Source organism: Amycolatopsis mediterranei, assembly GCF_026017845.1.
In the GTDB taxonomy this organism is placed as follows: Bacteria; Actinomycetota; Actinomycetes; order Mycobacteriales; family Pseudonocardiaceae; genus Amycolatopsis; species Amycolatopsis mediterranei.
This window is the reverse complement of the sequence record NZ_CP100416.1, coordinates 9,277,849-9,335,519: the sequence shown is the minus strand read 5'-3', so window position 1 is coordinate 9,335,519 and position 57,671 is coordinate 9,277,849. Positions and strand designations below refer to the sequence as shown.

Annotated in this window: 46 protein-coding genes (1 of these 46 running past the window's edge); 28 read left to right on the top strand and 18 right to left on the bottom strand. The window is 72.5% G+C overall.

The window, feature by feature from the left end; translation table 11 throughout:
• Positions 1-61 precede the first annotated feature (61 nt).
• Both ISP_RS42165 and ISP_RS42160 read right to left on the bottom strand, forming a co-directional pair.
• Positions 62-1,303 (bottom strand): HEXXH motif domain-containing protein, encoded by a 1,242-nt coding sequence (locus tag ISP_RS42165; protein WP_013229895.1) that lies wholly within the window; start codon positions 1,301-1,303, stop codon positions 62-64.
• Positions 1,300-2,421, bottom strand: coding sequence for an FxsB family cyclophane-forming radical SAM/SPASM peptide maturase (locus ISP_RS42160; protein ID WP_013229894.1), 1,122 nt, complete (start codon positions 2,419-2,421; stop codon positions 1,300-1,302). Before ISP_RS42160 ends, ISP_RS42165 begins: the two co-directional genes overlap by 4 nt.
• A gap of 177 nt (positions 2,422-2,598) precedes the next feature.
• Here ISP_RS42160 and ISP_RS42155 point away from each other — a divergent pair, with 177 nt between their 5' ends.
• The 4 genes from ISP_RS42155 to ISP_RS42140 are packed head-to-tail and all read left to right on the top strand — an operon-like array spanning position 2,599 to position 8,776.
• A complete protein-coding gene (locus tag ISP_RS42155) occupies positions 2,599-2,760 on the top strand; it encodes a hypothetical protein (RefSeq protein ID WP_155258943.1) in 162 nt (53 codons plus the stop codon).
• 41 nt (positions 2,761-2,801) lie between these two features.
• Entirely contained in the window at positions 2,802-6,596 is a 3,795-nt protein-coding gene (gene fxsT / locus ISP_RS42150) for an FxSxx-COOH system tetratricopeptide repeat protein (protein ID WP_230468602.1), read from the top strand.
• A 21-nt stretch (positions 6,597-6,617) separates the two neighbouring features.
• Positions 6,618-7,622 (top strand): hypothetical protein, encoded by a 1,005-nt coding sequence (locus ISP_RS42145; protein ID WP_013229892.1) that lies wholly within the window; start codon positions 6,618-6,620, stop codon positions 7,620-7,622.
• Positions 7,622-8,776, top strand: a complete 1,155-nt coding sequence (locus tag ISP_RS42140; protein WP_230468601.1) for a cation:proton antiporter — start codon at positions 7,622-7,624, stop codon at positions 8,774-8,776. The genes ISP_RS42145 and ISP_RS42140 overlap by 1 nt, the downstream gene beginning before the upstream one ends.
• Here ISP_RS42140 and ISP_RS42135 read toward each other — a convergent pair.
• The 4 genes from ISP_RS42135 to ISP_RS42120 form a co-directional block, all read right to left on the bottom strand.
• Positions 8,724-10,997, bottom strand: a complete 2,274-nt coding sequence (locus ISP_RS42135) for an ATP-binding protein (protein WP_230468600.1) — start codon at positions 10,995-10,997, stop codon at positions 8,724-8,726. The genes ISP_RS42140 and ISP_RS42135 overlap by 53 nt on opposite strands.
• A gap of 5 nt (positions 10,998-11,002) precedes the next feature.
• The gene (locus ISP_RS42130) at positions 11,003-11,947 is read right to left on the bottom strand and encodes a hypothetical protein (protein ID WP_013229889.1); all 945 of its coding nucleotides are present in this window, start codon (positions 11,945-11,947) and stop codon (positions 11,003-11,005) included.
• Complete coding sequence (locus tag ISP_RS42125) at positions 11,944-12,678, bottom strand: hypothetical protein (protein ID WP_230468599.1); 735 nt, start codon at positions 12,676-12,678, stop codon at positions 11,944-11,946. The genes ISP_RS42130 and ISP_RS42125 overlap by 4 nt, the downstream gene beginning before the upstream one ends.
• Before the next feature lie 199 nt (positions 12,679-12,877).
• On the bottom strand, positions 12,878-13,627 hold the full coding sequence (locus ISP_RS42120) for a TrmH family RNA methyltransferase (RefSeq protein ID WP_013229887.1): 750 nt from the start codon (positions 13,625-13,627) through the stop codon (positions 12,878-12,880).
• Positions 13,628-13,720: 93 nt separating this feature from the next.
• Here ISP_RS42120 and ISP_RS42115 point away from each other — a divergent pair, with 93 nt between their 5' ends.
• Positions 13,721-14,263: a DUF6328 family protein gene (locus tag ISP_RS42115; protein ID WP_013229886.1), complete on the top strand. Its 543-nt coding sequence runs from the start codon at positions 13,721-13,723 to the stop codon at positions 14,261-14,263.
• Here the strand turns inward: ISP_RS42115 and ISP_RS42110 are convergent.
• Positions 14,260-17,067, bottom strand: a complete 2,808-nt coding sequence (locus ISP_RS42110; protein ID WP_013229885.1) for a helix-turn-helix transcriptional regulator — start codon at positions 17,065-17,067, stop codon at positions 14,260-14,262. The two genes, ISP_RS42115 and ISP_RS42110, sit on opposite strands and share 4 nt — an antisense overlap.
• Positions 17,068-17,311: 244 nt before the next feature.
• Here ISP_RS42110 and ISP_RS42105 point away from each other — a divergent pair, with 244 nt between their 5' ends.
• Positions 17,312-17,521, top strand: coding sequence for a hypothetical protein (locus ISP_RS42105; protein WP_230468598.1), 210 nt, complete (start codon positions 17,312-17,314; stop codon positions 17,519-17,521).
• A gap of 72 nt (positions 17,522-17,593) precedes the next feature.
• Here ISP_RS42105 and ISP_RS42100 read toward each other — a convergent pair whose 3' ends face one another.
• Together ISP_RS42100 and ISP_RS42095 are read right to left on the bottom strand one after the other, a co-directional pair.
• The gene (locus ISP_RS42100; RefSeq protein ID WP_013229883.1) at positions 17,594-19,090 is read right to left on the bottom strand and encodes an FAD-dependent monooxygenase; all 1,497 of its coding nucleotides are present in this window, start codon (positions 19,088-19,090) and stop codon (positions 17,594-17,596) included.
• A 75-nt stretch (positions 19,091-19,165) separates the two neighbouring features.
• Positions 19,166-22,336 carry a BTAD domain-containing putative transcriptional regulator gene (locus ISP_RS42095; RefSeq protein WP_013229882.1) on the bottom strand — a complete coding sequence of 1,057 codons (3,171 nt, stop codon included), beginning with the start codon at positions 22,334-22,336 and terminating at the stop codon, positions 19,166-19,168.
• A 124-nt stretch (positions 22,337-22,460) separates the two neighbouring features.
• Here ISP_RS42095 and ISP_RS42090 point away from each other — a divergent pair, with 124 nt between their 5' ends.
• The 7 genes from ISP_RS42090 (at position 22,461) to ISP_RS42060 (ending at position 29,832) form a co-directional block, all read left to right on the top strand.
• Entirely contained in the window at positions 22,461-23,627 is a 1,167-nt protein-coding gene (locus ISP_RS42090; protein ID WP_013229881.1) for an SGNH/GDSL hydrolase family protein, read from the top strand.
• Between the two features lie 67 nt (positions 23,628-23,694).
• Positions 23,695-26,121 carry a tetratricopeptide repeat protein gene (locus ISP_RS42085; RefSeq protein WP_014467741.1) on the top strand — a complete coding sequence of 809 codons (2,427 nt, stop codon included), beginning with the start codon at positions 23,695-23,697 and terminating at the stop codon, positions 26,119-26,121.
• Positions 26,122-26,341: 220 nt separating this feature from the next.
• Positions 26,342-26,509, top strand: a complete 168-nt coding sequence (locus ISP_RS42080; protein WP_014467740.1) for a hypothetical protein — start codon at positions 26,342-26,344, stop codon at positions 26,507-26,509.
• A 71-nt stretch (positions 26,510-26,580) separates the two neighbouring features.
• Positions 26,581-27,081 carry a MauE/DoxX family redox-associated membrane protein gene (locus tag ISP_RS42075; RefSeq protein ID WP_013229879.1) on the top strand — a complete coding sequence of 167 codons (501 nt, stop codon included), beginning with the start codon at positions 26,581-26,583 and terminating at the stop codon, positions 27,079-27,081.
• Positions 27,081-27,584 carry a thioredoxin domain-containing protein gene (locus tag ISP_RS42070; RefSeq protein WP_013229878.1) on the top strand — a complete coding sequence of 168 codons (504 nt, stop codon included), beginning with the start codon at positions 27,081-27,083 and terminating at the stop codon, positions 27,582-27,584. Before ISP_RS42075 ends, ISP_RS42070 begins: the two co-directional genes overlap by 1 nt.
• A 2-nt stretch (positions 27,585-27,586) precedes the next feature.
• Positions 27,587-29,404, top strand: coding sequence for an ABC transporter ATP-binding protein (locus ISP_RS42065; protein ID WP_235190563.1), 1,818 nt, complete (start codon positions 27,587-27,589; stop codon positions 29,402-29,404).
• The gene (locus tag ISP_RS42060) at positions 29,401-29,832 is read left to right on the top strand and encodes a S26 family signal peptidase (protein ID WP_013229876.1); all 432 of its coding nucleotides are present in this window, start codon (positions 29,401-29,403) and stop codon (positions 29,830-29,832) included. Before ISP_RS42065 ends, ISP_RS42060 begins: the two co-directional genes overlap by 4 nt.
• A gap of 40 nt (positions 29,833-29,872) precedes the next feature.
• Here ISP_RS42060 and eno read toward each other — a convergent pair whose 3' ends face one another.
• Both eno and ISP_RS42050 read right to left on the bottom strand, forming a co-directional pair.
• Complete coding sequence (gene eno, locus ISP_RS42055; RefSeq protein ID WP_013229875.1) at positions 29,873-31,156, bottom strand: phosphopyruvate hydratase; 1,284 nt, start codon at positions 31,154-31,156, stop codon at positions 29,873-29,875.
• Positions 31,157-31,269: 113 nt separating this feature from the next.
• Positions 31,270-32,346 (bottom strand): sensor histidine kinase, encoded by a 1,077-nt coding sequence (locus ISP_RS42050; RefSeq protein WP_193353530.1) that lies wholly within the window; start codon positions 32,344-32,346, stop codon positions 31,270-31,272.
• A 47-nt stretch (positions 32,347-32,393) separates the two neighbouring features.
• Here ISP_RS42050 and ISP_RS42045 point away from each other — a divergent pair, with 47 nt between their 5' ends.
• The 8 genes from ISP_RS42045 to ISP_RS42010 all read left to right on the top strand — a co-directional run bounded on the left by ISP_RS42045 (position 32,394) and on the right by ISP_RS42010 (position 42,005).
• Positions 32,394-33,311 carry an aminoglycoside phosphotransferase family protein gene (locus ISP_RS42045; RefSeq protein WP_013229873.1) on the top strand — a complete coding sequence of 306 codons (918 nt, stop codon included), beginning with the start codon at positions 32,394-32,396 and terminating at the stop codon, positions 33,309-33,311.
• 129 nt (positions 33,312-33,440) lie between these two features.
• Positions 33,441-35,216: a GTP-binding protein gene (locus tag ISP_RS42040; protein WP_013229872.1), complete on the top strand. Its 1,776-nt coding sequence runs from the start codon at positions 33,441-33,443 to the stop codon at positions 35,214-35,216.
• Between the two features lie 223 nt (positions 35,217-35,439).
• Positions 35,440-36,939: a cellulase family glycosylhydrolase gene (locus tag ISP_RS42035; RefSeq protein WP_013229871.1), complete on the top strand. Its 1,500-nt coding sequence runs from the start codon at positions 35,440-35,442 to the stop codon at positions 36,937-36,939.
• Between the two features lie 112 nt (positions 36,940-37,051).
• Positions 37,052-37,876: a serine hydrolase gene (locus tag ISP_RS42030; RefSeq protein ID WP_013229870.1), complete on the top strand. Its 825-nt coding sequence runs from the start codon at positions 37,052-37,054 to the stop codon at positions 37,874-37,876.
• 215 nt (positions 37,877-38,091) lie between these two features.
• Positions 38,092-39,219 (top strand): thioester domain-containing protein, encoded by a 1,128-nt coding sequence (locus ISP_RS42025; RefSeq protein ID WP_230468596.1) that lies wholly within the window; start codon positions 38,092-38,094, stop codon positions 39,217-39,219.
• 202 nt (positions 39,220-39,421) lie between these two features.
• Entirely contained in the window at positions 39,422-40,249 is an 828-nt protein-coding gene (locus ISP_RS42020; protein ID WP_013229868.1) for an AraC family transcriptional regulator, read from the top strand.
• A gap of 74 nt (positions 40,250-40,323) precedes the next feature.
• A complete protein-coding gene (locus tag ISP_RS42015) occupies positions 40,324-41,142 on the top strand; it encodes a dioxygenase family protein (RefSeq protein WP_013229867.1) in 819 nt (272 codons plus the stop codon).
• 116 nt (positions 41,143-41,258) lie between these two features.
• Positions 41,259-42,005, top strand: a complete 747-nt coding sequence (locus tag ISP_RS42010) for a thioesterase II family protein (protein WP_013229866.1) — start codon at positions 41,259-41,261, stop codon at positions 42,003-42,005.
• 40 nt (positions 42,006-42,045) lie between these two features.
• Here ISP_RS42010 and ISP_RS42005 read toward each other — a convergent pair whose 3' ends face one another.
• Positions 42,046-43,059 (bottom strand): glycoside hydrolase family 19 protein, encoded by a 1,014-nt coding sequence (locus ISP_RS42005; RefSeq protein ID WP_013229865.1) that lies wholly within the window; start codon positions 43,057-43,059, stop codon positions 42,046-42,048.
• A 334-nt stretch (positions 43,060-43,393) separates the two neighbouring features.
• On the bottom strand, positions 43,394-43,642 hold the full coding sequence (locus ISP_RS42000) for a hypothetical protein (protein WP_013229864.1): 249 nt from the start codon (positions 43,640-43,642) through the stop codon (positions 43,394-43,396).
• Between the two features lie 314 nt (positions 43,643-43,956).
• Between ISP_RS42000 and ISP_RS41995 the strand changes: the two genes are divergently transcribed.
• Positions 43,957-44,133, top strand: a complete 177-nt coding sequence (locus tag ISP_RS41995; RefSeq protein WP_014467739.1) for a zf-HC2 domain-containing protein — start codon at positions 43,957-43,959, stop codon at positions 44,131-44,133.
• Positions 44,134-44,275: 142 nt separating this feature from the next.
• Here the strand turns inward: ISP_RS41995 and ISP_RS41990 are convergent, their stop codons facing one another.
• On the bottom strand, positions 44,276-45,223 hold the full coding sequence (locus tag ISP_RS41990; RefSeq protein WP_013229863.1) for an Lrp/AsnC family transcriptional regulator: 948 nt from the start codon (positions 45,221-45,223) through the stop codon (positions 44,276-44,278).
• A 109-nt stretch (positions 45,224-45,332) separates the two neighbouring features.
• Between ISP_RS41990 and ISP_RS41985 the strand changes: the two genes are divergently transcribed.
• Positions 45,333-46,682, top strand: coding sequence for an MFS transporter (locus ISP_RS41985; protein ID WP_013229862.1), 1,350 nt, complete (start codon positions 45,333-45,335; stop codon positions 46,680-46,682).
• Here the strand turns inward: ISP_RS41985 and ISP_RS41980 are convergent.
• The 3 genes from ISP_RS41980 to ISP_RS41970 all read right to left on the bottom strand — a co-directional run bounded on the left by ISP_RS41980 (position 46,660) and on the right by ISP_RS41970 (position 49,654).
• Complete coding sequence (locus ISP_RS41980) at positions 46,660-47,067, bottom strand: hypothetical protein (protein WP_013229861.1); 408 nt, start codon at positions 47,065-47,067, stop codon at positions 46,660-46,662. The genes ISP_RS41985 and ISP_RS41980 overlap by 23 nt on opposite strands.
• A 43-nt stretch (positions 47,068-47,110) precedes the next feature.
• A complete protein-coding gene (locus tag ISP_RS41975) occupies positions 47,111-47,980 on the bottom strand; it encodes an oxidoreductase (RefSeq protein WP_013229860.1) in 870 nt (289 codons plus the stop codon).
• A 525-nt stretch (positions 47,981-48,505) separates the two neighbouring features.
• A complete protein-coding gene (locus tag ISP_RS41970) occupies positions 48,506-49,654 on the bottom strand; it encodes a glycoside hydrolase family 3 N-terminal domain-containing protein (protein ID WP_013229859.1) in 1,149 nt (382 codons plus the stop codon).
• A 183-nt stretch (positions 49,655-49,837) separates the two neighbouring features.
• On the opposite strand from ISP_RS41970, the gene ISP_RS41965 reads away from it, so the two are divergent.
• From ISP_RS41965 to ISP_RS41945, 5 genes are read left to right on the top strand one after another with little or no spacing between them, the layout of a single operon-like run.
• Entirely contained in the window at positions 49,838-50,416 is a 579-nt protein-coding gene (locus tag ISP_RS41965; protein WP_013229858.1) for a helix-turn-helix transcriptional regulator, read from the top strand.
• A 9-nt stretch (positions 50,417-50,425) separates the two neighbouring features.
• Complete coding sequence (locus tag ISP_RS41960) at positions 50,426-51,682, top strand: ABC transporter substrate-binding protein (protein WP_013229857.1); 1,257 nt, start codon at positions 50,426-50,428, stop codon at positions 51,680-51,682.
• A 6-nt stretch (positions 51,683-51,688) separates the two neighbouring features.
• Positions 51,689-52,594: a carbohydrate ABC transporter permease gene (locus ISP_RS41955; RefSeq protein ID WP_013229856.1), complete on the top strand. Its 906-nt coding sequence runs from the start codon at positions 51,689-51,691 to the stop codon at positions 52,592-52,594.
• Complete coding sequence (locus ISP_RS41950) at positions 52,591-53,415, top strand: carbohydrate ABC transporter permease (RefSeq protein ID WP_013229855.1); 825 nt, start codon at positions 52,591-52,593, stop codon at positions 53,413-53,415. Before ISP_RS41955 ends, ISP_RS41950 begins: the two co-directional genes overlap by 4 nt.
• Entirely contained in the window at positions 53,412-54,806 is a 1,395-nt protein-coding gene (locus tag ISP_RS41945; RefSeq protein WP_013229854.1) for a GH1 family beta-glucosidase, read from the top strand. The genes ISP_RS41950 and ISP_RS41945 overlap by 4 nt, the downstream gene beginning before the upstream one ends.
• Here ISP_RS41945 and ISP_RS41940 read toward each other — a convergent pair.
• A protein-coding gene (locus ISP_RS41940; RefSeq protein WP_235190564.1) for a BTAD domain-containing putative transcriptional regulator crosses the window boundary here: on the bottom strand, positions 54,765-57,671 show its 3' portion. 723 nt of this gene lie beyond the right edge of the window; only the last 2,907 of its 3,630 coding nucleotides appear in the window; its start codon lies off the right edge, out of view; its stop codon occupies positions 54,765-54,767. The two genes, ISP_RS41945 and ISP_RS41940, sit on opposite strands and share 42 nt — an antisense overlap.

Below are 57,671 nucleotides of genomic sequence, written 5' to 3'. Positions count from 1 at the left end.
CTTCATCTGAAGGCGCCCTTCATCTTTTTCCCGGAAAGCGCGCTACACCATCGACGTCCGGTTACCGGTTCGCCGAGAGCCAGGTGCCCCGGTGCTCCGAACCGAGCCGGCGGGCCGCCGCCACAGCTGCCCTGCTGACCGGTTCGGCGAGCCAGCCCGCGATGGTGTCCGCGAGCAAGCCGGTGAACTGCCGGCCCAGTTCGGTCAGCTCGTCGCCGGCGCGGAGCTCGGCCACCGCTTCGGCCACGGCTTTGCGCCAGCGTGCGAATTCCGTTTCGGCGAACAGCCGATCGGCCGGGGGCGCCGCCGCTCGCCGCTGGTTTCGCCAGAAGGCCGCGACTCCGGCGAATGCGTAACAGCCGTGCAGGAGACCGCTTGCCGGCCTCGGGTCGGCTCGCCAGGGGGCGTAGTAGCGGCGGCTCGCGCCTCGGGAAACCAACGGGAACAGATCCGTCAGCCCGATGAGCTTCGTGTGCTGGAGCTCGTGGGCCAGGCTCGCGGCCGCCGTCACCGGGTCGGCAGGCGGAGAGAGGAAGACGCACCCGAACGCCGCGTCCGCGGTGCCGCTCACCGGGCTGGTCGTCCCGCCGGGCAGGGGCGTCACCACCTTGATCGCCCGCGGCAGTTCGGCCGCGGTGGCCGGGTGGTGGCGGCTGAGCACGCGCCAGGCCGCGTCGAGCGCCGTTCGCCAGGTGTCCGGGACCGCGGCGGCGTCCGGGCGCAACGAAGGAGGCTCGTCCTCGCCGGCCCAGTCGTCGAGGATGAAGGTGGCCGGACGCTCCCGCGCTCCGACCGTGACGCGGGGGAGCGGACGCCAGCGGTCCGCCCCGGTGCGCCAGTCGGCGGGGATCGTGGCGGAGCCGACCCGCGTGCCGCCCGCGATCGGGGTGACCGTGATCTTCCCCGGCTCGGCCAGCAGCACCGTTCCCATGCCCGGAATCTTCACGTCACAACGGAACACCTCGACCGTCACGGGTTCCCGGGCGTCGACCGCCGCCGCCAAGGTGATGCGGTGCAGGCCCGGCGCGGCGGGTTCTCCTCGTGCGGCCACGCGCAACGCCCATGCCCCCACCGAGGGGTGGCGCAGCACCCGCGTGACGGACCCGGGACTGGTCCGTTCCAAGCGGACCAGCAGCGCGAAGACGGCGGCCGCCGAAGCCTGTGTGGCGGCCAGGTGCTTGATCAGCTGGAGGGTGCGGCTGAGCCGGGCGTCGGCGAGCAGGCTCACCACGGACGGGCCGCCGCCGCCTTGGGCGAGTGCGGCGAACTGTTCGCGTCGCAGCGCGAACGGGGCGGCTTTCACGTGGTGCCGCGCAACGCGGCGAGATCGGCGGCGAGCCGGGCCCGGATGTGCGCGATCAGCCGGTAGAGGTCCGCGCAGTAGACCGAAGGGTTGTCGAACCCGGTGCCCGAGCGGTAGCGGTGCGCCGGGAGCCCGCCACCGCACACCCGCACCAGATCACACGCCCGGCAGCTCGCGTTGAGCGGTGGCGGCAGCGCACCGGCGAGCGCCGCGTCGAACGGAGCCCCGTCCACGTGCAGGCCGGTCGCCGCCGCCCCTTCGGCCACCGAAGCGAGAATGTCCGACCGGCTGATCGAACCATCCGTTTCCACGACCAGAAACGGCGCGGTGTCGTTGCCGATGCCCTCGATACCGGACCGGCCGCCGAGCAGCACGTGGATGATCTCCTCGAACAACCGCACCCCCGTTTCCCGCCGAGGCGCGCCGTACCAGCGTTCGAAGACGCGGATCAGCCAATCGCCGTACCGGCCCGTGCCCGGTGGCGGTGCATCCCAGGTGCGGTGCGGGAGCAGGAAATCGACTCGAGGCGGCGAGAATTCCAGCAATGCTTCGTAGGTGGCGACCGGATCGTTGCGCAGATCGATGGTGCACAGCAACCCGCGGTAGATTTCCCGGAACGCTTCAGAACCGAGCCGCCGCAGCGCGGCCGTCGTGTCCGCGTGGCTGCCTCGCCCGCTGGGCCCCCGGCGGTGCCGGTCGTGGGCGACCCGATCTCCGTCGAGGCTCACGCTGACGCCGATGCTCAGCTCGCTCAGCACTTCGAGGGTGGGCCCGGTGAGCAGCGTCCCGTTGGTCTGCATCGACAGCCGTACCTGCGCGGGCACCCGGTCTCGCAGGGCGCCGGCGATCTGCCGCACGAGGGAAAGGCCGCCGAGCAGCGGCTCGCCGCCGTGGAGCAGGACCGCCAGTGAGGGCAGCCGGTGCGCGGCCACGTGTTCGGCTATCCTGCCGACGATCCGGTCGGCCAGTGCCGGTGACAGGGCCCGCGGGCGGAGCCGCCAGCCGTGGTCGGCCTTGGTGTAGAGGTAGCAGTAGTCGCAGGCCAGGTTGCACCGGCTGTGCAGCTTGAGGATGAACTGGCGAAATGCCAACGGGGCGGCTCGGGCGGTCTTCTCCATAGTTCCTCTATTCCTCCCGATCAATGAAACACGCTCGTCCGGGTGATCGCGAGACCGGTGTCATCGATTGATCTTCCTGGCCGCAGGCCGATCGGCCGAACGGTTCATCCTTCTCTGGAGTGACGGACGGCCGGTATGATGAAATGACCAACGGCGGCATGAGGGGCGGCAGTGTCGATGGCCGACGAGAACCTGCTCGAATCCGATCTTCTTGACGTCACGGATCTCGACCTCGAGTCGTTGCAAGCGTTGCCTGATTGTGTACTGCGGTCATCACTGGATCGCGCGCTCGGCGATTCCCGGGGCAGATACGATGCGCCGTACGAGTCAGGTCTCTGAGGCGCCGTAATACCCGGTCCTCTTTTTTCGACTGGAGTGTGATGAGCAGCCCATCGAGCACCCACGGCCCGGGAGCGGGGCGGCAGCCGAACGTGACGGCCTTCCTCTCCGCGAAGGAGGGGGCGGGGTGCACCAGCACCCTGGCGAACCTGGCGTGGGCGTTGTCCGCCGCCGGACGGCGCGTGCTGGTCGTCGATTGGAGCCCGGCGGGGACGGGGCAGCGTGAATTCCTGGGACCGTTCGCCTCCGCGCAGATCGAGCTCCCCGGCCCGCTCGCCCGGCAGCTCCGGCTCGCCGCCGGCCTGCCGGCGAATCCGGCCGAAGCCGGTCCGCTGACCGCCGTGCACTGCACTCACCTCGACCAGGCCGGGTACGTCGACGTCGTGACGCTGAACGCGATGGACTTCGCCACCACCGCCGCGCCGAGCCTGCGGGAACAGCTCCTCGCCGCCGGCTACGACGACGTCCTCGTGGACTGTCCCGCCGGGCCGGGTGACCCGATGCTCGCCTTCCTGGGCGCCTGGTGCCGGTGCGTCGTGGTGTGTTTCGTGACGCGCGCCAAGGAAGTCGCCGAAGCTCGCGCGCTGGTGGACCGCGTGCGCCTGACGCTGCGGCCGGGACTCGCCGTGCTGCCGCTGGCCACCCGCTTCGGTGACCGGTTCCCCGAACGGGCCAAGCAGGCACGCAGCCTCGTCGCCGTGGAGTTCGGCTCGGTGGTCGAGGAGCAGGCGGATGTGCTCCACCTGGCCGAGGTACCGGAAATTCCCGAGCGCAGCCACGACACGGTGGATCCGGTGCTCAACCTGGTCGTCGAAGAACCGGGCGCGGGTGGCCGGCTGGAGGCCGGGTACGGCAACCTGATGGCCGCGTTGACCGGTGGTGCGCAGGCGTCCGTTCCCGAAGTGCCCGAACTCGTGCGCCGCCGCTACCGCAAGGCGTTCGGGCTGGCCGTACCGGACGGCGGCGCCGAAGACCGCGTGGTCGTCGTCTACGCCACGCCCGACCGCGCGTGGGCCGACTGGGTCGACGCCCACCTCCGGCGCGCCGGCGCGAGCACCCGGTTCTTCCGCGACGCGGAGCCGTGGTTGGCCGGGAGCGGCCGGCTCGGTGTCGTCCTGGTGGGCACCGCGGCGTTCGACGAAGCCGGGCTGGCCCCCGAGGTGGTGGCGCAGGTCGGGCGCGCCCGGCGAACCGGGATGCGGGTCGACGTGGTGATCCTGGCGCCCGGCGGATCCGGCCGGACCAGCGACATGTTCTCCGACGCGGTGACGATTTCCGGGGATTTCGCGCAGGACGGGCAGTGGCTCGTCACGCGGATGCTGCGGCACTTCGGTTTCGTCGAGCGGCCGGGGAGCAGGACGGCCGAAGGCGGTCACCTCCCCGGGCGGGCGCGGGAGCTGCAGTCCCTGCCGCCGCGGCGCCCGGTGTTCGTCGGGCGCGACGACGAGGTCGAAGGATTGCGGGACCGGTTGCCCGTGGCGAGGGCGGGCCGGGAGGAGCTGACCGGCCGGCCCGGGATCGGCAAGACCGAGCTCGCGCTCGAGTTCGCCCACCGGTTCGCCGGCGACTACGACGTCGTGTGGTGGATCCCCGCCGCGGACCGCCAGTCGGTGCTGCTCGCGCTCGCCGACCTCGCGGACCGCCTGGCCGGGCCCGCCTCGGGCACCTACGGCAACACCGTCGCCCTGGACCGGCTGCGCGATCCGGCCTTCCAGCGGTTCCTCCTGATCTACGACAACGTCGAGGACCGGACGGTGCTCGAGGGAACCGTGCCGGAAAGCCCGCAGGGACACGTCATCGTGACCGGGGTGGCCGCGCCGGCGTCGGCGATCGAGCTCGCGGAACTCTCGAGCCGCGACAGCGTGCGGTTGCTGAATTCCCGCGTCAACGGACTCACCTTCGCCGACGCCCAGGAAGTCGCCGAAGCGGTGCGGCACCTGCCGCTCGCGCTCGATCTCGCGGGGGCGTGGCTGAACGAGCTGAGTGACGCCGACCGGCGGGCGGGCTCGAGCGTCCTGGCCGCCGCGGCCTGGGCGGCACGCCGGTTCCTGGACCGGCTGGGCAGTCCCGCCGACCGGGCCGGCGAGGATTCGGATGCGACGGTCGCCCGGGTCGTCGGCCTCATCCTGGCGACGCTGGACGAATCCCCGCTGGGGCGCTGCACGGCGCTGCTCGCCCGGCTCTGCTGCTGCTACTCCCCGCACGGCATCGGATTGGGCCTGATCCGATCGACCGCGATGATCGACCGGCTGGCCGAGCTCGCCGGCCCCGACGCGAACCTGCTCCGGCAGGACGCCGTGGAGATCGACCGGATGCTCTGGCTGGGCTCACGCCTGGGGCTGTTCCGGGTCAGCTGGGCGAAACCCAGTTCGCTGCAGGTCCACCGGGTGGTGCAGCAGGGCATCCGGCGCTGCCTCGGCGCGGAGGAGGAAGCCCGGTACCGGGCGGAAGCGTTGCGGGTACTGGTGCGTTACGCGCCGAGCGAGGTGGAGGTCGACGAGCGCTTTGCCGCGGAGCGCTTCCTGGAGCTGCACAAGCACATTTTTCCCTCGGGCGCGGTGCTGAGCGAGGACGAAGCCGTCCGGCGCTGGCTGGTCGCCCAGGTCCGGTTCTACTACCGCAGCGGTGGTCCGCAGGTGCAGCGAGAGGCCCTGCCGCACGCCGAGCGGGTGCTCCGCCAGTGGACCGCACGGTTCGGCGAGGACGATCCGCTGCGGATGCGGATGGCGCTCCAGGTCGCCAACCTCCACCGGGCACTGGGCGATTCCGCCACGGCTCTCGAGCTGGACGACGCGGTGCTCGGAAACCTGCGCCGGCAACGGGGGCTCACGCACCCGCAGACCCTCTTCGCCGCGCGCGCCCGGGGCGGTGACCTGCGCAGCCTCGGCGATTTCGCGGAAGGCCTCGTCGAAGACCTCAGCACCTGGGACGGCTTGCGGGAGGCGCTCGGCGACGACCACCCCGAGACGCAGATGGCGGCGAGCAACGCGGCCGGATCGCTGTTCCTCAACGGAGACCTGAGGCGGGCCCACGCGGTGGCCACCGACCTGTTCGAACGCCGGAAGCGCTTGTACGGCAACAGCCTCGAGGTGTGGGCCGCGCTCGTGCGGGTCGGTGCCTACCGGCGGGAACTGGGCAGGCACCGGGACGCGGTCCACGCCCTCCGGGAAGCGCGGGGGCGATTGTCGGACCTCGAACCGAAGCTGAACGTCGTCGAGCTCATCGCCCTGCGGCAGCTCGCCATCGCGGAGCGCACCGGGCCGGGAGCCGGCACCCCGGGGCACGCCGAAGACGCTTGCAGCCAGATGGAGGAGGCCTACACGGGGTACCGGACGCTGCTCGGTGACGACCACCCCGCCACCATAGGCTGCGCGCTGAGCCACTCGGCCACGCTGCGGGCGACGGGCACCGATCTCACCGGTGCCGTGGAACTCGCCGAGGTCGCCCTGCACGGTCTACTGACCAAGGCGCGCTACGCCGAGCAGCACCCGTTCACCGCGCTCGCCCGGCTGACCCTGGGGGCGGCACTGCTCGCCGCGGGAGAGCTCGACCGCGGGCGCGGCGAGGTGACCGCGGCGCTCGAAGTCCTGGTGTCCCGGCTCCAGGCGGCGCACCCGTGGTCGCTGGCGGCCGCGGTCGTCCGGGCGTGGGCCCTCGCCGCCTGCGGACAGGGAGAAGAGGCTGCCCGGCGCATCACCGAGGTGCGCCTGGCCTGCCTCGAGCACCTGGGAGAAGACCATCCGCTCACCGCGGTCGCCGCGCACGACGAGGAGCTGGCCGCGGCCGGGCAAGTGCGCTGCTGGCGCGTGCACGACGTCGACATCCCGCACATCTGAATCCCGGCCCGAGGAGAATCGGTGGCTGTCCACGAGAACCACGCCGACCACGTCGGCTCCGAGTTCGACGGCGAACGAGCGGCGGTGACGGCGGCCGCGGAGGCGGAGCCGGCGTTGAGCTTCCTCGCCTACTACCGGCGGGGCGTGTACGACTTCGGCGTCGACCGCATCGGGGACCAGGAGGAGCGCGCTCGCCGAGACCGGGTCCGGCTGCTGGGGCGGCAGTTCTGCCACCTGGTCAGCCGCCTCGACCGCACCCTCGCGGAAGCGCGCACGGGCGGGTTGATCCGGGTCGTCCTGCACGGCGGGAGCGGTGCCGCGTTCTGCGACGCCGTGGTGCCCGACGCGCACCTGTTCGGCCTCGTCCTGACGCCCGGAGCGGACGAGGAGGAGCGGACGACGCTCACCGAGCGGGCCGCGATCCGCTCGGCGGACCAGAGCGTGGCCGCGCTGGCCACCCGGCTGCGGGCGATCGCGCACCTGCCCTCGGCGAACCCGGGCGGCTGGGAGACGGCCGGGCGTACCGGCCGGCTCGTCGCCGACGGCGAAGGGGACGAGACGGTGACCGAGATCCGGCACCGCGGCGCGGACAAGCTGCCGGAGGGAGAGCTCGCCTTCGCCCGGGACTCGCTGCGGCGGTACGTCCGCCCGCGAGACCTGCAGTTCCTCGCGTTCTGCGCGAACAGCGAACCGGTGCTGACCTTCGACCGGCTGGCCGATCCCGTGCTTTCGCCGTACTTCCAGCAGATCACCGTTTCCGCGCGCCGGGCGTTCTACCACCGGCTCAGCCGGGAACTCGGCGATGTGGCGGCGCGGATCAACCGGACCGCCGCGGACGTCGTCGGTGGCCTGCTGCACCGGCTCGTGCTCGACGTGGAGCAGGGCGCGGTCTACTACTACCGGCTCGGTTCCTGCCGGTACCTCATGGGCGTCACGCTGGACCAGGACGAGGTCAGCACCGCCGACGACCGGATGGCCGAACTGGCCCGCAGTTTCGATCCGGTCGCGGCGGGGCCGCGCGGCTGATGAAACGTTCCGGTGGATCCCCCGGCGGGTGGACCTCCCTCGCGGTGCCGGCCCGCGTGCTGGCTCTGCTGCCCGCGCTGGCGCTGGGCGTCGTGGTGGCCGCGGGCTCCGGTCTGGACGTCGCGCACTCGCGCGGCTATCCCGTGGCGGTCACGGTGCTGCTGGCGATCGGGCTCTACGCGAGCACGCACGGCATCGACGTGGCGGAATTCCGGAACCGCTGGAAAACGGTGCTCGTCGCCGTCACGATCGGGGTGTTCGTCAAAGCGGCGTTGATCTCCGCGGTGATGTTCGCGTTCTACCGCGAACCGTACGTCCTCCTGCTGGCCATCGCCATGGCGCAGATCGACCCGCTTTCCGTGGCCGCGATGCGGGCGAAGTCGCGGATGTCGGAGCAGGGCAAGGCCTTGCTGGCGGCGTGGGCGGCGTTCGACGACCCGGTCACGGTGCTGCTCACCGCCTACCTCACGGCCGCGATCGTGCCGAGCGCCGGTGCGGGTCCGGCGGTCCTGCCGTCCGGCCTCGCCGCGGCCGGGGTGAACTTCCTGGCGAACGCCGCTCTCGTCGTGGCGGTGTGGCTCGTCCGGGTGGCCGTCCGGAGCCGGAACCCGGCTTCCGCAGCCGGCCGGCGGGTCCGCGCGGGGCTGGAAGTGGTCCTCCTCCTGGCGTGCGGGACGGCCGCGGTGCATTGGTCGCTGTTGCTGGGGCTCGCCGTCACCGGGCTCTTCCTGCGCCCCGATTTCGGCGCCGTGCTCGACAGAGCCGTCACGGCGTGCCTGGTGCTGGCGGCCTTCGCGGTCGGGCTCGTCCTCGCCGGCGGGGTCCGGATCGTCCCGGGAATCGTGCTCGGCACGGCGGCTTATGGTGCGCAGGTCGTCGTCGCGTTGCTGCTCACCGCACCTCGGGCGTGGCGCGCCGACCGCGCGAAGCTGGCGCTGGGCCAGCAGAACGGGCTGACGGCGCTGGTGCTGGCCCTCGTCCTGGAGCCCGTCGTCCCGGTCGCGGTGGCCACCGTGGGACCGGCGATCCTGGTCGTGAACCTGTGGCACGCGGCCGCGAACGGGGTGTGGGACCGGCGGCACCGGTTCCCCCGGATTTGTGCTACGCGTGCGGAGCGCTCGAACGAAGTACCGCACGCCGAACACGCGGGCTGAGGTTCTCGACCACGTCCTGCACGTAGTTCAGCGAGCTTTCGCGGCTACCGGCCGCCCGGCCGCGCACCGCCACGCTCGTGAGCGGGCCGAGCCGGAACGCGGGTACCTGGTTGCAGACCTCGTCGTAGGCCCGGCACAACCGGTCCAGCTGGGCCCGGGACTCCGCCGAAGCCCGGTCCGGGGAAGCGGGGGGATCCGTCTCCACCCGGCCGTACCAGGTCTCGATCGCGCTGCGGAAACCGTCGATGATCCGGCGGAGGACGAGCGCGGTGCCCGCCGCGGGGAAGAACTCGCCGGCCCGGGTCAAGGCGCGGAAGTCGTCGATCGACTGCCGTCCGGTGGCGCCGAAGGCCCCGGTCAGGATGGGATCGAGCTGGAGCAGGGCCTCCAGCGTGCCGGTGGCGTCGGTGAAGATCTCGCCGACGTGGTCGGGCAGCCGGGGCGCGGCGTCCGGGCCGGTCTGGCCCAACGCGGTCAGGTCCTGCAGCACGGTGGCGAATCCCCGGGTGGACGCGGCGGCCGCGTCGTCCAGCTGCTCGCTCAGCTGCTCGAGCAGCCCGTGGAGATTGGCCTGCTGCCTGCTCAGCTGGGTGAACCGGATCTCCAGTGCCGACGAAGAATCGCCGGTGAGCGCCTCGAGGCGGTCGTTGACGATCTCCAGGAGCGTCGACAGCCGGTGCGGGAACGTCGGGTCGCCGGAACGCAGCAGCTCACCGGTCAACGCCGTCCGGACCCGGTCCGCGACGGCGTCGTTCAGCACCCCGTTGATCACGACCAGTGCTTCGACCGGGTCGTCCAGGTCGTCGAGGTCGGCGAGCTTGCGGTTCAGCGTCTTGACGTCGCCGTCGTCGAGGATCGAGCGCGTCACCAGGATCGCGCACCCGCCGGCCCGGCCGGGAAAGGTGACCCAGAAGTCGACCGGGTCGCTGCCCGGCGGCCCGAGCCGGTGCCGGAGGCGGAACTGCCACCCGTGGGCCTTGAGCACGCCGATCACGGTGGCCTCGACGTCGTCACCCGGCCGGGACCCGAACTGGTGGTGCGCGGCGTCACGGATCATCGTCTCGGAAACCGGAGCCGTCCGGACCCCGCTCATCCGGGCCGCGTCCGCCCACAGGGCGTAGGCGGCCCGCAACAGCCGGATCACGTCGCGGGCCTTGCCTCCCGACAGGTCACGCACAGAGCGCGGCGACTGCGCCGTGAACGGTGCGAGCCTGCCGTTCTGCGCCAGCTCGATGAACTGCCGGACCTCGTCCGCCTCCAGCGGGTGGAGTTCGACGGTGTGCGGGATCCGCTCGCGCACCCGCGCGTGGAGCACGCGGAGGAAATCCGGCAGTCCCACGAGCACGAGGCAGGCGCCCGCCCTGGAAAAGATCTCCAGCAGGTTCTGGAACGCGGCTTGGACGTTCTGGTCCTCCCGGCGCCGGGCGGTGAAGATCTTGTCCATCTCGTCGAGCACCAGCACGAACCGGCCGTGGTGACTGCCGAACAGGAGCGCGAACACGCCCATCGCGGCCAGCGCCGTGGCCTCGGTGTCGATCGCGGCGACGATCCCGCGTTCCCGGAGCACCTCGGCCGGCGCCGCGCCGCTGAACCAGTCCCACACCGCGTCTTCGAACCCGCTGCGCAGCAGCAGGGTCAGCGCGGTGCCGAAGGCTTCGTCCCTGGTGACCTTGGCCAGGTCTTCGTGCACCCGGCGGAGCAGGGAACTCTCCATCAGGCCCAGCCGCTCCACCACCTGCTGGGGGTTCAGCTCGCGGTTCTGCAGCCATTCCAGGACCGTCCCGCTGAGCCCGGTGTCCTGCAGCGAGGACGTGACGACGTCGATGTAGAAATCGCTCACCCTGGTCCGGACGAAGTCCCGGTCGAGCCGCTGGGCGAACCTCCGGTACAGGTCGACGAAGGTGCTGGCGGTGGCCTCGAGGTACATCGCCTGGTGGTGGTCGCCGAGCAGGACCCCGGCTTCCTGGACCAGCCGCAGGGCGAGGTGGGATTTGCCGGTGCCGTAGTCGCCGATGACGGCGAGGGCGGTGCCCTTGCCGTCGCGGCTGCTCACCGAGCCGGTGCTCAGGCAGGCGGACAGGTGGGCGAGGGCCTTGCGCACGGCGTCCGTCGCGATCGTGGGGTACTCGCTGTCCGAGGTGTAGAACTCGGTGACCTGGGCCACGGCCATCGGCGAGTACGGATTGTCGAGTGACGGCACTTCGTCCACGCCTTCGGTCACCGCGTTCACCCCCGGCCGTCCGGCGAGTCTCGCCGGGCTTCTCTCTTCTGGAATTCGCTGATGTGCTCCTGGGTCACCAGCATCGTGCGGCCGTACTCTAGTGGGTCGGCTTTCAGGAACTCGTAGGTTCCGTGCAGCAAGATCTGCATTTGCGACACGGAACGTGACCCTCCCTCGAGCGACTGCAGGGTTTTCTCACTCATTCGAGGGTACTCTCCAGTCTGTGCGCGACGCGTGAGCCGATCGTTGGCAAAGCGCGTGAAATCGCCGTTCTTCAGCTTGCCGACGTGCACGTGGATCAGGCGGCCGTAGTCTTTCAGGCGATTGTTGATCACTTTCAGGTGGTTGTCTTCGAAGTGGGCCGATTCCATCACGAAGAGTGTCCGCTCGGGTACCCAGCCGCCGTAGCGGACCACCTCCTCGGGTACCTCCGTCGACGGCAGCAGGATGACCAGGACGAGTCCCTTGATCAGGCCGGGGCCGAGGTGGGGGTAGACCCGGGCCGGGGAGGTGCGGCTCTCGACGAGCCGGTTCAGTTCGGCGCGGTTGAGGAAATTCTTCCGCTCGAGCTGACCCACCACGTAATCGCAAACGGCGGTCAAGCGGTTGGTCACCGGCAGGACCTCGCCGAGCAGAGCCGAGCGTGCGTCCACGATTTCGACGGTGAGCCCCCGGTCCTTCGCTGATTCCTTCAGCCAGGCCAGGCAGCGGTTCGCGACGGCGGTCTTCCCGCAGCCGGTGTCGCCGGTCACCAGCAGGAGCTTGCCTTCTTCCTCGTCCGGCGCACCGAGGGTCTTCGCCTGCCGCGTGAATTCCTCGTACGCCTCTTCGGTGTGATCGATATCGACGTACCAGTTCCAGTGCTCCGGGTGCCGCCACGGGCAGAGCGGCTGGGTCGGGCCGTTCAGCTTGTCCACCGCGAACGGGTTCAACGCGGCCGAGTCGGTCATCGTGCACTCCGGAGGGTCCAGCGGGCCCGAAGCGGTCTTTCCAGGGCGATGGTCACGCGGAGCACGTCGTCCCGTTGCGCGTCGAGGTCCTTGAGCAGGGTGCGCCGCCGGGTTCGGGTGACGTCCGACTGTTCGTCCCAGTCTTCGGTCAAGGGAGCACCGAAGTCACCGGTCGTCAGCTGTGCCCGCAGCGCCGGGACGACGGACCAGGAGCGGTGCCCGGCGCGCACTTCGGCGAGCCGCGCGAGGAGCTTCCGCCGCGACTCGCCGAGTGGGCCGTCCGGGTGTTCGGAGGAGGTGTCGCGCAGGTACTGACCCGCGGCGTCGTGGAACTCTGCGTGGGCCGAGCGCAGGGCTTCCGCCTGAACCCGCCCCCGGGCGACGCGGTCGCGCCACGAGGTCGCGAAGAAAGCGAGCGCGGCGCCGACGATCGCGGTCAAGACGGGAAGAAGCGTGGTGAACGAGCCGGCCGCCACTTGGTGCGTGGAGGAGTAGAGGGCCTCGCAGGAAGCCTCGAAGGCAGCGGGCTGCGCGACCCGCCACTCCCGCGGGGCGAGCGTGCGCGTCCCGTCGAGGACGAACATCCCGGTCGGGTCGGCGTGCGCCCGCCCGAGCGACACACCGGCATCGACCACCGCGGCACGCTGCGCCGGCGAAAGGCAGAAGACGGTGGCGGCGTCATCTTCGGCGTGGGCGAGCGCGGGCACGCAGAGGCCGAGAAAAAAGATCAACAGGCAGAGCAACCCGGCTCGTCTTCCGGCGCTCGAAAGATTCACCTGCACCCCCCATTGAACGGCCGTCGACCACTTTACGGGCGGAGAGTCGCGAAATGGCGGCACGGTGTTACTTCCACTGAAGCGGAGTAACCGAACCCGCGCGCCGGTGAGCGCCGGCCGACCGGGCGCGCGGCGGGAGCTTGCTGCAGATCCGTCAGAGCTGATGGCGGGAGCTGAGTACCCAGTGGTACGCCGCCATGGCGACCGAAGTCGTCAAGTTGTAGCTCGATACCTCCGCACGCATGGGAATCGAGAGCAATACGTCGGAGTGGCGGCGGAGTTCGGGGGAAATGCCACTGCGTTCGGATCCGAAGGCCAGCAAGGCATCCTGCGGAATGACCGCTTCGCGGAGATCGATCCCCGCTGGGTCGAGAGAATAGATCGGCCCCTCGGCCTCGTGGATGCCGGCCAGCCGGCGAACGGGTAATGCATAGTGCAGGCCGGCACTTCCGCGGATCACCGTCGGGTGCCAGGGATCGACCGTGCCGGTCGAGTACACCGAGGACAATCCGAGCCCGGCGGCGACGCGGATCACCGCCCCGATGTTGCCGAGATTCCGGGGGTTTTCCAAAAGAACCGCCGGGCTGGCCCGGTCCGCGGACCGAGCCGATTCCGGCCAGGCAGGCCTGCGGGCAAGAGCGGCCACTTCGGTTTGGTGAACGCGCCCGAGAAGCTGCGCGATTTCGGCCGCGCTCACGGTTTGCGCGTGTGCGGTGATGGCGTCCTCGACGTCCGGCGCGAGCTCTTGGGCCAGCTTCCTGAGCGCGGCTGTATCGGTGGTCACGACGGCATCGACGGCGCCACCGAACCGGAGGGCGTGTTTGATGGCGTGGAAGCCCTCCAAGACGACGACGTCCGGCCGGCTGCGCAGGCGTTCCCACTGCGCCGAGATGGCATCATGCACGTCGCCGAACCTACCTTCGGGCCGGCTGCAGCCGCTTCCCACATCCCTTGATCTACCGATGTCTCGCTCCGGCGTTCGCGGGACCGTTCCGGTATGAAGGTGAACGAGATCGAACCGGCCCGGCCGCTGCTGGACGAGCTCCCGGATGCCCACGACCAGTGGAACTTCTCCGTCCGCCACGAGACGCCGACACAGCGGCTGGACCGCAACTACGCCGAAATACTCCAAGAAGTGCGGGTCGCGCAGACCGGCGTGCAGCTGCTGCTCGCCTTCCTGCTCACCGTCGCCTTCACACCGCGCTTCGCGACGCTCACCGAGTTCGAACGGCGGGTCTACGTGGCCGCACTCGTGCTCGGGGCCGCCGCCACCGCGCTGCTGATCGCGCCCGCCGCCTTCCACCGGCTCGTCTACCAGCGGCGGCTCAAGCGCCAGCTCGTGGAGGCCTCCAGCCGGTTCGCCTTGTGCGGGCTCACCTTGCTGATGCTGTCCATCGGCTCGGCCCTGCTGCTCATCCTCAGCGTCACCCTCGGGCCCGCGCCCGCCGCGTGGTTCACCGCCGGGGCGCTGGGCTGGTTCTCGCTGTGGTGGTTCGTCGTGCCGATGTGGAGCCGGGTCCGCAACTCCGGGACCCGCTAGCCCGACGCCGAATTGCGGGTTGCTTCCCGGGCGATGTCGATGCGGGAATGCACGCCGAGCTTGGCCAGGATGTGCGAGACGTGCGTGGCGACCGTACGCGGGGACAGGAACAGCCGCGTGGCGATCTGCGGGTTCGACAACCCTTCCAGCACCAGGCCGGCGATCTTCGTCTCCGTCGGCGTGAGGCTGTCCCAGCCGTGCGTGGCCTGGCGGTGCTTCACCGTCGGGCCACGCCGGATGCCGAACGCCCGGAAGCGGGCGCGCAGCCGGGCCACGTCCCAGTGCGCGCCCAGGGTGCCGTACAGGTCCAGCGTGCGGGTGAACGCCGCCCGGGCCGAGCCGCGGTCGCCGGCCTCGGCGAACGCGATCGCCGCGGCTTCCAGGGCCTTGGCGCGGGGGAGGGGACGGCCCGCGTCGCGGTAACCGTCGGCCGCGCGCAGCAACTCCGCCGCGTCCCGGTCGGCCATTCCCCGGCAGTAGCGGCCCAGCGCTTGGCGGTGCGGGACGTCCGCCCCGGCCGTGATCACGCCGACCCGCGCCACGATTTCGGCCGCGGTGGCGGTGTCGCCGGTTTCCACGGCCAGCCGGACGGCGTCCCCGAGCAGGCCTTCGCCTTCGTCTTCGGCCGTCAGCGCGGCGGTCAACGCGGCGAGGGCCCGGTCCGGTTCGCCCGCCTGCTCCGACGCGAGGCTGCGCGCCAGCGTCAGTGATTCGACCACCCGGCCGCCGATGCGTTCCGCGCACGGCGCCGCCACGTCCAGGTGCCGGTGCGCTTCGGCCGTTTCGCCGCGGTGGAAGTGGATGATCGCGGCCACGCCGTGGTCGCAGCAGGCCACGCTCGGATCCTTGAGGTCGTCCGGGACGACGTCCACCTCCGCCACGGCGTCGTCCCACCGCCCGCTGCCCAGCAGCAGCTGCCCGAGCGCGCTCTGCGCCTGGGTCAGCCGCACCACGCTGCCGGCGCGGTCCGCCCGCTCGCGGGCCCGCTCCGCGGCGGCGAGGGCGTCGGGGTAGCGGTCGAGCGCGCCGAAGGTGACGGCTTGGTTGATCCGCAGCAGCAGGCCGAGGTCGGTGAGCGCAGGGTCGCCCGAAGCGGTGGCCATCGCGCGCTCGAACAGCGGCAGCGCTTCGGTCCACTCGCCGCGCATCATCGCCACCAGGCTCAGCACGTGCAGGGCCCACCCGGTCGCCCAGTGGTCGTCGCTCGCTTCGGCCAGCGCGGCGGTGGCGACCCGGGCGGCGGTGTCGACTTCGCCGAGGTCGCGGTGCGTGCGGGCGGTGAGCACGAGCAGCCGCGCCCGGTGCCGGGCGGGCAGGTCCGGTGCGGCCGCGGCCTGGTTCAGCGCGGCGAGGGATTCGGTGGACCGGCCGGTCATCGCCCGGCACTGCGTCACCGTCGTGTGCAGGTCGACGCGCAGCTCCGGGTCGAGCGCCCGCGGCAGTGCGCGGACGGCGACGCGTTCGGCTTCGGCGAAGTCGCCCACCCGGTAGAGCGCCTCGGCCAGCCGGCAGCTCAACGCTCCGGTGGTGGTGTCGCCGCTCCGGACCGCGCGGCGCAGGAGCTTGACCGCGACCTCGGGCGCCTGGCCGATCAGCGGGGCGGCGGCTCCGAGCAGCCAGTCCACGACCCAGCGGGGCACCGGTTCGCCGGCGTCCGCGGCCGACACCGTGGGCAGCAGCTGGCGGGCGACCCGCTCGACCGGGGCACCGGCGTCGGCCAGTGCCCGCGCGGCGGCCCGGTGCCAGACGACCCGGATGCCGGCGGGCAGTTCGTCGTAGAGGGCCTGGCGGATCAGGGGGTGCCGGAACGCCAGGTCGTCGCCGGCCGCCACCAGCACGCCGGCCGCCCGCGCTTCGTCCAGCGCGGCCAGGAGAACGGTCAGCTCCGCCTCGGCCACGATCGTCAGGTCCGCCACCGAAAAGCCGACGCCGAGCAGCGCGGCCGTCCGCAGCACGGTCCGCGTGGGCTCCGGCAGGAAACCGAGCCGGTCGGCGATTGCTTCCGGCAGCGAATCCGGGGTGGGCCCGCCCGTCAGCTCGGCGATCCCGGCCTCGTCGACGGCCAGGCAGGAACTCCGGGTCAGCGCCCCGAGCAGTTCGGTGAGGTACAACGGGTTGCCGGCGGCGCCGTCGGCCAGCCGCGCCAGCTCGTCGCCCGGCTTGCCGCCGGCCAGCTCCGCCACCAGCTCGAGCGCCGCCGGTTCGGTGAGCCTGCCGACCCGCAGCCGCTCGGCGGGCCCGACGATCCGCCGCAGCGCGCGGACGTCGTCGCGGCGCGGAACCGGCCGCAGCACACCGACCAGGAGCAGTGGCAGCTGCCGGACCGATCGGGCGAGCCTGCCCCACACCGCCACGGTCGCGCGGTCGGCCCACTGCAGCTCGTCGACCACCAGCACGACCGGACCGGTGTGGCACAGCTCGTCCACCAGGGCCAGCAGCTGTTCGGCGGCCGCCGCGGCGAGGTCCGCGCCCTTGCCACGGCCGGTGTCGCCCTGCAGGAGCCCGGCGATGGCCCCGCGCCGGGGATCCGATGCGGAACCGGTGATCCGCAGGGCGTCCAGCAGGGGAAGCAGCGGGAGCGCCTGCCCCAGTTCGTCGCCGGCGCCGCGGAAGACCTGGCACCCGGCCCGGGTGGCGATCGCGCAGGCGGCCTGGACGAGGGTGGACTTGCCGATGCCCGGCTCGCCGTCCACCAGGACCGCGCGCCCGCGGCCGTCGGCCACGTCGTGCACCCAGCCCGCGAGCCGGGACAGCTCACCGTCCCGGCCGATCAGGAGGTCAGCACCGTCCGTGAGCGGTTGCACACGCACGATAATAGAAGAAAAACAGCTGCTGAACAAGAGGTGTACGCGACATGGCTGACCCGTCGTTCGGCAATCTGCTGTTCCGTTTTTGGAAATGCGTGGTTCCGCAATTGTTCGGAAGGCACCTTTGGCCGCCTGACGTTGGCGGCCCATTAACCGTCCGTTGTCCGCTGGTTGTGCCGGCTCTGGGAACGTCCGCTGGGCCCGAAACTCAGTTTCGCCCCGATTGACCACCGGAGGAATGATGCGGGTTCGCCGCGCGGTCGTGACGGTCGCGTTGACCCTGTTCGCGGCTGCTGTCCTGGGTACTTCCGCTGCTTCCGCCGTCACCGCGGAGGGCGCGGCGCCGACGGCGGTGCTCGCCGGCCACCCCAGTGAAATGGGGTACAACGGCGTGTCGCCCGACGAAATGGGCTACAACGGCGTGTCGCCCAACGAAATGGGCTACAACTAAGGGTTTCGCAGACCCTGCGGCCGCAACCGGGTGACAATTCCGGTTGCGGCCGTTCCCGTTCTTGCCCCGAGATCAGGTGGAGAACCAGCGGCGCACGGCCCGTTCGAACGAGCCGGGGTCCGGGACGCGGTCGCCGGCCCACGCGACGATGCCGTCCGGCCGGACCAGCACCGCGCCGAAGCCCAGGTGGTCGCGCGCCGGGCCGGCCACGTACCGGATCCGGTCGCGGTACCGCAGCACCACCTCCCGTAGGGGCCCGTCCACGCCGAAGTCGAGCGCGACGCCGAGGCCGTCCTGCAGCAGGTCGCCGACGCGGGTTCCGTTGGCCAGCGCGAAGTCCGGGGCGTTGTGGCCGGCCAGGCCAGGTTCGCCCAGGTCGTAGTGCAGCGAAGTACCGCTGGTGCGCTCGAAGACGTACGTCGTGCCGTCGCGGGTGGCCAGCAGATCGCGGACCACGGACCGGATCGCGCGGGAATGGGGGTCCGGGCGCATGGTCGCCACCTGGGCCCGTGACCAGTCGAGCACCCACGCGCCGACCGGGTGGCGTTCGGCCGTGTACGTGTCGAGCAGGCCCGCAGGGGCGCGCTCGGCCACCGTGGCCGCGAGCTTCCAGCCCAGGTTCATCGCGTCGCCGAGGCCGAGGTTCAGGCCCTGGCCACCCAACGGCGAGTGGATGTGCGCCGCGTCTCCGGCCAGCAGGATGCGGTCGCGGCGGTACGTGGTCGCCTGCTTCGCGCGGTCGGTGAACGTGGAGGCGAAGTGGACTTCACCGATCATCACGTCGGTGCCGGACACGCGGCGCAGCACCGACTGGAGGTGCTCGCGGGCCGGCGGCCGGGAACGGTCGTACGCGCCGCCGTCGAAGTCCATGACGCCCAGGTGGCCCGGCTCGGACATCGTCAGGTACATGCCCTGCGGGGTCACGGTGAAGCCCGGAGCGAGGAGACCGGGCTCGGCCAGCGTGACCAGCGCGAGGTAGCCGGTCAGCTGCGGCTCGGTGCCGGCGAACTCGAAGCCCGCCAGCCGCCGGACCGTGCTGCGGCCGCCGTCGCAGCCGACCAGCCAGCGGGCCGGGTATTCCTGCTCGCCGGCCCAGGCGACCGCCACCGGGGCGTCCTGGGTGATCGCCGTGACCGGGACGCCGCGGCGGATCTCGACACCGAGCTTGTCCGCCCGCTCGGCCAGGACCGTCTCCACCGCCTCGAGACTGGTCATGATGCCGTCCAGCGCCGGGCTGGGCAGCCGGTACGGCAGGCGGGCGAGGTCGACGTCGGCCGGGTCGACGGGCGTTCCGGCGAAGTGGCCGGCCGACCGCGGCGGGGCCGGCTCGTCCGTGACCGGCCGTTCGTCCACACCGGACGCCGCCAGCAGCGGCGCCAGCATCCCGCGTCGGTAGAACGCCTCGACCGAGCCGCCCGACAGGCCCCGCATGCCGAGCGGGAAGCTCCGCCACGGGGTCCGCGGCTCCGGCTCCCGTTCGAGCACCAACACCGAACAGCCCGCGAGGCCGAGCTCGCAGGCCAGGAACAGACCGACCGGGCCGGCTCCCACGATCACCACGTCGTGCATGACAAACCGCTTTCTCGAGGTCTTGGACGTGCCCCGAGACTGACGGCCGTCACGCACACGGCGCGCACATCGCGCTCACAGCGCGAGCCGGGCCGGGTCGGCGGCGGCGACGGCGGTCGTCGCCGCCAGCTCCCAGCCCTCCGCGTACGCCGCGGCGAACTCGTCCTCGCCCAGCGCGGCCCGGCCCCGGTGGGTGAGCTCGCGGACCTGCGGATCGGTGCGGTCGTGCGCACCGCGCAGCCGGGCGGCGACGCCGAGCAGCTCGGCCGAGTCCCGCGGCCGCCCGCGTGCTTCGGCGAGGGCGGCCGTGTGCACCGTCACCAGCGACAGGATCGGCAGGTCCCGGGCCGCCAGCGCGGCCGCGTACGCCGCTTGCCCGGCCTTGTTCGCGCCGTCCTGGTCGCCCCGGGCCAGGCAGAGCGCGGACCGCGCGCCGGCGATCAGCGCCCGGGCGTGGTCGGAGGGGAACCCCGTGTCGTCGAGCAGCCGGCGTTCGGCGTCGTCGAGCAGGGCCCCGGCCCCGGCCAGGTCGCCCAGGCGCACGCGCAGGCCGGCCTCCCAGCCGTCGATCAGGACCGGCGTTTCCGCCGATGACGCGCGCAGCAGCCGCTCCCGCGCCGAGCCGATCACCGCCAGCGCCCGGTCGGTCTCGTCGCGCCGGATGTGCAGGTCGATCCAGCGCAGGTCGGTGTAGAGCCGGTCACCGAGGCTGAGCGCGCCGAACTCGCCCGCCAGCGCCTGGGCCTCGCGCAGGTCGGCGAGCGCGCCGTCGAGGTCGTCGTAGCGCCGCAGCTGGGCGCGCATCGGCAGCGTCGCGGCCTGGCCCCACCGGTCGCCGGCCCGCCGGAAGCCGGCCAGCGCCGCCGCCACGTGGACGCCGACGCGGTCGAGCTCGCCCGCGTTTTCGGCGATTTCGGCCTGGAACATCCGGGCCAGCGCGGCCAGCCACCCGTCGTCACCGACGGCCAGCTGCCGGAAGATCGCGAGTGCGGTCTCGTCGCCCAGCAGGAAGAGCAGCATCGGGCCGAACACGCGGTAGTGGCCAGGCAGCCGCGGATGCGCCAGCAGCCGTCCGGCCAGCTCGCGCATCTGCGCCCGGTCTTCCGCGGCTTCCCTGGCGCTGATCCCGGACAGGATGTCCGCGCGGCTGAGCAGGTGGGCGGCCCGGGCGCAGTCCCGCTCGGCCGTCGGCTCGCCGCCGGGCACCGCCAAGGCTTCGCCCAGCCAGTAGGAGGCGTCGGAGTCGCGGCCGAGCATCTGCCAGTACCAGGTCAACGCGAGGGCCAGCGCGACCGCGGCGGCGGAGTCGCGGGTGGCGCACAGGTGACGCAGGGCGGCGAGCGTGTTGTCGTACTCGGCGCCGATGACTTCGATGGCCGCCAGCTGGCCGGGCCCGCGCAGCTCGGCGTCGTGGCGGGCGATCAGCCCGGTGAAGTGGGCGGCGGCCAGGTCGCGTACCGGGCCGAGGTCGTCGGCGAGACGTTCGATGCCGTACTCGCGGATGGTTTCGAGCATGCGGTAGCGGCCGGTGCCGGGCGCGAGCTGCAGCAGCGACCGGTCGACGAGGGCGGCGAGCAGGTCGGGGAGCTCGACGGCGGGCACGGTGGTGCCCGCGCAGACGGCGGCGGCCGAGGCGGGCGTGACGCCGCCGGGCAGGACGGAAATCCGCTCCGCGACCGTGCGTTCGCGCTCGTCGAGCAGCTCCCAGCTCCACGCGATGACCGCACGCAGGGTGCGGTGCCGCGGCGGCGCGGTGCGGCTGCCGGTGGTGAGCAGCCGGAACCGGTCGGCGAGCCCGTCGGCCAGGTCGGGCAGCGACAGCGTCCGCAACCGGGCGGCGGACAGCTCGAGGGCCAGCGGCAGGCCGTCCAGGCCGCGCACCACGCGGACGATGTCGGGCCGCGTGGTTTCGTCGACGTCGAAGCCGGGGCGCACGGCGGCGGCCCGCTCGGTGAACAAGCGCACCGAGGCCACCGCGCGGACCTCGTCGTCGTCCGGGCCGGGCAGCGCGAGCGGGCCGAGCGGCACCAGCGCTTCGCCGTCCACGGCCAGGGGTTCGCGGCTGGTGGCGAGCACCCGCAGGCCGGCGCAGCGGGGCAGCAGCGTCGCGACCAAGTGGGCCACGGCGTCGATCAAGTGCTCGCAGTTGTCGATCAGCAGCAGGCTTTCCCGGCCGCCGAGCTCGGCGGCGAGCACGGCCAGCTCGTCGGTCCCGGCGCGCTTGCGGGCGTCGAACAGGGCGCTGCCGCGCAGGCCGATCCCGGCGAGCACGGCCGCCGCGACCTTCGCCGGTTCGGTGACGGAGGCGAGGTCGATGAGCCGGACGTCGTGGCCGTACCGGCGGGCCGCCTCCAGCGCGAGCCGGGTCTTGCCGGCGCCGCCGGGGCCGAGGACGGTGACCAGCCGTGCGGTCGTGAGCAGGGCGGAGAGGCGCGCGAGGTCGTCGTCGCGGCCGATGAAGCTGGTCAGCGGCGCGGGCAGGGGAGCGGGCCGGGCCCGGTCCGGGGCCGGGGCCGGGGCCGGGAGGGGCTGCAGGAGGCGCAGGTGGCGGTCCCGCAGCGCGGTGCCCGGGTCGGCGCCGAGGGCATCGGCCAGGGTCCGGCGGACCCCCTCGTAGACGGTCAGCGCTTCGGCCTGACGCCCTTGCGCGGCGAGCGCGTCCATCAGCAGGGCCGCCGCCCGCTCGTGCGCCGGGTGCTCGGCCAGCAGCCCGGTCAGCCGGGCGGCGGCCGGCTCGGCGCGGCCCAGCGCCAGCTCGGCGTCGGCGAGGTCGGCGACGGCCTCGATCGACAGCCGGGTCAGCCGGGTCGCCACCGCCGGGGCGACGGCGGTGATGAGCACGGGCTCGCCCCACAAGTCCACCGCCTCGGCCAGGGCGGCGCTCGCGGCTTCGGCGTCCCCGGCCCGCAGCCGCTCCCGGCCGGCCGCGGTGAGCTGTTCGAAGCGCAGGGCGTCCACGTCGGCGACCGCCAGCCGGTAGCCGCCCGCGACCTGCACGAGCACGCCGTCGGCCGGGGCGAGGGCGCGGCGCAGCCGGGAGACGAGGGTCTGCAGGGCGGAGGCGGTGCCGGACGGCGGTTCGCCGCCCCACACCGCGTCGACCAGCACGCCCGGCTCGACCGCGCGGCCCCCGGCGAGCGCCAGCCGGACGAGCAGGGCCTGCAACCGCGCGCCCGGGACGGGCAGGATCGTGTCACCCCGGGACACCTGGAACGTGCCCAGCAGCGTGATGCGAAGCCCGTCCATGCCCCGATCTTCGCGCGCCCGGCCTCGTGACCTCAACGAGGGCGGCCGTGTGAGCGCGGTGTGCGTCCCGTGTGCGCGGCCCGCCGCAGTCTTCGGAGGTCAGCACGACCAAGGGAGGCACCAGATGTCCGACACGAACACCGGCTGGGTCCGCAGCTGGGGTGCGGCACCCCAGTCCGCTTACGACGGGCTGGGCTCGCTCGACGGCCACCCGCCGCTCGCCGACGTGACGCTCCGCCAGGTGGTGCGCCTCAGTGGCGGCGGACGCCGGGTGCGCGTCCGTTTCACCAACGAGTTCGGGACCGCGCCCCTCACCATCGGCGCGGCGCAAGTGGGCCTCGCGGTGCCCGGCGGCGGCGTGCGGGACGGGCGCGCGCTGACGTTCTCCGGCGCCGCGGCCGTCACCATTCCCACGGGTGCACCGATGCTGAGCGATCCGGTGGAGCTGCCCGCGGCGGCGTTGACCGAGCTGTCAGTCAGCCTCTACCTGCCCGAGCGCGTCGAGACCTGCACGTGCCACGACCCCGTCCTGGACACCGGCTGGACGATCCCGGGTGACGCCGTCGCCGCCCCGGCACTGCCGGCGAACGCCACGGTGCTGCCGGTGCGGGCACTGATCTCCGCGGTCGACGTGGTTCCCGGCGGTCCGGCCTCGGCCATCGTGGTGGTCGGCGACTCGCGCACCGACGGCGCCGGGTCCACCCCGGACACCCACCACAGCTGGCCGGAACTGCTGGCCGCGCGAGGCGCGGGTTTCGTCGTCAACCAGGGCATCAGCGGCAACCGGCTGCTCAACGACGGCGCCGGGACCGCGGTCTTGGCCCGCTTCGACCGGGACGTGCTGGCGACCCCGGGCCTCGGCTTCGTCGTGCTGTCCGTGGGCGGCAACGACCTCGCCATCTCCTTCGCCCCGCGCGACGACGGTCCGCTGGCCGGCTTCCTGAAGATGTTCCCCGGCGCACCGGTGACGACGGAGGACGTCATCGCCGGCCACCGGCAGCTGGTGGCGCGGGCGCGTGAACGCGGGGTGCGGGTCTACGCCACCACGATGGCGCCCCTCGAAGGTGCCGATGCCTTCACCCCGGAGTGCGAGACCGCACGCCAGGTGGTGAACGAGTGGATCCGCACGGGCGGCGAGTTCGACGCGGTCCTGGACTTCGACGCCGTCTGGCGCGACCCGGAGCACCCCAGCCGGATCCGGGAAGACTTCCACTCCGGCGACCACCTGCACGGCAGCGACGCGGGCTACTGGGCGCTGGCCGACTCGGTCGATTTGTCCCTGTTCGGCTGAGCTCGAACCGGCGGCCATCTCCGGAAAACCGCTACGCCGACCGGGTGACCGCGGTCACCATGGCGGGATGGCGTTCACCGAACCACCCGATCCCGGTCAGGCGCGCACGCTGGCCGAGCTCATCGCGCAGCTGCGGCTGCTCAAGGCGTGGGCGGGCGGCCCGTCGTACGCGCAGATCGCCGAGCGGGTCAACCGGCTCTGGACGGCCGCGGGGCGCCCGCCCGGCGAGCGGACCGCCCGCACGACCGTCGCCGACTGCTTCAAGACCGGCCGGGCGCGGCCCAACACCGATCTGCTGCTGGCCGTCGTCGAGGTGCTCCACCCGGACCCGGGTTACGTCGCCGACTGGCAGCACGTGCTGCGGGCGGTCCGCGGCCACGCGGAGGCGGCGACCTTCGTCCAGGCACAGCTCGGCCTGCCGGCGGTGGTCGCGCACTTCACCGGGCGCCGGGCGGAACTCGCGCGGCTGGGTGCGGTGTTCGCCGAGGGCGGCCGGGTGGCGGTGATCGCGGGCATGGCCGGGGTCGGCAAGACCGCGCTGGCCGTCCACGCCGGCCACGAGCTCCTGCGCACGGGCCGGTGTGACAACGCCCTTTTCGTGAACCTGCGCGGGTTCCACCCCGACCCCGGCCGGCCGCCGGTCGATCCGGCCGCGGTGCTCGACTCCTTCCTGCGGTTGCTCGGCGTGCCCGGGCACGCCGTCCCCGCCGACCTGGCCGGCAAGACGCGGCTCTACCAGGAGCGGTCGGCCGGACGGCGCCTGCTGGTCGTCCTCGACAACGCGGGCAGCGAGGAGCAGATCCGCCCGCTGCTGCCCGGCGAGCGGGGCGGCCCGGTGCTCGTCACCAGCCGCCTGGCGTTCGCCGGGCCGGCCGGGGCCGCGCACCTGCCCTTGGACGTGCTGAGCCCGGACGACGCGCTCGCGTACCTGCGGCGCACCGTCGGCGCGGAGCGGGTCGACCAGGCACCCGGCGTGGCCCGGCGGATCACCGCCGAACTCGGCAGGCTGCCGCTCGCGCTGAGCCTCGCCGCGTTGTGGATGGCCGCGCCGGCCCACCGGTCGTGGCTGCTGGCCGATCACCTGGAGCGGCTCGAGCAGCGGCGCGCGCACCTGCGGCTCGACAACGCCGTGGACGCGTCGATCAGCCTGTCCTACGACCAGCTCGCCGAGCCGGAACGGCGGGCACTGCGGCTGCTCGCCTTGCACCCGGGCGCGGACCTGGACGCCTACGGCATCGCCGCGCTCGCCGGGACCGGCCTGGCGGAGGCGACCCGGATCGCGGACCGGCTCGTCACCGCGCACCTGGTGCGGCGCGGCGAGGCGGGCCGGTTCGAGCTGCACGACCTCATCCGCGCGTTCGGGATGGCGCGGGCCCAGGACGAGGACGCCGCCGCCGGCCGGAAGGCCGCGCTGACGCGGTTGCTCGGCTACTACACCTTCGCCACCGCCACCGCGATGGACCAGTACGCGCCGCGAATGCGGGCCTACCGCCCGGCCGTCCCCGACCCCGGACTGCCGATCCCGCCGCTGACCGACCGCGAACCGGCGACCGCCTGGCTGGACGCCGAACGCGCCAACCTGGTCGGCGCCGGTGTCCACGGGGTGCCGTCCGGCCACGCGGGTCTGCTGTCGCGGCTGCTGTTCCGGTACCTGCAGACCGGCGGCTACATCGGCGAGGCGCTGGTCCTGCACGCGAGCGCGGCGGAGTCGGCGGACCCGGTCGCCCGCGGGCACGCGCTGGTGAGCCTCGCGGCCACCCACAGCCAGGTCGGCCGCTACGAGGTGGCGACGCGGCACGTCGAGGAGGCACTGGACTGCTTCCGCGGTGCCGGAGACCGGTCCGGCGAGTGCCGGGCGCTCGGCACGCTGGGCGCGATCGCGTCCTGGAACGCCGACTTCGTGCGGTCGGCGGGGTTCCTGCGGGAGGCGTTGACGCTGTCCCGCGAGCTCCGCGACCGGGCCGGCGAACGGACCGCGCTGACCAACCTCGGCTTCGTCTACGGGCGGCTGGGCTGGTACGCCGAGGCGCTGGAGATCCACCGGAAAGCGCTCGCCATCGACCAGCAGACCGGCGACCTGTGCGACACCGGGCGCACCCTGCTCAACATCGGCGACACGTATCTGCGTTCGGGCCGGCACGCCCAGGCCTGCGGCTACTTCCGCCGCGCCACCGCGATCGCCGAGCAGGCGGGCGACCGCGACCTGCACCTGGAAGCGCTGCTGTGCCTCGCGGACGCGTCGCTGGACCTGGGCCGGACGGAACACGCGCGGACCACGCACGAGTGTGCGCTGGCGATCGCGGTGGACCTGGGGAGCCTGCACGCGGCGGCCCGGGCGCACGCGGGCCTGGCCCGGACGCTGACCGCCCTCGGTGATGCGGAGCGCGCCCGGCACCACTGGCTCGCCGCCCGGGAGCACCACCGGGAGCTGCGGTTGCCGGAGTCGGCGGAGATCGCCGCGGGAGTGGAGTGCTCGGTGGCGGCCGGCGGGTGACGGGGGCCGCGGAATGGGTGGCAGGCGCGAGCGGGACCTGCCGGAATCGACGGACATCCCCGCAGGTGCGGGCTATTCCGTGGCCGCCAGGCCGAGTCGGCGTCCGGGTTTGTCCGGGATTGCTGCCCGCGGACGCACCGGCCGCGATGCTCGCAGCCGGTGCGGGATCGCGGTAGCGCGTCCCACACCTCGGACACACCCACCGTCGAAGGGAAAAACCATGGGGCGCCTGATCGACCGCGTGCTGAACCGGGTGGTGCCCACTGCGAAGGCCTCCGCCTGCAGTGGCCTGTACTTCTGCAACGCCCAGGGCCACCCCGGCTACTGGTACCGGTTCTGCTGCCCGCAGACCGGCTGCGAGTGGTCGAAGGTCCGCAGCAGCTGCTGATCCCGGTCCGAGCGTGCCGGGCGGTGTCCGCCGCCTTCCCCGCGGACACCGCCCGGCGTGGATGGAGTGACATGGAGTACCTGCGGGCCGCCGGTGCGGCGCTGATCGTCGTGGTGTTCGCCGCTTCGGCGTTCTCGAAGCTGCGGGACCTCCGCGGGTTCGCACGCTCGGTGCCCGCGCTGGTGCCGATGCCGGCGAAGTGGGTCACGCCGGTGGCGGTGGCCGTCGTGGTCACGGAACCGGCCTCCGCGGTCCTCGTGCTGGTCACCCCGACGGCCGGCTTCGTCCTCGCCTCGGCGTTGCTGCTGGCCTTCACCGCCGCCATCGCCGCTGCACTGCGCCGCGGACGGCGTGCCCCGTGCCGCTGCTTCGGCGCGACCGAAACCCCGATCGGCCCGCGCCACCTGGTCCGCAACACCCTGCTGATCTGCTTCGCCGTCCTCGGCGCGCTCGCGCCGGAGCACCAGCCGCCCGTCGCCGGGGCCGCCGTCGCGTTCGCGGTCGGCGTGGTGGTGGCCGTGCTCGTCGTCGCCATGGACGACATCGCCGTCGTGTTCGCAAGGAGTTCCTGATGCCTTACGTCGTCGCCACCCTGGTGCTGCTGGGCCTGCTGTGCCTGCTGAACCTGCTCCTGACCGTCGGGATCCTGCGCCGGATGCGGGCCCAGCCCGCCGGGAGGTCCGAGCCGCCCTTCGTGCTGCGCCCCGGTTCGGCGGTCGGCGAGTTCGCCGTCACCACGACCGACGGTGAGCCGCTCACCCTCTCCTCGTTGACCGGCACGGTGGCGTTCTTCTCCGCCGACTGCGCCGCCTGCCACGACACCCTGCCGGATTTCCTCGCCTACGCCCGTGCACAGGGCCGCGACCACGTCTTCGCCGTCTTCGGCGGCGACGAGCCGGACACCGTGCGCGCGCTCGCCGAAGTCGCCCACGTGGTGACGGCGGAACTCGACGGCGGCCCGGTCGCCGCTGCGTTCCGCAACACGTGGACGCCCGCGTTGTACGTGGTGGCGGACGGGCGGGTGACCGCGACCGCCGGCCGGGTGCACGAACTGCCCGTGCCCGCCGGACGGTGACCGTGGGCGAACCGGACCGCCGGATCGGCGCGGAGCAGGTCCGGGCGGCGGGCGCGGCCGCCGCCCGGCTGCTCTGGCGGTCCGGTCCGGCTCGGCTGCTGGGTCTCGTGGCCATGACCGCGGCCGCGGCCACCGCCCCGATCGCCACCGCCTGGCTGACCAAACTCGTCCTCGACCGGCTCGTCGAGCGCACCGGCGCGGTCGGCGGCCTCGCCGTGGCGCTGGTGGTGACCGGGCTCGCCGTCGCCGCGCTGCCCGTGGTCGTCCACTACGTCCGCGCGCAGATCGGCCGCGCGGCGAGCACGGTCGCCACCGACCGGCTGTTCGCCGCGCTGGGCCGCCAAGTCGGGTTGCGCACCTTCGAAAACCCGGCCTACCAGGACCGCTTGCGGCTGGCCCAGGAAAGCTGTGGCCGGATGCCGGAAATCGTCGACGGCGTCGGCGGCACGCTGAGCGGGACGCTTTCGCTGGCCGGGTTCCTGGGCTCGCTGCTCCTGCTGAGCCCGGCGATGACCGGGGTCGTGCTGGCGGCCGCGATCCCCGCCCTGCTCGCCGAGCTGCTGCTGGCCCGGCGCCGGGCCGCGGTGGAATGGCGCATCGAGCGGTTCACCCGGCGCGAGTTCTTCTACAGCCAGCTGCTCACCGGCATCCCCGCCGCGACCGAAATCCGGCTGTTCGGCATCGGGGCGTTCCTGCGCGCCCGGCTGATGGACGAGCGCCGCAGCGCCAACGAAGCCCAGCGCCGCATGGACGAACGGGAGCTGTGGACCATGGGCGGGCTGACGGCGCTGAGCGCGGCCGTCGCCGGCGCGGGGCTTTGGTGGGCGATCACCTCGGCGCGCGACGGGTCGCTCAGCGCCGGCGACGTCTCGATGTTCGTGGCCGCCGTCGCCGGGGTGCAGGCCGCGCTGGGCACGCTGGCGTCGTCGATCGCCAACGGGCAGGCCCGGCTGCTCTCGTTCGCGCACTACGTCGCCGTGGTCCGCGCGGAACCCGATCTGCCGAGCGGGTCCCGCGACGCGGTTCCCCCGCTGCGGCAGGGGATCGAGCTGCGTGACGTCTGGTTCCGGTACAGCGACGAGCACCCGTGGGTGCTGCGCGGGGTCGACCTCACCATCCCGCACGGTGCGGCGGTCGCCCTCGTCGGCCTCAACGGCGCGGGCAAGAGCACGCTCGTGAAGCTGTTGTGCCGCATGTACGACCCGACGCGCGGGCAGATCCTCTGGGACGGCGTCGACCTGCGCGACGTGCCGCACGCGTTGCTGCGCGACCGGATCAGCGCCGTTTTCCAGGACCACATGAACTACGACATGACCGCGGCCGAGAACATCGGGCTCGGCGAGCTGTCCGCGCTGGACGACCGGGCCCGGCTGGTCGCCGCCGCGACGCGGGCGGGTGCGCACGAGCGGATCGCCGCCCTGCCCGGCGGTTACGACACGCCGCTCACCCGGATCTTCGAGATCGGAACCGAGGACACCTCGACCGGCGTGGTGCTTTCCGGCGGGCAGTGGCAACGCCTGGCGCTGGCCCGCTCGCTCGTCCGGGAGGGCCGGGACCTGATGATCCTCGACGAGCCGAGCTCCGGTCTCGACCCGGAGGCCGAGCACGAGGTGCACGCCCGCATCCGCGAGCACCGGCGAGGCCGCACGAGCCTGCTCATCTCGCACCGGCTGAGCGCGGTGCGCGACGCCGACCGCATCGCCGTGCTCGAAGACGGCCGGGTCGGCGAACTGGGCACGCACGAGAGCCTGCTCGCCGCCGGCGGTGGCTACGCGCGCTTGTTCCGCCTGCAGGCCGACGGCTACCAGGCGGTGTCGTGAAAGGACCGGTTTTCCTCGGGTTGCTGGCCGCCGGCGGGGTTTTCGCCGCCCGCCGCGGGCTGATCATGACCACAGTGGACGGTTCGAGCATGGCCCCGGCGTTGCTGTCCGGCGACCGCGTTCTGGTGCGCCGGACCCGCCGCCCGCGCCGCGGCCAGGTGGCCCTGCTGCGCTTCCCGGAGTTGCCGAGCGGCGCGCCGACGGCGGACCAGCTGCTGCTCAAGCGCGTGGTGGCGGTGGCGGGCGACCGCATCCCGCCCGGCTGGGCCGACCCGGACGTCCACGGCCTCGGCGGCGAGGTGGTGCCCGGCGGCTGCGCCGTCGTGCTGGGCGACAACCGGCCGAGCAGCTGGGATTCCCGGCACTACGGGTTCGTGCCGCGGGAGCGGATCGTCGGCGTGGTGGTGCGCCAGGTCTCCCGCGGGTGACCCGGCCCGGAGGTCCGGGTGCCTCCGGGCCGCGGTGAGCTCAGCGGCGGCCGCTGATCGTGCTCGCGCCCGCGTAGCGTGCTTCGGCACCGAGCTCTTCTTCGATGCGGATGAGCTGGTTGTACTTGGCGGTCCGGTCGGCGCGGGACAGCGAGCCGGTCTTGATCTGGCCGCAGTTGGTGGCGACCGCGAGGTCGGCGATCGTGGTGTCCTCGGTTTCGCCGGAGCGGTGGGACATGACCACGGAGTAGCCCGCCTTGTGGGCTGTTTCGACGGTGGTCAGGGTCTCGGTCAGGGTGCCGATCTGGTTGACCTTGACCAGGATCGAGTTCCCGATGCCACGTTCGATGCCGTCGGTCAGCAGGTTCACGTTGGTGCAGAAGACGTCGTCGCCGACGAGCTGGACGCGTTCGCCGATGGTGTCGGTGAGCTGCTTCCAGCCGGCGTAGTCGTCCTGGGCCAGACCGTCCTCAATGGACACGATCGGGTAGCGGGCGGTGAGCTCGGCGAGGTAGCCGACGTGCTCTTCGACGCTGCGCTTGCGGCCTTCGCCGGTGTAGTCGTAGACCTCGCCGGTGTAGAACTCCGACGCGGCCGGGTCGAGCAGCAGGGCGATGTCCTCGCCGGGGGTGTAGCCGGACCGCTCGATGGCCCGCAGCACGAACTCCAGCGCCTCGTCGGCCGAGCTGAGGTTGGGCGCGAAGCCGCCTTCGTCGCCGACGTTGGTGCTGTGCCCGGCGTCGTGGAGGGACTTGCGCAGCGTGTGGAAGACCTCGGAGCCCATCCGCACCGCCTCGGCGAACGTCGTCGCGCCGACCGGGCCGATCATGAACTCCTGGAAGTCGATCGGGTTGTCCGCGTGCGCGCCGCCGTTGATGATGTTCATCATCGGCATCGGCAGCAGGTGCGCGAACACGCCGCCGGCGTACCGGTACAGCGGCAGCCCGTTGGCGGCCGCGGCCGCCTTGACCACGGCGAGCGAAACGCCCAGGGTGGCGTTCGCGCCGAGCCGGGCCTTGTTCGCGGTGCCGTCCAGCTCGATCAGCGCGCGGTCGACGGTCGCCTGCGCCTCGGCGTCCAGGCCCACGATCGCCTCGGCGATCTCGGTGTTGACCGCGTCGACGGCCTTGCGCACCCCTTTGCCGTGGAACCGGGTCTGGTCCCCGTCCCGCAGTTCGACCGCTTCCCGGGTGCCGGTGGAGGCACCCGAGGGCACCGCGGCCCGGCCGAAGGAACCGTCCGCCAGTTCGACGTCGACCTCGACGGTCGGGTTGCCCCGGCTGTCCAGCACTTCGCGGCCCTTGACGCGGGCGATGGCAGTCATCGCACTCCTCGTGAGTTCGTCGAGCGGGAGCGGCGCCACGGTGAGCCGCGAGACGTGGCGAGGCTAGCAGAAATTCACTGAATCGATCCCGAAGAATTTCGGCCGTCCCGGCCCTACCGGCGCGCGGGGAGCCGGACCGTGACGAGAAGGCCGCCGTCCGGGCGGGGTGCCAGCTCGAGCATCCCGTCGTGGGCCCGGACGATGCTGTGCACGATCGCCAGCCCCAGGCCGACGCCGTCGTGCTCGTCGGTGCGCGTGCGCCGGGTCCCGCGCTGGAAGGGCTCGGTCAGGGTCGGGACCAGCTCGGGCGGCAGCGGCCGGCCGGTGTTCTCGACCAGCAGCACGCTCGCGTAGCGCCGTTGTTCGGTGTGGACGGTGACCGTGCCGTCCGGGACGTTGTGCACGATCGCGTTTTGGACCAGGTTCGTCGCCATGCGCAGGAGCAGCGCGGCGGAGCCGGTCGCGTGCACCGGATCGCCGGTGACGTCAAGTGCGATCCGGCGCTGTTCCGCCAGCGGCAACAGCGTTTCGGCGGCCTCTTCGGCGACCAGGGACAGGTCGACGGGCTCGCGGGTGAAGTGCCGCCGGTCGCTGCGGCTGAGCAGCAGGAGGGCCTCGGTGAGGTCGATCGCCCGCGTGTTCACCGTGCGGAGGCGTTCGATGAGCTCGCCCCGTTCGTAGGCCGGGTCCCGGCCGGCGACGTCGAGGATGGCCTGGGAAACGGCCAGCGGGGTGCGCAGTTCGTGGGAGGCGTTCGCGGCGAAGCGCTGCTGCTCGCCGACCTGGGATTCGAGTCGTTCCAGCATCGTGTCGAAGACGTCGGCGAGCTCGCGGAACTCGTCGGCGGGGCCGGTCAGGCGGATGCGGTGGGACAGCGACCCGTGCGCGGCCAGCCGGGCGGCGTCGGCGATCCGGGTGAGCGGGGCGAGCATCCGGCCGGCGAGGAGCCAGCCGCCCACGACCCCGAACAAGAGCAGGAAGCCGAGCGCGGTGGCCGCGGAGGGGGCGAACATGCGCGTGAGGAGGTACCGGTTCGGAGCGATCCCCAGCAGGCCCTGGTCGTTGTCCGGCACGTAGCGCAGCAGGGACATCTGCACGACGGCGAGCAGGACCGCGCCGGCGAGCATCAGGAACGCGGCGTAGCTGATGGTGAGTTTCAGCCGCGCGCTGAGCCCGGGGCGCCTGTTCACGAACGGATCGTAGGCAGCGCGGGATATCGCCGGCATATTGTTTCTCCGTGATCAAGCCGAACCGCGTCCCGGACCTCGGTCCGGTGCCGCAGCGCCGCACCGTCGGCGCCGAGCTGGTGCGCCGGTTGATCGACGAGCAGTTCCCGCAGTGGGCCGATCTCCCGGTCCGGCCCGTGTCCCACGGCGGGTGGGACAACTGCACCTTCCACCTCGGCGGCGAACTGGTGGCGCGGCTGCCCACCGCGGCCGAATACGCCCTGGCGGTTGGCAAGGAGCAGCGGTGGCTCCCGGTGCTCGCTCCCCGGTTGCCGCTGCCCATCCCGGTCCCGCTGGCGCACGGGCGGCCCGGTGCGGATTACCCCTTTCCGTGGTCGGTCTACCCGTGGCTCGACGGCGAACCCGCTGCCCCCGGCCGGATTTCCGACCCCGTCCGCTTCGCCGTCGACCTGGCCGGATTCCTGGCCGCCCTGCAGGACATCGAGGCCACCGACGGGCCCCGGCCGGGAAAGCACAACTTGTTCCGGGGCGCCACCCTGCGGACTTACGAGCCGCAGGCCGAGCGCGCGCTCACCGCGCTGCACGGCCGGATCGACACGAGCCTGGCCCGCGAAATCTGGACGTCCGCGCTGGATGCGCGCTGGGACGGCCGGGACGTCTGGTTCCACGGTGACGTCGCCGCCGGGAACCTCCTGCTCGCCGCCGGGAACCTGACCGCCGTCATCGACTTCGGGACCTGCGGGGTCGGCGACCCGGCCTGCGACACGGCCGTCGCGTGGACGCTGCTGACCGCCGACGGCCGGAAGGCGTTCCGCGAACGCCTGTCCGTCGACGACGACACGTGGGCGCGCGGACGCGGCTGGGCGCTCTGGAAGACCCTCGTGTCCGCGGCCCGGACCGGCCAGGAGGCCAGGGAAGCGCAGCGCGTGCTCGGCGAGATCTTCGCCGAATACCGGACCGGCCGTTAATCCGTTGGCCCGCCGCCGATCCGTCGGCTACGGTCGGCCCGGCTTCGATCGATCCGTGAGGGGGCACCATGCGCCAGATCCGCAACACCGCCGAATCCCGAGTACGCGTTGCGGCAGCTGGAGCCCTCTTTGCCCGAACCTTCGTTGAACATCGGAATTCTCGCCCACGTCGACGCCGGTAAGACGAGCCTGACCGAGCGGCTGCTGTTCGACACCGGCGCGGTCGGTGCGCTCGGCCGCGTCGACGACGGCAGTACCCAGACCGACACCCTCGACATCGAACGGCGTCGCGGCATCACGATCAGCACCGGCGTGGTTTCCTTCCGGGCCGGCGACCGGACGGTCAACGTCATCGACACGCCCGGGCACGCCGATTTCGTCGCCGAGGTCGAACGTGCGCTCGGCGTGCTCGACGGCGTCGTCCTGGTCGTCTCCGGGCCCGCCGGCGTCCAGGCGAGCACCCGGATCCTCTGGCGCATCCTGCGCCGGCTGCGCGTGCCGACGCTGGTGTTCGTCAACAAGCTCGACCAGGCCGGGGCCGACCCGGCCGCGGTGCTCGAAAGCCTGCGGAAGAAACTCTCCCGCGCGCTGGTGCCGATGGTGACCGTCGACGCGGCCGGCAGCGCGGCGATCACCATTCGCGACCGGCCGCGAAGCGCCGACGACCTCTTCCGCCGTCAGGTGGCGGCCGGCGAGGCGTATCCGGTGTTCCTCGGCTCGGCCGTGACCGGCGCCGGCGTGCCCGAGCTCGTCGCCGGGATCGTGGACTTCCTGCCCACCGCGGTGCCGGGCGCCGAGCTCCGCGCGACCGTGTTCAAGGTCGAACGCGGCCGCGGCGGCGACCGGATCGCCTACGCCCGCGTGCACGGCGGGACGCTGCGGGTGCGCGACCGGGTGGAGCTCTTCCGGCGGACCGGAGACGGCACGGTCGAGCGAAGCCGGCGACGGATCACGGCGATGACACTCGCGGGCGCGAAAGTCACCCGTGCGGACGCGGGGGACCTGATCCGGCTGTCCGGGCTCGGTGACGTCCGGGTCGACGACCGGCTCGGTTCCCCGGACGGCGTGGCGGACGCCGGGCTGTTCCCACCGCCCGGGCTCGTTTCGGTCGTCAAGGCGCAGCCCGGCGAGGAAACCCGGCTGCACCGGGCGTTGCGGGAGCTGTGCGACCAGGACCCGCTGCTCGGCCTCCGGGCCGACCGCGGCACGTTGTCGGTCCGGACCTACGGCGAAGTGCAGATCGAGGTGCTCCTCGAGCGGCTTCGCGAGGATTTCGGGCTGGTGGCCGGGTTCGCGCCGCCGGCGCCGATCCACGTCGAAAAGCCCGTCGGCGTCGGCGAAGCGGTCCAGTTCCTGGACCGGCTCGGCCCCACCGATCCGGTCGCCACCGTCGGGCTGCGGGTGGCTCCGGGCCGGACCGGCAGCGGTGTCCGGTACGAGCTCGCCGTCGAACGCGGCTCGCTCCCGCGGGCCTTCCACACCGCCATCGAGCAGACGGTGTACCGCACGGCGGCGTGCGGCCCGCACGGCTGGGAGGTCACCGACTGCGTCGTCACCCTGACCCATTCGGGGTTCCAGCCGCCGCTCAGCACGGCCGGTGGGTTTCGCGAAGTCACCGCGCGGCTGCTCTCGCTGGCGTTCGCGCGGGCGCGGACCCGCGTGTACGAGCCGGTGGACCGGTTCGACCTCGAAGTGCCCGAGCACGCCGCCGGAGCGGCGGTGATCGCGCTGGCCAAGCTCGAGGCGGTGGTCGAGCCGCCGGTGGTCGAAGCCGGCGTCGCCCGGCTGAGCGGCTCGGTGCCGGCGGCCGCGACCGCGGCGTTCCGGCGCCGGCTGCCGGCCCTCGGCCAGGGTGAAGCCGTCTTCACGGCCGAGCCCGGCGGCTACCGTCCGTTGCGGCCGTAGCCGCCGGGGGCGCGGACTCCGGCCGGGCGAGAGGGCTACGTGCGATGGGCGAACGCGCCGGACGCTGTTCGCCTGAATCGGCCGCTTTATCGACGGCGGAGATTGACAACCCGGGGCCGGGAAGCGACGGTGAGGACGGCCTCTGGGAACGCTCCCAGAAGCTTCCGCCGCCAGTGTGCACAAGGGAGTGCCGATGTGGGGAAGAGCCGGAAAACGTCCTGCCTTGCTTGCGGTTGCGGGGCTCGCGGTCGCGGCCGGGGTGGTCGTGACGTCGACGACCGCGGTGTCGTCCGCGCGTGAGACGAGCGCCGCGTTCGCCTGCCGCGTCACGTACTCGGCCAACGACTGGGGAAGCGGTTTCAGCCTCACCGTCGGGATCGCCAACGTCGGCTCCGCGGCGGTCGACGGCTGGACGCTGACCTACTCCTACGCCGGGAACCAGACCCTCCAGCAGGGCTGGATGGGCACCTGGACGCAGTCCGGCAAGCGGGTCACCGTGACCAACGCGAGCTGGAACAGCGCCATCCCGGCCGGCGGTTCGGTCAACACCGGCGCGAACTTCTCCTACAGCGGCACCAACACCACGCCGACCGACTTCGCGGTCAACGGCGCCGCGTGCACCGGAACGCCGCCGACCACGGCCACGACGCCCAGCACGCTCCCGACGACGCCCCCCACGACCACGACCAGCACGCCACCGCCGGGCCCGGCGCCCGCGTTGCACGTTTCGGGCAACAAGCTGCTCACCGCCGCCGGGAAGACCTACCGGCTGCTCGGCGTCAACCGCTCCAGCGGCGAGTTCGCCTGCGTGCAGGGCAAGGGCATGTGGGACAGCGGCCCGGTCGACCAGGCGTCGGTCGACGCGATGAAGGCGTGGAACATCCACGCGGTGCGGATCCCGCTCAACGAGGACTGCTGGCTCGGCCTGTCCGGCTCGCCCAGCGGCGCCCCCTACCAGCAGGCCGTCAAGGACTACGCGAAACTGCTGGAGGCCAACGGGATCAACCCGATCCTGGACCTGCACTGGACGCACGGCCAGTACACCGGGAACTCCTCCGCCTGCACCGACGTGAACGCGACCTGCCAGAAGCCGATGCCCGACCGGCAGTACGCGCCGGCGTTCTGGACCCAGGTGGCGACCGCGTTCAAGGGCGACGACGCCGTGGTCTTCGACCTGTTCAACGAGCCCTACCCGGACGCCGCCGGCGGCTGGTCCGACGCGGCCGCCGAGTGGAAGTGCCTGCGCGACGGTGGCACCTGCACGGGGATCGGCTACCCCGTCGCCGGGATGCAGGAGCTGGTGGACGCGGTCCGCGCGACCGGCGCCAAGAACGTGATCATGACGGCCGGCCTCACCTGGACCAACGACCTCACGCAGTGGCTGACCTACCGGCCCGCCGACCCGGCGGGCAACCTGATGGCGTCCTGGCACTCCTACAACTTCAACGCCTGCGTCACGGTGTCCTGCTGGGACAGCCAGATCGGGCCGGTCGCGGCCCAGGTCCCGGTGCAGGCCGGGGAAATCGGCCAGAACAGCTGCGGGCACGACTACATCGACCAGGTGCTGGCCTGGCTGGACGCGCACAACCTCGGCTACACGGCCTGGACGTGGAACCCGTGGGGCTGCAGCGGCGGCAACGTGCTGATCGAGGACTACACCGGCACGCCCACCAAGACCTACGGCGAGGGCTTCCGGGCCCACCTCCTGAGCGTCAACCCGTAGCGGCGCCTACGCACCGGGCGGGGTGTTGCGGGCGGCGACGCTCGCGGCACCCCGTCGTCCGTGCGAGTCTTCAGGGCGGAACCACTCCGCTCGCCTCCACCCGGGAGACTCCATGGGCAAGCTCCTGCTCACCGCGCTGCTGGCGGCCTTCGCGCTGGCGCCGTCGCCGGCCGCCGGTGGGGGCGGTGGCCCGCGGGGCGGCGACCCCTTCGGCCCGGACCTGCGGGCGCGGATCGCGCGGGCGCAGGCCTACGCCGACAGCCGGCCCGGGGTGACCGGGATCGTGCTCCGGGACCGCTGGACCGGCGCCGTCCACCGCAGCCCGGCCGCCGGCACGCTGATCTGGGCCTGCTCGACGCCGAAGCTGGCCATGGCCGTCGACCTGCTGCTGCGGGAGGACTCCGGCGCGATCAAGCTGACCGCCGCAGACCGCGACTTGATGCACCGGATGCTCCATTCCAGTGACGACGCCGCCGCCCACGCGCTGTGGACCCGTTTCGGCGGCGAAGCCGAGTTCGCGCGGCGATTTCCGGCATACGGAATGATCGACATGCGGTTCAGCGATCACCACCCGCACCACTGGGGCTGGATCCGCACCACGGCGGACGACCTGGACCGGCTGATCGAATACGTCCTGGCCCTGCCCGCCCGGCTCCGCGACCACCTCGTCGGGGAACTGCGCACGGTGGACGCCAACCAGCAGTGGGGCGTCTGGGGCGCCGGACCGGCCGCCCGGCCCGGCAACAAGAACGGCTGGTCGGACGACAACGACGACGGTTCCTGGATCATGAACTCCGTCGGTTTCGCGGGGCCGGGCGAGCGGTACACCCTGGCCTTGATGAACGACACCCGGGTGATCTCCGACGGCGACGAGGTCGGCAAGGAGACCACCACGAAGATCGCCGAAATCCTGTTCGGCGGGTATTTCGGCGCCTGAATTCGCGCCCCATTCAGGGGATTCTCGAAGTGAATGGTGTTTATGGGGGCGCCGTGCGTAGCCCTCTGTGAGGTCTGTGTATGCTGCCATTCGCTTGACCGGGTGATCACTCACCCGAATCGGTGGCCGCCGTGGTCGGGGTTGGTGATCTCACGCGGCCCAAACGGCGTGGTTCGGGCTCGGATAGGAGATTTATGCAGGTCAGGTCAGCTTTCGTGCGTGGCGGGATCGCAGTGCTCGCCGCGACCGCCGCGGTCATGGTCAGCGCCCCCTCCGCCCTCGCGGACGACGGCGCCGCGCGCGGCCGGGTCGACGATGCCAAGAGCACGCAGGCCTACCAGGTCAACACCGACCAGGGAACCCCCTACGCCAAGCTGTTCAACTTCAACCTGTCGGACGGCAAGTCGCTCAAGCTCTACTGCGTGGAGTTCGGTACGAACGTCCGCGAGGACGTCGACATGCTCGAGACGCCCTGGAACAAGTACCCGGACGCCGGCTCGCCGTTCAACAAGAACAGCGCCAAGATCAACTGGGTGCTGCACCACGGCTACCCGGCTCTCGGGCTGGACGCGGTCGAAGCCGAACTCGCCAAGCAGGGCGTCAAGGTCCACGGCGGTCTCTCCGAGTTCGAGGCGATCACCGGGACGCAGGCCGCGGCGTGGCACTTCAGCGACGGCGTGAACCTCGACCTGAAGCGGCCGCTGCTCCAGGACAACCCCGCCGAGGCCAACGCCGACGTCGCCGCGCTGTACAGCTACCTGATCGGCGACCAGAACACCGGCATCGGCGCGCAGCCGAAGCCGAGCCTGGACATCGCGGGGCCGAAGACGGAGGGCAAGGCCGGCACCAGGATCGGCCCGTTCCAGGTCGCCACGAACGGTGTCGTCACGTCGCTGACCACCGACCTGCCCGACGGCGTCAAGATCACCGACGCCGACGGCAAGGAGCTGAAGGCCGCCGACGTCAAGGACGGCAGCAAGCTGTTCGTCGACGTCCCGGCCGGCACCAAGCCGGGCAACGGCTCGTTCTCGCTCAAGGCCACCGGCGAGGTGGACACCGGCCGCCTGTTCGTCGCGGAGAACTACGCGAAGCACCCGGCGCAGTCGCTGATCGTCGCCGACTCGGAGAAGACCGAGGTAGCCGCGAAGGCGGCCGCGAGCTGGACCGAGGCGCCCGCCACCCCGGTCACCACCGCGCCGAGCACGCCCGGCGGTGCCCCCTCCGGCGGCGGCGAGCTGGCCAACACCGGTGTCGACGCCGCGGTCCCGTTCGGCATCGGCGGCCTGCTGCTCGGCGGCGGCGCGCTGCTGCTGCTGGTCAACCGGCGCCGCAGCCGCGCGTGACGCGGTAACGCAGTACCACCGGGCGGGGCTGGTCCACTGTGGACCAGCCCCGCTCTGCTGTCCGGTACCCGACGATCGGATTGCGATCATCGGGGCAAAAGCGGCGAATCGCGCGGGGACCGGCTTAGACTTGCGGGCCATGCGCGGTACGACGGTTCCGCCCGGGACGCCCTGCCGGCCTCCGCGGCCGGGGGAGCTGCCGATGCACCGGCTCGAGGTGCCCGCCCCGCACACGCTCCCGTTCGCCGTCGGCACGTTCGACGCGATCGGGCCGCTGTCCCGCGCGGATTTCCCGCACCGGCACACGTTCCACGAGCTCGTCCACGTCACCGGCGGCACCGGCGCGCACGTCGTCGACACCGCGCGCCGGCCGCTGCGGCCGCCGCACTTCGGCGTCATCGCGCCCGGGCAGGTCCACCAGTGGGCCGGCGTCCGGGGCCTCACCGGGCACGTCGTGCTGTTCACCGACGACTTCCTCCTCGACCACCCGGCCGATCGCGAGCTCCTGCGGCGGCTGAGCGAACGGCCGTGGCTGCACCTGGACGAGCACGCCGACGCGCGGGTCACGCGGCTGATCGCCGACCTGGAGGACGAATACCGCCGCGGCGGTGCGGGCACGGAGTCGGTGCTGCGGGCGCTGGTCCACGTCCTGGTCGTGCGGGTGGGCCGGCTGCTGGGAACACCGCCGCCCGCACCCACCGGCGCGGTGGCGGCGGAGTTCGTCCGGCTCGCCGGCCGCCCCGGACCGGGGCCGTGGTCGGTGCGCGCGCACGCCGAACGCCTCGGCGTCACCCCCGGCCACCTCACCGAAGCGGTGAAGGCCGCGACCGGCCGCACGGCCGCGCAGCTGCTACGTGAGGCCCGGACCCGGGAGGCGCAGCGGTTCCTGCTCCGGACGGACCTCACGGTCCGGCAGGTCGCGAGCCGCGTCGGGTTCGCCGACCCGGCCTACTTCTGCCGGTTCTTCCGCCGCGAGACCGGGCTGAGCCCCGGTGACTTCCGGCGCGGCGGGGAGAAGCACCACGACTGACCGAGCCAGTCCATCGCCGCCCGCTCGTGCGCTGCCTACGTTCGAGGGATCCCCCGATCCCACGAGGAGCAGGCATGGACGAGGAGAACAAGCTCAGCCGCAAGACGGTGCTCAAGGCCGCGCTCGCCGCGGGTGTCGCCGCGCCGGTCGCGCTGTTCGGCGGCCCGGCGCTGGCCCGCGCGAACGCCGTCGGCGGCACGGCACCGGAGCTGACGCCGGCGTGCCACGACGACGACGAGCCGACGATGGAGCAGACCGAGGGGCCGTACTTCAAGCCGAACTCACCGGAACGGACCAACCTCGTCACGCCCGGCACCCAGGGCACCCGGCTGACCGTGACCGGCTACGTCTTCGGGCGCGCGTGCCTGCCGGTCGGCCGCGCGCTGCTGGACTTCTGGCAGGCCGACGTCAACGGCGCCTACGACAACACCGGCTACACCTTCCGCGGGCACCAGTACACCGACGCCCAGGGCGCGTTCACGCTGTCCACGATCGTGCCGGGCCTTTACCCGGGCCGCACCCGGCACATCCACGTGAAGGTGCAGGCACCCGGCCGGCCGGTCCTGACCACGCAGCTCTACTTCCCAGGCGAGCCGCGCAACAACACCGACACGATCTTCGACGCGCGGCTGCTGATGACCGTGCGGGACAACGGCTCGGCGAAGGAAGCGGCCTTCGACTTCGTGCTCGACGTCCCGCAGACGCCGACGTCGACGCGGCCCACGCCGACCTCCGCCACCCCGCCCGGGGGCACCTCCTGGGCGGTGGGCACCGCGTACGCGGCCGGCGCCCGGGTCACCTACGGCGGCCGCGGGTACGTCTGCCTGCAGGCGCACACGGCACAGCCCGGCTGGGAACCCCCGGCCGTCCCGGCGCTGTGGCGGGCGGAGTGACGTCTCCCCGCTGATCGGGCCCCGGCAGGCTCCCGGCCGCGTCCGGAGGACTGCCGGGCCGCGGGCTGCGAAGGTGGGGGTCGACGCCGCTTCGGCGGCCTGCCAGATTGGGGGTCATGACGATTTCGCTCGAGGCCGCGGAGTGGGTCCGGCGGTTCCACCCCGCGCCGTCCGCGTCGGCGCGGCTCGTGTGTTTCCCGCACGCCGGGGGATCGGCGAGCTACTTCCACCCCGTTTCGGCGGCGCTCGCGCCCGCGGTGGAGGTGCTGGCCGTGCAGTACCCCGGCCGGCAGGACCGGTACACCGAGGCCCCGGTGGACGACCTGTTCGTGCTCGCCGACCGGCTGGCGGAGGTGCTCGCCCTGGAGACCACCGGGCGGGTGGCGTTCTTCGGCCACAGCATGGGTGCCAGCCTGGCCTTCGAGGTCGCGCGGCGGCTCGAAGCGCGGGGCACGAAGCTGCTGACCCTGTTCGTCTCCGGCCGCCGCGGGCCGTCGGCGCCCGGAGACGAGCGGATCCACGAGAAGGATGACGAAGCACTGCTGGCCGAGGTCAAGCGGCTCGGCGGCACCGACACGGCGGTGCTGGACGACGAAGACATCCGCAGCCTCGTGCTGCCCGCGCTGCGCAGCGACTACAAGGCCGCCGAGCTCTACCACTACCGGCCCGGCCCCGACGTCGGCTGCCCGATCGTGGCGCTGGTTGGCGACCAGGACCCGAAGGTCACCGAGGCCGAGGCCCGGCAGTGGGCGGAGCGGACGTCCGGGGAATTCGAGCTGAAGACGTACCCGGGTGGTCACTTCTACCTGAACGACCACGCGGCGGCGATCATCCGGCTGATCGCCGGCCGCCTCGCCGGCTGAGCGGGCGGGCGGGGGCGCAACCCCCGCCCGCCCGCCGAGCTCAGCAGTACAGGTTGGCGCCGGGGTCGACGCCGAGGACCGACGTGATCTGGCGGTACTTCGAGACGCGGCTCTCGACCTGGGCGGGGTTGCCGCCGTTGCACTCGATGGAGCCGTTGATGCTGCGGATGGTTTCGCCGAAGCCGCGGCCGTTGACCATGGCGTTGTGCGGGGTCATGGTGCCGGGGCCGCTCTGGGTGTTCCAGTACCAGAGCCCGGTCTTCCAGGCGACGGCCGAGTTCTGTTCGACCTGCCAGGGGTTGCCGAGCAGGTCGATGCCGAGCGCGTCACCGGCGGCCTTGTAGTTGAAGTTCCAGCTGAGCTGGATCGGGCCGCGGCCGTAGTAGGCGGACTGGCCGGCGGGGCAGCCGTAGGGCTGGTTCCAGTCGCAGTAGTGCGGGTAGTTGGCGGTGTTCTGCTCGACGATGTAGACGAGACCGCCGGTTTCGTGGTCGACGTTGGCGAGGAAGGCCGCGGCTTCCTGCTTCTTCACGGTGTCGCTGCCGGTGGTGGCGAAGCCGGGGTAGGCCGACAGGGCCGCGGTGAGGCCGCTGTAGGTGTAGAAGGAGTTCCGGCCCGGGAAGATCTGGTTGAACTGGGCTTCGCTCACGACGAAGGCGCCCGGGTTGCCGGGATCGGTGCCGCCGCCGCAGCTGAACGGCTCCCAGTACCAGGTACTGATGACGGGGTCGTAGCCCGGATTGGCGTTCTTGGCGCGGTAGTAACCGCCGTTGGTGTAGCGCACGATCGCGCCGACGTCGTACCACTGGCCGGCCACCCAGTTCGGGTAACTGCAGGTGCTGCCGCCGCCGTCACAGCTGTAGGGCTCCCAGTACCAGGTGCTGATGACGGGGTCGTAGCCCGGATTGGCGTTCTTGGCGCGGTAGTAGCCACCGTTGGTGTACCGCACGACGGCGCCGACGTCGTACCACTGGCCCGCGACCCAGTTCGGCGCACTGCACGAGGCGGCGGCCGCCTGCGAAGCGTGCCCGGTGACGGCGGGCGCGCCGAACACGAGCCCGGCAACGGCGGCAACAGCGGACAGGATCGCGACAAGGCGTCTTCTCAAGACTCGCTCACTCCTTCGGCCACGACGGAACCCGGGCGCGCAGGCGCCCGGCGTCGAGGGGTGGGGGGTGCTCATCCGGCCGAGACGAACGTGACACCGGTCACTAGAGCAGATTGGTCTAGTCCAGTCAAGGTCGCTCGGGCGCCGCGGGCAAGGGTTGTGCGCGAACGTCCCTTCGAAGGGCTTTCGCGTGGCGCCAGGGCTTTCGAGTGGCGCTGGGAGAAGGGCGCGCCGCGGGGCGGGCGACGCGGCACCGAAGCCGCGTGGCCCGCCCGGCACGTCACCGCGCTTGCGGAATCCTCAGCTGCACGGTCGGGGCGACGTGCAGGATGCGCTGCAGTCTGGCCCGGCCCAGCCGGTGGAGCATCTCCCCGAGCTCCTCCGGCGCGATGCTCCCCTCGAGGTCGAGCCGCGTCGTCCGGACGACGCGGTCGATCTCCGATGCGGGGAGACGCCCCGCGAACTCCCCGGCCAGCCACACCCCGACCTCGTCCACGACGTCGTCCGCCCGGTGGCTCCGTACGGTCATCGCTCTCCTCGTTTCGGATCGCCTTCTTGCCCAGGTCGAAGCCGGGAAATCCCGGTCCGACGCCAGTCCGACGAGCGAGCCGGGGACCCATGACGCCGAATCGGCGAAGTCGGTGCCACAAAAGCGTTCCGTGTTCGGACGGGTGAAATGCGTGACCATCGGTGTCACTCACATGGGCTGTTCGCCCTCCGAAGTTGTCGGCCGTTCGGGTAGAAAACCGTAGAACTTCGCCGATGGCGCGTCCCGCTCAGGACCCTGGAGACATCGGGACAGTGCGGGCGTTCTTCACGGGACGCGGAACGGAGACGCGATCCATGGGCCGGTACGACCGGACCGACCTCGGGGCGTACAGCCTGGGGTTGCTCGACGCCGCCGAGACGGCCCGGGTGGAGCGGCACCTCGAGGCGTGCCCGGACTGCCGCCAGGAGGCCCGGGAGTTCGAAGCCGTCCGCGGCATGCTGGACCACCTGGTCGACGTCAAGTCCACTTAGGACACGGCAGGGCTGCCGGTGGCCTGGGTGGTCACTTGCGGTTCGGCTTCCGCGTCCGGGGCACCGTCCGGCGAGGTCCAACCCCAGCGGAAACCGCCCCTGACCTGCACCAAAACACCATCGCCGACCATCCGCACACCCCTCATCGCGAGGCGGCCGCCTTGACGGTCCGCAGCACCGGCGCCGTCTCCAGGGTCCGGATGGCGTCCAGCGCCCCGAGCCGGTGGGTCAGGTAGTGGTGCAGCGCGGCCGCGTCCGGGCAAAGCGCCTGCGCGACCAGGTTCGCCGGGCCCGTCGTCGCGGCGACCAGTGCGAGCTCCGGGTGCGTCGCCAGCTTCCGGGCCACCCGGTCCAGCTGGGCCGGCGCCACCGCCATCCAGAGCAGTGCCTGCGTCGTCACGCCCAGCGGCTCCGGGGCGATCTCCAGGTCGAAGAACACCGTGCCGCCCGCCTGGAGGTCGGCCAGGCGGCGCGCGACGGTCGCCGCCGACCAGCCGGTCGCCGTGGCCAATTCGGCCAGGCCCGCTCGGCCGTCGCGCTGCAGCGCCGCCATCAGGGCGTCGTCGTCGGCGGTCAGCGGCTTGCCCGGGCCCGCGTGCACCGGCGTGAGGGCCGCGATCTGGGCCGCGTCGAGGGCGTTCGCCCGGCCGAGCCACGCCGTCGGGCCGCCGAAGTAGCGGTGCAGCAGCTGGTGCGCCGAGACCGCCGTGATGCTCGCCGTGCGCGGGATGTCCCGCAGCAGCAGCGCGTGGTCGCTCGCGGCCGGCGTGTGCACGTTCACGCAGATCTCCGTGCCGCCCGACATCAGCTTGATCCACGCCGTGTCGGCGCGGCGGGCCAGCGCCTGGGCGAGGTCCTGTGCCGTGTGCGGCGTCGCCGTCAGGCGGACCATCCACTCGGCCTGCCCCGCCCGCTGCGGGTCCGGCAGGCCGACGACGCGCAGCGCCGCCTCCGCCCGAAGACGCCGGTAGCGCCGCGCCACCGTCTGCGTCGAGACGCCGAGGACGTCGCCGATCTTCGTGAACGGCGCCCGGCCGTCGATGTGCAGCGCGTGGATCAGCGCGCGATCGACGGCGTCCAGTGTGGTCATATTCCTCATTGAACCGCATGAGACGGAAGAAATCCGCTAACTAGAGCTGAAAGGTGGAACGAGAAGTGACCGAGTCGTCAGGGTGGGCACCGAACGAAAGGAGACACCCTTGCCGACCACCACGCGTTACCGGCGGCGCTGGGCCGCACTGGCCGTGCTGCTCGTCGCCGAGGCGATGAACCTGCTCGACGCCACGATCGTGCAGGTCGCCGGCCCGGCCATCCACGCCGACCTGCCCGGCCCGGCCGCCGACATCCCCTGGTTCAGCGCGGCCTACACGCTCCCCTTCGCCGCTTTCCTCATCACCGGCGGCCGGCTCGGCGACATCTTCGGCCGGGCCCGGACCTTCCGCATCGGCGTGGCGGGCTTCGTGCTGGCGTCGCTGGCCTGTGCGGCCGCCCCGGACGCCGGGCTGCTGATCGGGGCCCGCGCGGTGCAGGGCGCGGCCGCGGCACTGATCATCCCGCAGACCATCGGCCTCATCCGCGCCCTCTTCGACGGCGCCGAACTCGCCAAGGCGCTGGGCACCATCGGGCCGGTGATGGGCCTGTCCGCGGTCACCGGGCCGCTGCTCGGCGGGCTGCTGACGCAGGCGGTGTCGTGGCGGGCGGTGTTCCTGGTGAACGTTCCGCTGGGGCTCGCGGTGCTCCTCGCCGCGCGGCTGCTGCGGGAGGACCGGGCCGCCACCCGGCCGCGGCTCGACGTCACCGGCACGCTGCTCGTCGCCGGCGGGGCCGGGCTGCTCGTCTACCCGCTGATCGATCCCGCGGGGACGGACTGGGGCCTGCTCGCGGCCGGGGGCGTGCTGCTGGTCGTGTTCGGCTTCCAGCAGCGCCGCGCGGCCGCGCCGCTGGTCGAGCCGAGCCTGTTCGCCCACCGCGGCTTCCCGGCGGCGCTCGCCGGTTCACTGCTGTTCTTCGCGGTGATGACCGGCCTGATGCAGGTGGTGCCGATGCAGCTCCAGCTCGGGTCCGGCGCCGACGTCCGCACCGCCGGCCTGACGCTGCTGCCGCTCTCGGCGGGGCTCGCGGTGTCGTCGTACGTCGCCGGCGCCCGGCTGGTGCCGAAGTTCGGCTCGCGCGTGATGTTCGCCGGGCTGGCCCTCCTGGTGACCGGCGTCCTCGCGATGGAAGCCGGCGGGGTGGGTGCCTACCCGTGGGCGCTGGCGCTGTGCGGGCTCGGGATGGGGACGTTCACGGTGCCGTTCTTCACCGCGGCCCTGGACCGGGTGCGGCCGCACGAGACCGGCTCGGCCGCCGGGCTGCTCAACGCGGTGCAGCAGCTCGGCGGCACCCTGGGCGTCGCCCTGCTCGGCGGCCTCTACCTCGGCACCGGCACGGCGGCCGCGGCGCTCGGCCTGGGTGCCGCGCTCGCCGTGGCCGCCGCGGTGGCGGTGGTGCCGCTCACTGCTCGCAAGAAGGGCAGCGCCCCGGACCTCAGTAGTCGTCGCGGCCCGTGAACTGCTGCTCCAGCAGTTCGGCCGCGCCGGCAACCAGCTCGAGCGGGTCGGTGAACTCGTTGATGTCGAGGTTGATCAGCGGCAGCGAGTGCCGGAGCACGACGTGTTCCCCCATCACCGCGAGGCCGCCCACGACGATCGCCTCGCCGACCTCGGTCAGCACCTCGAGGAGGTCGACCTCCTCGTGCTTGGCGAACGGCGTGGCGATCTGCACCCAGTCCTCGCGCTGGTCGAGGATCTCGCGCGCGATCACGACGATCTGGGCGCGCTGCTCGGTGTCCGGATCGTCGCCGAAGACGAGCCGGATGCGCAGCTCGTCGGGTTCGTCGCGCACCACCCGGTACGACTCCCTGATGTAAGCGACCAGATCGCCCCACTGCGCCACGGCTTCTCCGTCCTCGTGCCTGTCCGAGCGCTCAGCGTAGCGATCAGGCGGCGCCGATCCGGTCCAGATCGGCGAGAACGTCGGCGGGCAGTTCGAGATCGGCGGCGGCGAGGTTCTCCCGCAGGTGCCCTGGCGACGACGTCCCGGGGATCAGCAGCATCGACGGCGACCGCTGCAGCAGCCAGGCGAGCGCGACCTGCATCGGCGTGGCACCCACCCGCGCGGCGCAGTCGTCGAGCAGCCCGGACTGCAGCGGGCTGAACCCGCCGAGCGGGAAGTAGGGCACGAAGGCGATCCCCTCGGCGGCGCACTTGTCGACGAGGTCGTCGTTCTCGCGGTGGGCGAGGTTGTACTGGTTCTGCACGCAGACGACGGGCGCGATCGCCTTCGCTTCGTCGAGCTGCGCGGCACTGACGTGGCTGACGCCGAGGTGCCGGATCAGCCCCTGTTCGCGCAGTCCGGCGAGCACCCCGAACGGTTCGGAGAGCGACATCGGCACGGGGTAGTCACCGGCGGCGTTGCTGAGCCGCAGGTTGACGACGTCGAGCGCGTCGACGCCGAGGTTGCGCAGGTTGTCGTGCACGGCCTCGGTGAGCTCCGCGGCCGACAGCGCGGGCGGCCAGGCCTTGTCCGCGGTCCGCCGCGCCCCCACCTTCGTCACGATGACGAGCGATTCGGGGTAGGGGTGCAGGGCTTCCTTGATCAGGGCGTTCACGGTGTGGGGGCCGTAGTAGTCACTGGTGTCGAGGTGGGTGACCCCGCGATCGACGGCTTCCCGCAGCACGGCGACGGCGGTGTCGTGGTCCTTCGGCGGCCCCCACACACCGGGTCCGGCCAGTTGCATGGCGCCGTAACCCATGCGGGTCACGGAAAGTTCGCCGCCGAGGGTGAAGGTGCCGCCGAGGTTCGCCATGCCGCTCCTTGCTCCGGGTGCCGTCGCGGGAAGTCTAGCCGCGTTCGGCGTCGCTTTTTTGTCGGTGGCAACCGGTAGCGTGTAAATCGGGGGCTTCTCACGTCGCCGAGCTGCTGTTTCCGTTGTGCCGCAAGGGAAAGCTCGGCCGAAATATCTCTCCGAGGTTCACCCGATTCAGTGGTGACCTTCGAACTCGTGTTCGGTAACGTCGTTGGTGTGACTACAACGATTCCTTCCGCAGCAACGAAAACGACCGCGCCGCGCTGCCATCAGCCGGGCAAGATGATCCCAAGCCGGCGAAGACCCGCCGGGCAAGGACTGCGCGGCCAATCGCGCCCTGCCGGATCGCCAACCGGGGCGGAGTCCGGTCCCCTGGCGAAGCCTCCCCGGGCTGGATCGCCGACCGCGGCGGAGTCTGGCCGCTTGGCGAACCCTCCGCGGGTGGCCGGACCGCCGACCGCGGCGGATTCCGGCCACCCGGCGAACCCTCCCCGCGGGCAGGGTCGAACCGGATGTCCCGGAACCTCAGCAGAGCCCCTTGCCCCGCAACACCCGGGTGACCGACTCCTGCACCCGCGCCTTCGGCAGCTCGCCGGCCTGCACGGCCTTCACCAGCCGGTCCAGCACCTCGTCCACCCGGCCCCCGGAAGACCACAACGCCTCGTCCGCGCCGGCCTGCAAGGCCTTCAGCACCGCCTCCGGCAGTGGGTACTGCGCCGTGACCGCCTTCATCGCCCCGAGGTCGTCGGTCACCACCGGCCCGGCGAACGCGAACTCGCCGCGCAGCAACCGGTACGCCGCTGGCGAGAGGGAGGCCGGGACGCCGCCGGTCAGGTCCGGCACGTCGAGGTGGCCGACCATCACCGCGACCGGGCCGTAGTCGGCCAGGCCGCGGTAGGGCACCAGGTCGACCGCGCGCAGCCGGTCGAGCGGCGGCGTGACCACCGTGCCCTCGTGGGAGTCGCCCGAGCCGTGGCCGTGGCCGGGGAAGTGCTTCAGCACCGGCTGCACACCCGCATCGCGAAGGCCCTCCGCAAACGCTTTCGCGTACGTCTTCACCCGAGCCGGGTCCGGGCTGAACGACCGGTCGCCGATCACGTCGTCGTCCGGGGCGCCCGTGACGTCGGTGTCCGGGGCGAAATCCACCGTCACCCCGCGGGCGCGCAGCCGGCGGCCCCGCTCGGCGGCCAGCGCGTGGACCTCGTCGGGCGACTTGGTCGCGGCCATCGTCCGGGCCGAAGGCAGGTCGCCGTCGAGGTCGTCGATGCGCTGGACGCGGCCGCCTTCCTCGTCGACCGACACCGCCACCGGCACCCGGGCCACGGCCTGGACCGCGGCCAGCGAGCGGTCTTTCAACAACGCTGTTGCGTTACCCCCGACGAAGATCCCGCCGACCTGGTGGTCGCGCACCAGGGCCACCGTGTCCGCCGGGTTGTCGCCGGAGACACCCACGACGACCAGCTGCGCGACCTGGGCACGGAGGTCGAGGCCGCCGACCAGCGGGGCGCAGTCGTCCGGCCGCTCGAGACGCGAGGTGGGCCCGGCCGGAGCAGGGCGAGGAGCCGCCGGCGGAGGAACCGGCCGATCGGAGGTCAGCGGCACCGCCAGTCCGGCCACGATCCGCGGTTGCAGGCCCGAGACCAGCAGACACCCGGCCACGATGGAGAACGCCACCCCGAGGGCGGCAAGACTTCGGCGGTTCATCGGTCCCTTCACTCGTCGCGTGCCTCCCCCGACCGTAGTCGACGGCCAAACTTCACGGCGTGAAGAAGGGCTTCGCCGGCGTTAGAGAATTCGTGAAGGCGTCCTCAGCAAACTGGCCCGAGTCAGGATTCGTCGTGGGCGGAGGAGGGGTCGATGGACCAGGTGCGAGTGGCGGCGTGGGCGTCCGACCCGATCGCCTTGACCGGGCTGATCAACCACCTGAAGTCCCGCCCGGAGCTGCTGGTCCTGCCGCGCGCCCGCCGGGGTGAGGCGGCGGTGCTGGTGTTCGCCGTCGGCGAGGTCGATCGCGAGGCCGTCGCCGCGCTGCGGGCCGCGGCCGCCGAGTCGCCGGCCGCGATCGTGCTGGTCGCCGGGCACGTCGACCCCGCGCACGTGGGCCTGCTCGCCGAGTGCCACGTCACCGCGGTGCTGCCGCGGACCGGACTCGACCGGCTCACCGCGAACGTGCTCGCCGCGGCGCGGGGCCGCTCGTCTTCGCTGCGCGAACAGGTCGAGGCCCTGGCCAACGAGGGCGGCGGGGCGGCACTCACGCCGCGCGAGGTGGATGTGCTTCGCCTGATGGCCGAAGGCTGGGACACTGCCGAGATCGCGGGCAAGCTCTGCTACTCGGAGCGGACCGTGAAGAACGTCATCTACGCCATGACCAACCGGCTCAACCTGCGCAACCGGCCGCACGCGGTCGCGTACGCCGTGCGGGCCGGTGTGATCTGAGGAAGCCTGTTGCGAACGATCGCCCGCCGGACCGCCATCGTGGTCGCCGCGTTGATCCCGCTCGCCGCCTGCACTCCGGGTGACGTCGGAGGGAAGACCAAGCTCACCATCGCGACCTTCGGTGAATTCGGCTACGCGCCCCTGATCGCCGAGTACGAGAAGCTGCACCCGGACATCACGGTGCAAAACCGCGTCACCGACTTCGACACCCACCACAAGGGGCTCGCGACGCAGCTCGCGACCGGGCACGGCGCCGCCGACGTCGTCGCGATCGAAGAGCAGTACATGCCGCAGTACCGGAAGGCGAAGGACAAGTTCGCCGATCTCGCCGGCTACGGCGCTCGCGAGCTCGAAAAGCAGTGGGTGCCGTGGAAGTGGGCGCAGGGCACCGACGGCGCCTTCGTGCTGGGCCTCGGCACGGACATGGGCAGCCTCGCCCTCTGCTACCGGCGCGATCTGTTCCAGGCGGCGGACCTGCCGACCGGCCGCGAAGAGGTCGCGAAGCTGATGCCCGACTGGGACGCCTACGCCGCCACCGCCGAGCGGTTCACCGCCAAGACGCCGAACGTGAAGTTCGCCGACTCCGCCGGGACCGTCTACACGGCGATGCTCAACCAATCGCCGGAGAACTACTTCTCCCAGCGCGACGACTCCTTCATCGCCGACCGCAACCCGAGCGTGCGCGCCGCCTTCTTCCTCTCCGGCGGCCTCGCCGCGAAGGGGCAGACCGCGGCGGCGACCACCTTCACCCAGGCGTGGAACGTGGCGATCAAACAGGGTTCCTTCGCCACCGTCGCCTGTCCCGCGTGGATGCTCAGCCAGATCAAAGAAGCCGGCGGGGAGGCCAACCGCGGCAAGTGGGACGTCACCACCGTGCCCGGCAAGAGCGGCAACCAGGGCGGTTCGTTCCTCACCGTGCCGAAGCAGGGCGCGCACCAGAAGGAGGCCTACGAACTCGCCCGCTGGCTGACCGCCCCGGAGCAGCAGAAGAAGCTCTTCCTCTCCGACGGCATCCTGCCCAGCGAGCCCGCGGTGTACGAGGATCCGGAGGTCCTCGCGCACAGCGACCCGTACTTCGGCGAAGCGCCGACCGGGCGGATCTTCGCCGCTTCGGCCGATCAGCTGCGCCCGAACTACCGTGGCCTGCGCGACGCCGACGTCCGGCCGGAGTTCGGCCGCGCCCTCGGGCGGATCGAGGAACGGACCGACACCGTCGACCAGGCCTGGACGAAAGCCGTCCAGCAGGCCCAAGCCGCCTTGAAGTAGCCGCTCGTGCAGCACCGGCTCGCCCGTTGGGACCGCAAGGTCACGCCGCTGCTGTTCGTCGCGCCGTTCTTCGCCTTGTTCGTCGTCTTCGGCGCCTTTCCGCTGCTGTACACGGCGTGGGTTTCGCTGCACGACTGGAACCTGCTCGAAGGCGACCAGGGTGCTTTCGGCGTCGCCAACTACGGCGACCTGCTCACCGATCCGCACTTCTACAACGCGCTCGCCAACACGGTCTCCATCTTCCTGCTGGCCGCGATCCCGGAGTTCCTGCTGGCCCTGGGCATCGCGGCCCTGCTCGACCGGCCGCTGCGGGCCGCGACCTGGTGGCGCACCGGGGTGCTGCTGCCGAACGTCGTGTCCGTCGTCGCCGTCGGGCTGGTGTTCGGGCAGCTGTTCAGCCGGGATTACGGTGTCGTCAACGAGGTCCTCGGCTGGTTCGGCGTCGCGCCGGTCAACTGGCGGGCGACGACCTGGTCATCGCACTTCGCCGTGGCGAGCATGGTGCTCTGGCGCTGGACCGGCTACAACGCCCTGATCTACCTGGCCGCCATGCAGGCCGTCCCCGGCGACCTGTACGAGGCCGCCGAGCTCGACGGCGCCTCGCGGTGGCGGACGTTCTGGTCGGTCACCGTGCCCGGCATCCGGCCCGCGCTGGCCTTCACCGCCATCGCCGGCACGGTCAACGGCCTGCAGCTGTTCGCCGAGCCGCAGCTGTTCGACGCGGGCGGCTCGGCCGGGACCGGCGGTAACGATCGCCAGTTCCAGACGCTGGTCATGTACCTGTACGAAAAGGGGTTCACGCACCTCGACGCGGGCTACGCGGCCGCGCTGACCTGGGTGATGTTCGTGATCTGCGCGCTGTTCGCGCTGGTCAACTACCGGCTGGTGCGCCGGTTCGTGAGGTCGGCGTGACCGCGCGGCGCCGGCCGGGCGGCTGGGTGTACGCCGTGCTGATCGGGGTGCTCGGCGCGTCGGTGTTCCCGCTGTACTGGTCGTTCGTCGTGGCCACGCGGGACAACTCGGCGATCGGGGAGACCTCGCCGCTGCTGCTGCCGGGCGGGAACCTGGCCGGGAACGTGCGGCGCGTCTTCGGCACCGTCGACTTCTGGGCGGCCATCGGGAACTCGCTGATCGTCTCGGGCACCGTCATGGTGGCCAACGTCGTGCTGGCGAGCCTCGCCGGGTTCGCCTTCGCGCGGCTGCAGTTCCGCGGCCGCAACACGCTGTTCCTGCTGGTCGTCGGTTCGGCGATGGTGCCGGCGCAGCTCGGCGTCATCCCGCTGTACCTCGTCGTCGGCGACCTCGGCTGGTACGGGCGGCTCGAAGCGGTGATCGTGCCGGCGCTGGTCAGCGCCTTCAGCGTGTTCTGGATGCGCCAGGCGTGCGAGAACGCGATCACCGCGGACCTCGTCGACGCCGCGACCGTCGACGGCTGCTCGATCCTGCGCACCTACTGGCACGTGGCCGTGCCCGCCCTGCGCGCGCCGGCCGCGGTGCTCGCGATGCTGACGTTCATGGCCACCTGGAACGACTACTTCTGGCCACTGGTGGTCCTCGACCCCAACGAGACGCCGACCGTGCAGGTCGCGCTGTCCCAGCTGGCCAGCGGCTACTACACCGACTACGCGCTGATGCTCACCGGCGCGACCGTCGCCGTCGTGCCCATCATCGCCTTGTTCCTGCTGCTGGGCCGCTACATCGTGCGGGGCATCCTGAAAGGGGCACCGGTATGACCTTCCCGAAGGGCTTCCTGTGGGGCGCGGCGACCGCGTCCTACCAGGTCGAGGGCGGCGTCACCGAAGGCGGCCGCGGACCGTCCATTTGGGACACCTTCGCGGCGGCCGATGGCAAGGTGCTCGGCGGCGCGACCGGTGCCGTCGCGTGCGACCACTACCACCGCTACCCCGAGGACATCGGCCTGCTGGCCGACCTGGGGCTGAACGCCTACCGGTTCTCGGTCGCCTGGCCGCGGGTGATGCCGGACGGCCGGACGACGTCGGCGGCCGGGCTCGCCTTCTACGACCGGCTGGTCGACGAACTGCTGAGCCGCGACGTCGTGCCGGTGCTGACGCTGTACCACTGGGACCTGCCGCAGGCGCTCGAAGACGCGGGCGGCTGGCCGGAGCGTGACACCGCTTCGCGGTTCGCCGACTACGCCGCGGTCGTGCACGCCGCGCTCGGCGACCGGGTGAACCAGTGGACGACGGTCAACGAGCCGTTCTGCGCGGCGTTCCTCGGCTACGGCAGCGGCGTGCACGCCCCCGGCGTCCAGGACTACGACACGGCGCTGGTCGCGGCCCACCACCTGCTGCTCGGGCACGGCCTGGCGGCGCGGGCGCTCGCCGGGCAGGCCCGGCCGGGCCACGAGTTCTCGCTGGCGCTGAACTTCGCCCCGGCGATCCCGGACGGTTCCTCGCCGGCGCACGCCGAAGCGGCGCGGAAGTTCGACGGCATCCACAACCGGTTCTTCCTCGACCCGGTGCTGGGCCGGGGCTACCCCGAGGATGTCCTGGCCGACGTCGAGCACCACGGCGGCCGCTTCGCCGCGGCCGTCCGCGACGGCGACACCGACGTCATCGCCGCCCCGATCGACTGGCTGGGCGTGAACTACTACGCGCCGGCGCGCGTGACGCCCCTTGCCGACCCGCTTTCCGCGAGCAACTGCCCGCTGCCGGGGTTGCGGGGGATGGATGTGTTGCCGGCGGAGGGTCCGTTGACGGCGTTCGGCTGGGAACAGTCACCCTCGACGCTCACTTCGCTGCTGGACTGGCTTTCTTCGCAGTCGGGATTGCCGTTGGTGGTGGCGGAGAACGGGGCGTCCTTTGTGGACCACGTCGTCGACGGCCGGGTGTTCGACGCCGCGCGGGTGAACTACTTCATGGACCACCTCGGCGCGGTCCACGACGCCATCCGTGACGGCGTCGACGTCCGCGGCTACTTCGCCTGGTCGCTGCTGGACAACTTCGAGTGGGCGATGGGCTACACGCAACGGTTCGGCCTGGTGCACGTCGACTTCGAGACGCAGCGGCGGACGGTCAAGGAATCGGGCCGCTTCCTCGGCCGGGTCGCCAAGGCCAACGCGCTAGTGACGCCGGCGGAAGGCGTCGGCGACGCCCGAGCGTGACGGCGTCTCCAGCTTGCCCAGCAGCCGCGCCACGTGCGCCTGGACCGTCCGGCGCGGCAGCGACAGCTCGGCCGCGATGTCCGGGTTGGACCGGCCCTCGGCGACCAGGCCGGCGATGCGGACCTCGATCGGCGTCAGCGACTCCCAGCCGTGGCCCGGCCGGATCGGGGAGAACAGCGCACCCCGGCGGACGCCGAGGCGGCGCAGCCGGGTCTCCGCACGCCGCAAGTCCCAGCGCGCCGCCAGCGCCGTGTACAGCTCGGCCGCCTCTTCGAACGCCGCGTGCGCCGCGTCCAGCCGGCCCGCGCGGGCCAGCAGCACGGCCGCGTCTTCCAGCGCCGAGGCCAGCTCGGGGCGGCGGCCGACCGCGCGGAAGTGCTCGGCCGTGGCCAGCACCGGGGCCGGGTCCTCGTCGATCAGCCCGCGGCACCACGACGCCGCCGCGTGCGCCCGCGCCGGACGTCGCTCCTTCGCCGCTTCCTCTTCGCACACCGCCAACGCCCGGCGGGCGCGGCCGACGTCGTCCTGTTCCATCGCCAGCCGCACGAACGCCGGCAGCCACTGGTGCCGCAGCATCATCGCCGCGTACGTCGGGTTCAGGATCGGCTCGAGGACGGTCAGCGCGCGGACCCGGTCGCCGCGCTGCTCGGCCGCCAGGGCGTCGGCGACCAGCAGGAAGTCGAAGCTCTCGCGCTCGGCGCCGGTCGCCGGGGCGTACTCCTCCGCCGCGTCGAGGTGGGCCGCCGCCTGGGCCCGGTCGTCCCGGCGGCCCGCGATCAGCGCCGCGACGCCGTGCAGCAGCAGCGCCGCCGGGCCGGGTTCGCGCAGGCCGTAGAACGTGATCGCCGGGCCGTCCTCGATGACCGTGTCCAGCTCGACCAGGGCTTCGTCCCAGCGGCCTTCCCAGTACCGGTGCACCGCGGCGGACACCTGCAGCCCGACCGGCAGCGCGTGCCGCGCGGCGACTTCGCCCGCCGCACACAGGGTGTCGCCCGCTTCGGCCAGGCGGTCGAGGTTCTGCAGCGTGAACACGCGGTTGTCGAGCAGGTCGAGGTGCAGGTCGGCCAGTTCGTGCTCGTCGCCGACGGCCTCGATCGCCGCGTCGATGTGGGCGAGCGCGCGGTCGTGCTCGCGCCGCACCGAATCGACCAGCCACAACGACTGCAGCGCGTGCGCGGTCAGGTAACGGTCGCCGCCGGCGAGCGCTTTCGTCTCGTGCGCCGTCTGCTCCGCGGTGTCCAAATCGGACAGACTGCCGCGCCGGAAGTTGGCCAGCAGCTGCCGGTGCTTGACCCGCCAGAGCTCCGGCACGGCCGGGTCGTCGACCCACGCGGCGAGCGTCGCGACGGCGCCTTCGGTGTCCCCGCGGCGGTGCCGCAGCGCCGCCAGCACGTGCCGCATCTCCTCGACGGCGTCCGGTTCGGTGGCGACGTCGAGTGCTTGCCGCGCCAGGTTTTCCGGGTTGCGTTCCAGCCGGAACAGCACCTTGACCAGCGCGACCAGCAGCGTCTCGCGGCGCGGATCGGTGGCCGAGCACGCGGCCAGCGCGCGTTCCAGCAGCTCGACGGCGATCAGCGGGGCGCGGGTCGAGACGACCGTGTGGTGCGCGGTGAGCCAGTCCAGCACCCATTCGTCCACTGTGGCCGGTGCTGCCACCAGCTGCTCGGCGACGCGCTTCACCGGCGCGCCGATCCCGGCGAGGGCCTCGGCGGCCTGCCGGTGCAGCGCCGCTCGCGTCCCGGTCAGCAGCCGGTCGTACAGCGCCTGGCGCAGCAAGGGGTGCCGGAACGCCAGCTGCGTCCCGGTGTCGATCAGGACGTTCGCCGCGACGGCTTCTTCCAGCGGTTCCAGCAGGTCCGACGGCCGGGTGCCGAGCACCGCGGCGATGTCGCCGACGGCGAACTCCATGCCCAGCAGTGCGCCCCAGCGCAGGACTTCCTGCGTCCGCGCGGTCAGGAAGTCCAGCCGCCGGTCGACCGCGGCGACCAGCGACCGCGGTGCCTCGAACTCCGCCGGATCGTCGACGTCGGCCTGGCCGTCGCTCACCGCCACCGCGCCCGCCCGGCGCAGGACGTCGACCATTTCCTTGACGTACAACGGGTTTCCGGCACCACGGGCGGCGAGCTCGCGCAACCCGGGCCCGGGCGGCGCCCCGAGCTGGTCCTCGATCAGCCGTCCGACGTCTTCGCCGGTCAGCGGCCCGAGATCGAGGACGACGCCGTCCCGCGCCTGGACGCCGCGGCGCAGCTGGGCGAGTTCGGCGCGGTCCGGCGCCGGGCGGGTGGCGGCCACCAGCAGCAGCGGCAGCTGCCGGGTCGCGGCGCAGAGCCGGTGCCAGACCAGCACGGAAGCCTCGTCGGCCCACTGCAGGTCGTCGAGCACGAGCACCTGCGGCGACTCCGCGCAGAGCTCGTCGACCAGTGCCAGCAGCCGGTCGACGGCGCCGAGCACCGGATCGGCCGGCCCCCAGCTGCGCCGCGCGGGGCCCTCGCCGGCGAGTTCCTTCGCCACCCGCGCGCGCCGCGGGTCCGGCGAATGCGCGTCGATCGCCAGGCATTCCAGCACGACCTGCAGCGGGAACCGGGTGCTCAGCTCGTCGGCGGCCGCCCAGAGCCGCTGGAAGCCGGGGCCGTCCGGCAGCGAGCTGGTGAGCAGCTCGGACTTGCCGATCCCGGCGTCCCCTTCGATCCAGACGGCCCGGCCGCGCCCGGCCCGGACATCGGCGACGAGCTCGGCGAGCCGCGCGGTCTCGGTTTCCCGGCCGTACAGCCGGTGCCCGGTGACGACGACCGGCGCCGCGGGCGCGTCGAGGGCCGGGTCCTGCGCGAGGATCTGCCGCTGGAGCCGCTGCAGGGCGGCCCCGGG

Bases quoted from the DNA above. Each gene is read 5' to 3' on its own strand.
- ISP_RS42160 (WP_013229894.1), bottom strand. From the start codon at position 2,421: ATGGAGAAGACCGCCCGAGCCGCCCCGTTGGCATTTCGCCAGTTCATC.
- ISP_RS42155 (WP_155258943.1), top strand. From the start codon at position 2,599: ATGGCCGACGAGAACCTGCTCGAATCCGATCTTCTTGACGTCACGGAT.
- fxsT (WP_230468602.1), top strand. From the start codon at position 2,802: ATGAGCAGCCCATCGAGCACCCACGGCCCGGGAGCGGGGCGGCAGCCG.
- ISP_RS42140 (WP_230468601.1), top strand. From the start codon at position 7,622: ATGAAACGTTCCGGTGGATCCCCCGGCGGGTGGACCTCCCTCGCGGTG.
- ISP_RS42130 (WP_013229889.1), bottom strand. From the start codon at position 11,947: ATGACCGACTCGGCCGCGTTGAACCCGTTCGCGGTGGACAAGCTGAAC.
- ISP_RS42115 (WP_013229886.1), top strand. From the start codon at position 13,721: ATGAAGGTGAACGAGATCGAACCGGCCCGGCCGCTGCTGGACGAGCTC.
- ISP_RS42105 (WP_230468598.1), top strand. From the start codon at position 17,312: ATGCGGGTTCGCCGCGCGGTCGTGACGGTCGCGTTGACCCTGTTCGCG.
- ISP_RS42100 (WP_013229883.1), bottom strand. From the start codon at position 19,090: ATGCACGACGTGGTGATCGTGGGAGCCGGCCCGGTCGGTCTGTTCCTG.
- ISP_RS42095 (WP_013229882.1), bottom strand. From the start codon at position 22,336: ATGGACGGGCTTCGCATCACGCTGCTGGGCACGTTCCAGGTGTCCCGG.
- ISP_RS42090 (WP_013229881.1), top strand. From the start codon at position 22,461: ATGTCCGACACGAACACCGGCTGGGTCCGCAGCTGGGGTGCGGCACCC.
- ISP_RS42085 (WP_014467741.1), top strand. From the start codon at position 23,695: ATGGCGTTCACCGAACCACCCGATCCCGGTCAGGCGCGCACGCTGGCC.
- ISP_RS42080 (WP_014467740.1), top strand. From the start codon at position 26,342: ATGGGGCGCCTGATCGACCGCGTGCTGAACCGGGTGGTGCCCACTGCG.
- ISP_RS42075 (WP_013229879.1), top strand. From the start codon at position 26,581: ATGGAGTACCTGCGGGCCGCCGGTGCGGCGCTGATCGTCGTGGTGTTC.
- ISP_RS42070 (WP_013229878.1), top strand. From the start codon at position 27,081: ATGCCTTACGTCGTCGCCACCCTGGTGCTGCTGGGCCTGCTGTGCCTG.
- eno (WP_013229875.1), bottom strand. From the start codon at position 31,156: ATGACTGCCATCGCCCGCGTCAAGGGCCGCGAAGTGCTGGACAGCCGG.
- ISP_RS42030 (WP_013229870.1), top strand. From the start codon at position 37,052: ATGGGCAAGCTCCTGCTCACCGCGCTGCTGGCGGCCTTCGCGCTGGCG.
- ISP_RS42020 (WP_013229868.1), top strand. From the start codon at position 39,422: ATGCACCGGCTCGAGGTGCCCGCCCCGCACACGCTCCCGTTCGCCGTC.
- ISP_RS42015 (WP_013229867.1), top strand. From the start codon at position 40,324: ATGGACGAGGAGAACAAGCTCAGCCGCAAGACGGTGCTCAAGGCCGCG.
- ISP_RS42010 (WP_013229866.1), top strand. From the start codon at position 41,259: ATGACGATTTCGCTCGAGGCCGCGGAGTGGGTCCGGCGGTTCCACCCC.
- ISP_RS42000 (WP_013229864.1), bottom strand. From the start codon at position 43,642: ATGACCGTACGGAGCCACCGGGCGGACGACGTCGTGGACGAGGTCGGG.
- ISP_RS41995 (WP_014467739.1), top strand. From the start codon at position 43,957: ATGGGCCGGTACGACCGGACCGACCTCGGGGCGTACAGCCTGGGGTTG.
- ISP_RS41990 (WP_013229863.1), bottom strand. From the start codon at position 45,223: ATGACCACACTGGACGCCGTCGATCGCGCGCTGATCCACGCGCTGCAC.
- ISP_RS41975 (WP_013229860.1), bottom strand. From the start codon at position 47,980: ATGGCGAACCTCGGCGGCACCTTCACCCTCGGCGGCGAACTTTCCGTG.
- ISP_RS41965 (WP_013229858.1), top strand. From the start codon at position 49,838: ATGGACCAGGTGCGAGTGGCGGCGTGGGCGTCCGACCCGATCGCCTTG.
- ISP_RS41945 (WP_013229854.1), top strand. From the start codon at position 53,412: ATGACCTTCCCGAAGGGCTTCCTGTGGGGCGCGGCGACCGCGTCCTAC.